The sequence below is a fragment of the Actinoplanes sp. NPDC051411 genome (assembly GCF_040682075.1).
Taxonomy (GTDB): domain Bacteria; phylum Actinomycetota; class Actinomycetes; order Mycobacteriales; family Micromonosporaceae; genus Actinoplanes.
In genome coordinates this window covers 1-46702 of the sequence record NZ_JBFBAD010000080.1, presented here as the reverse complement: position 1 = coordinate 46702, position 46702 = coordinate 1, and the positions used below count along the sequence as shown (strand labels likewise).

32 protein-coding genes are annotated in these 46702 nt (G+C 68.5%); 22 read left to right on the top strand and 10 right to left on the bottom strand.

The genetic code is table 11. The annotated features are described in order from the left end of the window. The 3 genes from AB0M88_RS35000 to AB0M88_RS34990 form a co-directional block, all read right to left on the bottom strand. The coding region (locus AB0M88_RS35000) for a ricin-type beta-trefoil lectin domain protein (protein ID WP_364110092.1) at positions 1 to 1677 on the bottom strand (1677 nt) is incomplete at its 3' end. A 19-nt stretch (positions 1678 to 1696) separates the two neighbouring features. Then, the gene (locus AB0M88_RS34995) at positions 1697 to 3178 is read right to left on the bottom strand and encodes an arabinofuranosidase catalytic domain-containing protein (protein WP_364110091.1); all 1482 of its coding nucleotides are present in this window, start codon (positions 3176 to 3178) and stop codon (positions 1697 to 1699) included. 325 nt (positions 3179 to 3503) lie between these two features. Continuing rightward, positions 3504 to 4514, bottom strand: coding sequence for a substrate-binding domain-containing protein (locus tag AB0M88_RS34990; protein ID WP_364110089.1), 1011 nt, complete (start codon positions 4512 to 4514; stop codon positions 3504 to 3506). A gap of 214 nt (positions 4515 to 4728) precedes the next feature. Between AB0M88_RS34990 and AB0M88_RS34985 the strand changes: the two genes are divergently transcribed. Genes AB0M88_RS34985 through AB0M88_RS34970 form a run of 4 tightly spaced genes read left to right on the top strand, consistent with a single transcriptional unit; the run spans position 4729 to position 9554 of the window. Then, positions 4729 to 6039, top strand: coding sequence for a sugar ABC transporter substrate-binding protein (locus AB0M88_RS34985; protein ID WP_364110088.1), 1311 nt, complete (start codon positions 4729 to 4731; stop codon positions 6037 to 6039). 33 nt (positions 6040 to 6072) lie between these two features. Then, positions 6073 to 6954 carry a sugar ABC transporter permease gene (locus AB0M88_RS34980; RefSeq protein ID WP_364110087.1) on the top strand — a complete coding sequence of 294 codons (882 nt, stop codon included), beginning with the start codon at positions 6073 to 6075 and terminating at the stop codon, positions 6952 to 6954. A gap of 34 nt (positions 6955 to 6988) precedes the next feature. Further along, positions 6989 to 7867 carry a carbohydrate ABC transporter permease gene (locus AB0M88_RS34975; protein ID WP_364110086.1) on the top strand — a complete coding sequence of 293 codons (879 nt, stop codon included), beginning with the start codon at positions 6989 to 6991 and terminating at the stop codon, positions 7865 to 7867. 49 nt (positions 7868 to 7916) lie between these two features. After that, entirely contained in the window at positions 7917 to 9554 is a 1638-nt protein-coding gene (locus AB0M88_RS34970) for a hypothetical protein (RefSeq protein WP_364110085.1), read from the top strand. 22 nt (positions 9555 to 9576) lie between these two features. Here AB0M88_RS34970 and AB0M88_RS34965 read toward each other — a convergent pair whose 3' ends face one another. The 4 genes from AB0M88_RS34965 to AB0M88_RS34950 are packed head-to-tail and all read right to left on the bottom strand — an operon-like array spanning position 9577 to position 14385. After that, positions 9577 to 11310 carry a trehalase family glycosidase gene (locus AB0M88_RS34965; RefSeq protein ID WP_364110084.1) on the bottom strand — a complete coding sequence of 578 codons (1734 nt, stop codon included), beginning with the start codon at positions 11308 to 11310 and terminating at the stop codon, positions 9577 to 9579. A gap of 30 nt (positions 11311 to 11340) precedes the next feature. After that, on the bottom strand, positions 11341 to 12150 hold the full coding sequence (locus tag AB0M88_RS34960; protein WP_364110083.1) for a carbohydrate ABC transporter permease: 810 nt from the start codon (positions 12148 to 12150) through the stop codon (positions 11341 to 11343). After that, positions 12147 to 13118, bottom strand: a complete 972-nt coding sequence (locus AB0M88_RS34955; protein ID WP_364110082.1) for a sugar ABC transporter permease — start codon at positions 13116 to 13118, stop codon at positions 12147 to 12149. The genes AB0M88_RS34960 and AB0M88_RS34955 overlap by 4 nt, the downstream gene beginning before the upstream one ends. Positions 13119 to 13125: 7 nt before the next feature. Then, on the bottom strand, positions 13126 to 14385 hold the full coding sequence (locus tag AB0M88_RS34950) for an extracellular solute-binding protein (RefSeq protein ID WP_364110080.1): 1260 nt from the start codon (positions 14383 to 14385) through the stop codon (positions 13126 to 13128). Between the two features lie 349 nt (positions 14386 to 14734). On the opposite strand from AB0M88_RS34950, the gene AB0M88_RS34945 reads away from it, so the two are divergent. Both AB0M88_RS34945 and AB0M88_RS34940 read left to right on the top strand, forming a co-directional pair. Further along, on the top strand, positions 14735 to 15751 hold the full coding sequence (locus AB0M88_RS34945; protein ID WP_364110079.1) for a LacI family DNA-binding transcriptional regulator: 1017 nt from the start codon (positions 14735 to 14737) through the stop codon (positions 15749 to 15751). Between the two features lie 123 nt (positions 15752 to 15874). After that, a complete protein-coding gene (locus AB0M88_RS34940; protein WP_364110078.1) occupies positions 15875 to 18022 on the top strand; it encodes a CBM35 domain-containing protein in 2148 nt (715 codons plus the stop codon). On the opposite strand, the gene AB0M88_RS34935 is transcribed toward AB0M88_RS34940, so the two are convergent. Next, positions 18012 to 20291, bottom strand: a complete 2280-nt coding sequence (locus AB0M88_RS34935; protein WP_364110077.1) for an EAL domain-containing protein — start codon at positions 20289 to 20291, stop codon at positions 18012 to 18014. The two genes, AB0M88_RS34940 and AB0M88_RS34935, sit on opposite strands and share 11 nt — an antisense overlap. A gap of 6 nt (positions 20292 to 20297) precedes the next feature. Continuing rightward, positions 20298 to 21509, bottom strand: coding sequence for an FIST N-terminal domain-containing protein (locus AB0M88_RS34930; RefSeq protein WP_364110076.1), 1212 nt, complete (start codon positions 21507 to 21509; stop codon positions 20298 to 20300). 329 nt (positions 21510 to 21838) lie between these two features. Here AB0M88_RS34930 and AB0M88_RS34925 point away from each other — a divergent pair, with 329 nt between their 5' ends. The 5 genes from AB0M88_RS34925 (at position 21839) to AB0M88_RS34905 (ending at position 31012) form a co-directional block, all read left to right on the top strand. Next, a complete protein-coding gene (locus tag AB0M88_RS34925) occupies positions 21839 to 23344 on the top strand; it encodes an arabinofuranosidase catalytic domain-containing protein (protein WP_364110075.1) in 1506 nt (501 codons plus the stop codon). An 89-nt stretch (positions 23345 to 23433) separates the two neighbouring features. Then, positions 23434 to 24996, top strand: coding sequence for a sigma-70 family RNA polymerase sigma factor (locus AB0M88_RS34920; RefSeq protein WP_364110074.1), 1563 nt, complete (start codon positions 23434 to 23436; stop codon positions 24994 to 24996). A gap of 405 nt (positions 24997 to 25401) precedes the next feature. Further along, positions 25402 to 26793, top strand: a complete 1392-nt coding sequence (locus tag AB0M88_RS34915) for a ricin-type beta-trefoil lectin domain protein (protein ID WP_364110073.1) — start codon at positions 25402 to 25404, stop codon at positions 26791 to 26793. A gap of 26 nt (positions 26794 to 26819) precedes the next feature. Beyond that, entirely contained in the window at positions 26820 to 28619 is a 1800-nt protein-coding gene (locus AB0M88_RS34910) for a ricin-type beta-trefoil lectin domain protein (protein ID WP_364110072.1), read from the top strand. Next, positions 28616 to 31012 (top strand): ricin-type beta-trefoil lectin domain protein, encoded by a 2397-nt coding sequence (locus tag AB0M88_RS34905; RefSeq protein WP_364110071.1) that lies wholly within the window; start codon positions 28616 to 28618, stop codon positions 31010 to 31012. Before AB0M88_RS34910 ends, AB0M88_RS34905 begins: the two co-directional genes overlap by 4 nt. Positions 31013 to 31072: 60 nt before the next feature. Here AB0M88_RS34905 and AB0M88_RS34900 read toward each other — a convergent pair whose 3' ends face one another. Further along, positions 31073 to 33925: an RICIN domain-containing protein gene (locus AB0M88_RS34900; RefSeq protein ID WP_364110070.1), complete on the bottom strand. Its 2853-nt coding sequence runs from the start codon at positions 33923 to 33925 to the stop codon at positions 31073 to 31075. 483 nt (positions 33926 to 34408) lie between these two features. Here AB0M88_RS34900 and AB0M88_RS34895 point away from each other — a divergent pair, with 483 nt between their 5' ends. From AB0M88_RS34895 to AB0M88_RS34845, 11 genes are all read left to right on the top strand, one after another. Next, on the top strand, positions 34409 to 35470 hold the full coding sequence (locus AB0M88_RS34895) for a sugar ABC transporter substrate-binding protein (protein ID WP_364110069.1): 1062 nt from the start codon (positions 34409 to 34411) through the stop codon (positions 35468 to 35470). A gap of 10 nt (positions 35471 to 35480) precedes the next feature. Further along, the gene (locus AB0M88_RS34890) at positions 35481 to 37001 is read left to right on the top strand and encodes a sugar ABC transporter ATP-binding protein (RefSeq protein ID WP_364110067.1); all 1521 of its coding nucleotides are present in this window, start codon (positions 35481 to 35483) and stop codon (positions 36999 to 37001) included. Then, the gene (locus tag AB0M88_RS34885) at positions 36994 to 38037 is read left to right on the top strand and encodes an ABC transporter permease (protein WP_364110066.1); all 1044 of its coding nucleotides are present in this window, start codon (positions 36994 to 36996) and stop codon (positions 38035 to 38037) included. The genes AB0M88_RS34890 and AB0M88_RS34885 overlap by 8 nt, the downstream gene beginning before the upstream one ends. An 11-nt stretch (positions 38038 to 38048) precedes the next feature. After that, complete coding sequence (locus tag AB0M88_RS34880) at positions 38049 to 39383, top strand: enolase C-terminal domain-like protein (protein WP_364110065.1); 1335 nt, start codon at positions 38049 to 38051, stop codon at positions 39381 to 39383. 55 nt (positions 39384 to 39438) lie between these two features. Further along, entirely contained in the window at positions 39439 to 40152 is a 714-nt protein-coding gene (locus AB0M88_RS34875) for a FadR/GntR family transcriptional regulator (RefSeq protein ID WP_364110064.1), read from the top strand. 234 nt (positions 40153 to 40386) lie between these two features. Then, positions 40387 to 41856 (top strand): arabinofuranosidase catalytic domain-containing protein, encoded by a 1470-nt coding sequence (locus tag AB0M88_RS34870; protein ID WP_364110063.1) that lies wholly within the window; start codon positions 40387 to 40389, stop codon positions 41854 to 41856. A gap of 141 nt (positions 41857 to 41997) precedes the next feature. Further along, a complete protein-coding gene (locus tag AB0M88_RS34865; RefSeq protein WP_364110062.1) occupies positions 41998 to 42738 on the top strand; it encodes an alpha/beta hydrolase-fold protein in 741 nt (246 codons plus the stop codon). 137 nt (positions 42739 to 42875) lie between these two features. Continuing rightward, positions 42876 to 43226 carry a sigma factor-like helix-turn-helix DNA-binding protein gene (locus AB0M88_RS34860; protein ID WP_364110061.1) on the top strand — a complete coding sequence of 117 codons (351 nt, stop codon included), beginning with the start codon at positions 42876 to 42878 and terminating at the stop codon, positions 43224 to 43226. 168 nt (positions 43227 to 43394) lie between these two features. Beyond that, positions 43395 to 45227 carry a DJ-1/PfpI family protein gene (locus tag AB0M88_RS34855; RefSeq protein WP_364110060.1) on the top strand — a complete coding sequence of 611 codons (1833 nt, stop codon included), beginning with the start codon at positions 43395 to 43397 and terminating at the stop codon, positions 45225 to 45227. Positions 45228 to 45266: 39 nt separating this feature from the next. After that, positions 45267 to 45854 (top strand): hypothetical protein, encoded by a 588-nt coding sequence (locus AB0M88_RS34850; RefSeq protein WP_364110059.1) that lies wholly within the window; start codon positions 45267 to 45269, stop codon positions 45852 to 45854. A gap of 16 nt (positions 45855 to 45870) precedes the next feature. Continuing rightward, a complete protein-coding gene (locus AB0M88_RS34845) occupies positions 45871 to 46476 on the top strand; it encodes a response regulator transcription factor (RefSeq protein WP_364110058.1) in 606 nt (201 codons plus the stop codon). Positions 46477 to 46702 lie beyond the last annotated feature (226 nt).

Sequence of the window (46702 nt, the reverse complement as noted above, 5' to 3'; positions counted from 1 at the left end):
CGCGCTCGCCGTGGCTGACCGCGTACCCCTGGGCGGCCGCGGTCTCGGCCCACTCCCGCAGCTGGTCGGCGCGCTCGGGGCCGCCTGGTTGGACGCGCCGTTGCAGGTCCACAACTGAACCGCGGTGTTGTTGGCCGTGGCGCCGCCGGCCACATCCAGACACAGTCCGGATTGGACGCCGGTGATGCTGCCGTCGGAGTTGACGTTCCATTGCTGGTTGACCTGGCCGTTGCAGTCCCAGATCTCGACCTTGGTGCCGGGGGAGGTCTGGTTGTTGTAGGCGTCCAGGCACTTGCCGACCACCTGGAGCTGCTTGCCGCCGGTGTAGGTCCATTGCTGGTTGGCGCCGCCGTTGCAGTCCCAGATCACGACCTGCGTTCCGTTGGTGGTCGTGCCGTTCGGATCGTCCAGGCACCGACCCGATGCGCTCCCGCGAATGGTCCTCGTCGTGGTGCCGCCGGTGGTGCCGCCGGACACCCGGTACATGACCACGCCGTGTCCGGGCACCGAGGCGCTGATCGAGCCGGTGGTCGTCGTGGTCGTCCCGGCCCACAGGTCGTTGAGCGTGTAGCTCGAGGCGCCGGTCTTGCCGATCGCCGACGCGGTGGTGCTGATCGTGGCGGTCGAGGCGTTCTCGTTGAACAGCACCACCGAGACGTCGCCGTTGGCGAGCGGCTTGGCCAGGACGTCGAGGCCGCCCGAGGTGCTGACCATCCGGCCCTGTTTGCCCGCCGAGTCCTGGTCGACGGCGATCACCGCCTTGTTGCCCAGGATGGACAGCGTGGTCGAACTCGCGTTGACGAGGTTGTTGCCGGCCAGCAGGGGCGCGGCCATCTCGGCCCAGAGGCTGAAGTGGGCGCGGTCCTCGGTGGCCGACATGCCGTTGCCGACCTCGAGCATGTCGGGGTCGTTCCACTGGCCCGGCCCGGCGGAGGCGGACAGGCCGACGTTCTGGTGGAAGATCGAGAGCATGCTGCCGTAGTTGGCCTGGATGTCGCCGGTCGTGCGCCACAGGTTGCCGACGCTGCCGGCCCAGGTCCAGGGCGAGTTCACGCCCCATTCGCAGATGCTGTAGACGATCGGGCGCCCGGTGGCGGCGAGTGCGTCGCGCATCGCCGAGTAACGGGCGATGTACTGCTGGGTCGTCGAGCTTCCGTTGTTGTTGCAGTTGTCGTACTTCAGGTAGTCGACGCCCCAGGAGGCGAACGACCGGGCGTCCTGGGTCTCATGGCTGAGACTGCCCGGGTAGCCGGCGCACGTCGCGGTGCCCGCGTCCTCGTAGATGCCGAGCTTCAGGCCCTTGGAGTGCACGTAGGCGGCGGTGCCGGAGATGCCGTCGGGGAACTTGGTGAAGTCGGGCTGGAGGTTGCCGGCCGAGTCGCGGCTGTGCTGCATCCAGCAGTCGTCGATGTTGACGTACTGGTAACCGGCGCCGGCCAGGCCGGCCGATACCATCTTGTCCGCGGTCTGCTTGACCAGCGTCTCGGAGACGTTGCAGCCGTAAGCGTTCCAGTCGTTCCAGCCCATCGGCGGGGTCAGCGCCAGGTTGTTGGCCAGCGCGTGCGCGGGAGCGGCCGGCCGGACGTCGACGAACCAGCCGGCCGCGCTCACGGCGAGCAGGAGCACGGCCAGGCGGGTCAGCCAGCGACGGCCGTCCCGGTGATGTGTCGGGTACATCGGATTCCCTCTCGTCGGGTCAGCTGCGCTGAGTCCACTGCTGGTTGGAACCGCCGTTGCAGGTCCAGAGGATCGCCTTGGTGCCGTTGGCGGTGGCGGCGCCGTTCGCGTCCAGGCACAGCCCGGACTGAACGCCGGTGATGGTGCCGTTGGCGTTGAGGTTCCATTGCTGGTTGGCCTGGCCGTTGCAGTCCCAAATGATGACGCCGGTGCCGTTGCTGGTGCCCTGGTTGTTCGCGTCGAGGCACTTGTTGCCGTACACCTGCAGCTGTTTGCCGGACGTATAGGTGAACCGTTCTCCGGCGTTGCCGGAGCAGTCCCAGATCTGCAGCTGAGTGCCGTTGGTGGTGCTCTGGCCGGTGACGTCGAGGCAACGGCCGGACTGTCCGCCGACGAGCTCCACGTTGGACGGGCCGCCGCTGCCGCCGCTGCCGAAGGAATACCCGGCCGCCGTGATGTTGGACTGGACCGCGCTCTCGGTGGCGTCCGACGGGTAGCCGGAGGTGATCGCGCCCTCGAAGAAGTAGCCGATCCCGGTGACGCTGTTGTCGCCGCCGGTGCCGAGCAGCAGCGAGCTGTCGGTCTTCATCGGCGAGTAGCCGTTCGGCAGCGGTCCCGAGAACGTCGTGGTCAGCCCGCCACTGTTGGCATTGCCGTACTTGAGCGCGAAGTTGCTGGTGCCGTTGTTCTTCTCCCAGGCGCTGACGAACGGGAAGTGCACGCCCGAGTTGGAAGCGTCCTTATTGGAACCGGTGTTCGTGTGGTACATGCCGTTCTCGAGATCGGCCTCGACCCACGGCCCGCTGCCGACGCAACCGCCGAACCAGCACGCGGTACCCCACTCGATCGCGTTCATCGTGGCGTTTCCGGTGTCGGTGTGGGAGTTCTCGCCGCTGCCGTAGTCGAAGCAGCACCACTGGTCGACCGAGTTCGAGGACGTGACCATGTAGATGCCCTCGGGGTGTGAGCCGGTGGGCGCGTTGCGGGCGTTGTCGACCCGGTAACCGACGCCCTGGGTGACCTTGATCCCGTACGCCGGGTGGCCCGCGACGGTGAGCGGCAGAGCTTTGGCGTCGGCCCCCACGTCGGCGCCGTTCGGACCCGGGCCTTTCCAGTAGCCGCCCCACGAGATCGGCATGTCGTTGTGGTTGGTGGTCTGGTCGTAGATCTTCGTGATGGTGCAGGACGTGCCGGCGCAGAACGAGTCCTGGGCCGCCGCGTTGGCGTAGCCGCCGGCCGAGAGCAGGCCGACGTCCGAGTACGCCTTGTCCGAGGCCCGTTGCACTTGGTAGAGCGGTCCGTTGTACGACCCGAACAGCGCGCGCGTGGTGCTGTGGGCACCGATGCACGGGGTGCCGCCGGCGGCGTAGATGTCGCACGCCTGACTCGTCGCGGCCAGTGCGCCGGTGGCCGGTGGGCCGACGACCGCCGCCGCGGCAGCGAGCAGGGCCGCGGCAAGCACCGCGACGGCCGCGCGTAGACGGCCTCTTATTCTGTTCATGGCATTGCCTTTCCGCGCCTGCCGCCGAGGACGGCCGCGCCGGTTATCGGGGGTGAGGCGCCCGCAGCGGCGAGGACGTCCGCGCAGGTGTTAGCGCCCAACAGGCAACGGCCCCGGGAGGTCCGGGGATTGAGAACGTTAACACCTCGATTCGCGAGGTTGCCAGAATGTTTCGACACATTCAAGTGGCTAATTGCGCGTCGGGTGCAGACCTTCTGGCCTCGCCATCCATAACGGCTTTTCATGCGGCTTTTCGAATTCATTGCCGCAGGAATTGCTATCGGATGTGACTTCCGGCGGAACCGCTACTTTTCGGGCCGCGGCATCACGACGAGGGCACGGGACCGGTCGAGTCCCGGATGTTGAGGGTCGTCGCCAGCTGGAGGTGCCGGGAGGCGGGCTGGACGCCCGCGGCCATGCCGAGGACGGTCTCGACGGCCATCCGGCCCATGCCGACGAGGGGCTGCATGACCGAGGTCAGCCGGGGGGTGGTCCACTGGGTCTGGGGCGTGTCGTCGAACCCGGTGACCGACAGTTCGCCCGGGACGGCGATGCCGAGCTCCTTGGCCGCCGCGAGCACCCCGACCGCGATCTCGTCGTTGCCCGCGACGATCGCCGTCGGCTTGTCGCCCAGCGTCAGGATCTCGTCCGCGTGCCGGCGACCCGCCTCGACGGAGAACGTGTCGTGGCGGATCAGCACGGGCTCGGAGGTGATGCCGGCCGAGTGGAGGGCGGCCTGATATCCGTGGAATCGTTCGGCCGAGGGGGCGGAGCCCAGCGGGCCGCCGATCCAGGCGATCCTGCGGTGGCCGAGTCTGATGACGTGCTCGGTCGCCGAACGGCCGCCCGCCCAGTTGGTGGAACCGATGCTCACCACACGTGAGTCGGTGGTGTCGATCGGGTCGATCGCGACCGCCGGCAGCTCCGCGTCCTGCGCCGCGAGGAGCACCGAGTCGGGCACGGCGACGGCGAGCGCGATCAATCCGACGGCGCCCGCGGCCCGCAGCTCCTCGACCCAGGTGCGGGCCGCTCCCCGGCTCGTGCCGCTCCACCCGTGGGGCGGCAGGCGCAGGAGGAGCTCGGCCTGTGCGGCGGTCGCCGCGGCCAGGATTCCCTGCAGCACCGTGCCGGCATAGCGGGACTCCACGATGTCGAGCACGGTGACCAGAGTCTGGTTGCGGCGCACATCCCTGCGCGCCGTCGTCGGCTGGTAGCCGGTCTCCTCGATGACCCGCAGGATCAGGTCGCGCGTGTTCGCCGCCACGTCGGTGCGCCCGTTGAGGACTTTCGAGGCGGTGGCCGGCGAGACGCCGGCCAGCCGGGCGACGTCCGCCAACGTGGCACGCCGGGTATGAGGTCGCCCGCTCACCGAGACTCCGATCCCACGTCGAAAATGTTTCGAAGATGCGGGCCCACGTTACACGCATTCTCCCGTCCGGCGGCCCATCGACGAATCCTTGACGTGCTGAAGGGCCCCGGGTAGCGTCCGCGGCATCTCGAATATGTTGCGAAAAAGTTTCGGTCGCATTCATGGACGTCAGGAGGCGTACGTGAGGCTCTTCCAGAAGCAGGCCGGTCACCTTGCCGCACTACTCGTGCCGGTGCTCCTGCTGGCCGCCTGCACCGGCGGCTCCGGCGACGGCGGCGACAGCGCCGGCAAGCAGGTCAACCTCACCGTCTGGAGCTGGGACGGCACCGTTGCCAAGTCGGTGCCCGGCTTCGAGGCGCAGAACCCCGGCATCAAGGTCAAGGTCGTCAATGCCGGCTCGTCGTTCGACGAGTACACGGCGCTCGACAATGCGATACAGGCTCACTCCGGCGTACCCGATCTGGCGATGTTCGAGTACTTCGCGGTGCCCTACTTCGCCATCCCGGGCAAGCTCGCGGATCTGCAGAAGTACGGCGTCCAGGATCTCAAGAACGACTACGTCCCGGCCGCCTGGAACGACGTGACGGTGAACGGGAAGGTCTACGCGCTGCCCTCGGACTACGGTCCGTCGGCGATGTTCTACAACGCCGTCACGCTCAAGAAGGCGGGTGTGAACCAGCCTCCCGCGACCTGGGACGAGTACTACCAGGACGCGAAGAAGGTGCGCGCACTGGGCGGCAACTACTACATCGCCCAGGACACCGGCGATCTCTTCTTCCTTCTCTCGTTGATCTGGCAGGCCGGCGGCCGTCCGTTCAAGGTCGACGGCACCAAGGTGCACATCGACTTCACCGACGCGGGTACCACCAAGGCGGTCGCGTTCTGGCAGAAGATGCTGGACGAGCACCTGCTCAACACCAAGGTCACGGCCTGGTCCGACGACTGGAACCGCACCCTCAACGACGGAACTCTCGCCTCCCAGATCATGGGCGGCTGGCTGACCTCGACGCTGCCGGAGCGCGCGCCGAAGGCCGCCGGCAAGTTCCGGGTCGCCCTGATGCCGCAATGGAATCAGGGTGACCGGGTCGGAGCCGAGAACGGCGGAAGCTCCTTCGGCGTGCCGGCGGCCGCGAAGAACAAGGACGCGGCGTTCAAGTTTCTCGAGTACTTCACGCACGGCGGAGGACTCGCCCCCCGCGTCGCCGAGGGCGCCTTCGTGCCGAACACCTCCGTGCTGAGCAGTACCGACAACCAGAACAAGCCGAACAAGTACTTCGGTGACCAGAAGGTCGGGGCGGTGCTGGCCGAAGCCTCGGACAGCGTCGCGAGCGGCTGGCAGTTCCCGCCCTTCTTCGAATGGGCCCGATCGACCTACGGCGACCTGGTGACCAAGTTCTACACCACCGGCACGGGCTCGCTCGCCGAAATCCTCGAGCAGTGGAAACAGCAAATGATCAAGTACGGGAATGAGCAGGGTTTCCAGGTGGACTGACGGTTGTCCATCGGCGGCACGAGGAGACGCGCCTTGGAAAAGCAGAGAACCGGAAGGAATATCGGGCTGGCGTTCATCGCGCCGTTCGGAATGTTGTTCGCCCTGGTGTACGTCGTGCCGATCCTGTACGCCGGTTACCTCAGCCTCTTTCAGAACAAGCTGATCGGCGGCAACACGTTCGCCGGACTGGCCAACTACAGCAAACTCCTGCACGACCCGCAGTTCTGGAACGGCGTGAGCCGGGTCTTCCGGTTCACGCTCGTCCAGGTTCCCGTCATGCTGCTCCTCGCCATGGTCCTGGCGCTGGCGCTCGACTCCCGGCGACTGAACGGCACCCGGTTCCTGCGGGTGTCCATCTTCCTTCCGTACGCGGTGCCGGCGGTCGTGTCGACGCTGATGTGGGGGTTCATGCTCGGCGTCAAATACGGACTGTTCGGCAGCCTGAACTCCGCCCTCGGCACCGACCTCGACCCCTTCACCCCGAGCACCACCCTGATCTCGATCGGGGTGATGGTGACGTGGGCCTTCACCGGCTTCAACATGCTCATCTTCTACGCGGTGCTCAAAGCCGTTCCCCGCGACCTGTACGAGGCGGCCGCGCTCGACGGCGCGACCGAACTTCAGATGATCCGCCGAATCAAGCTGCCCGCCCTTCGTGGATCCCTGGTCATCGCGGTCATCTTCTCCATCATCGGCACGTTCCAGATGTTCAACGAGCCGCAGATCCTGCCGTCGATGGTGGCGAACAGCGGTATCACCACCTACTACACACCCAACCTCTACGCCTACAGCCTCGCCTTCACCGGATCCCAGCAGGGCTATGCGGCCGCACTCGCGCTGGTGATGGCGGCGATAACGATCGCCGTCGCCTATGCCGTTCAGATCAGGGGACTGCGGAATGCCTTCGATCACTAGTACCCGAGCCGAATCCGGGGACGCTGTCGCGGTCGTGTCGAACCGCTCTCGGCTCTATACGGTCGAGAACCCGAAGAAGAGCCTGACGGTCACCCTCATGACGGGCGTGTTCACCCTCTACTGCCTGCTGCCACTCGTCTGGCTGGTCATCAACGCGACGAAATCGCAGGGCGACTTCGTCTCCTCGTTCGGGCTCGCGCCCGGGCGCAAGTTCGCCCTGTGGGACAACATCGTCGAGGTGTTCCGGTACCAGGACGGGATCTTCTCCCGCTGGCTCCTCAACACCGTCATGTACGTCGTCGTGGGCGCCACGGTATCGACGTTCCTGGCCGCGCTCGGCGGCTACGCCCTGGCGAAGCTGCGTTTCCGCGGCAAGCGGGTGTTTCTCTTCGTCGTCCTGGGGTCGATCGCGGTCCCGGGCATCGCGCTGGCGATTCCGCAGTTCCTGCTGTTCGCGCTGCTCGGCATCACCAACACGCCACTGGCCGTCCTCATACCGTCCTTCATCAACCCGTTCGGGCTGTATCTGATGTGGGTGTTCGCGGCCGAGGCCGTGCCGACGGATCTGATCGAGGCCGCGAAAGTCGACGGCGCGGGGGAGTTCCGGACGTTCTTCCGGATCGCGCTTCCGATGCTCGCTCCGGCCAGCGTGACGGTCCTGCTCTTCTCGTTCGTCTCGATCTGGAACAACTACTTCCTGCCGTTGATCATGCTCAAGGACCCGAACTGGTATCCCCTCACGATCGGGCTCAACGAATGGAACAAGCTGGGTTCGACGGCCGGTAACGGTGCCCTGATCCAGAACCTGGTGATCACCGCGTCGTTGCTGACGATCGTTCCGTTGATCATCGCGTTCCTCAGCCTGCAGCGGTACTGGCAGTCCGGCCTGTCGCTCGGCGCGGTCAAAGGCTAGGTCCCGCCGGCGAAAAACGCTCCCGCCCGCAGAGAAGAAACGTGGAGTCATGACGAACGACGACGGGTTCGAAGCGCGGTTCCGGATTGACGGCGAGCTCCGTGACGAAGGTGCGCTGCCCCACGTCTGGGCGGCGTGCGTCGGCGCCGGACGAGCAAACGAAGCACTACGCGCGGACTGGCAGCAGCAGTTCTCCGACATGGTGGAGTCCTGCCGGTTCCGGTACATCCGCTTCCACGGGATCTTCCACGATGACATGTTCGTGTACCGCGAGAGCTACGGTCACGGCTTCGGCGAGAACCGGCCCCTGGCCTCGCCGGTGTACACCTTCAGCTACGTGGACAAGGTATTCGACTTCATTCTCGATCGCGGCGTCCGCCCCTTCGTCGAGCTCGGCTTCATGCCCCGGGAGCTGGCGACGAAACAGGAAACGGTGTTCTGGTGGGGCGCGCACGGCAGCCCGCCGAAGGACATGGCGCGCTGGGTCGATCTGGTCACGGCGTCGGTCGAACACTGGATCGACCGGTACGGTCTCGCCGAGGTGCGCCAATGGCGGTTCGAGGTGTGGAACGAACCGAATCTGGTCCCCCATTTCTGGACGGGCACCAAAACCGAATACTTCGAGCTCTACGAGCAGACCGCGGTGGCGATCAAGAAGATCGACTCCGAGCTGAAGGTGGGTGGGCCCGCGACGAGCGTCTTCGTGCCCGACGATCGTTACCGGGGCGAGGTCGAGGACCGGGCGGCCATGCACGCGACGGCTGCCGCGTCCGATGTGGACGCCCTCGACTGGCGCCCGGTATGGGTCGAGGACTTCATCGCGTGGTGCGCGGAGCGGGAACTGCCGATCGACTTCGTTTCCACGCACCTTTACCCGACCGACTTCGCGTACGGCGCCGACGGCCGGGCGGTCCACATCGCCCGGTACGCCGACGCGACCTTCGACGACCTGAACCGCCTTCGCCGGCTGGTGACGAAGAGTCCGTATCCGAATGCGGAGATCCACATCACCGAATGGTCGACCTCGCCGTCGGCCCGGGACTTCGTCCACGACAGCCTCTTCGCGGCCACGTACATCGCGCGGGCGTACCTGAAATGCGCCGCTCTCGCCGATTCCCTCTCCTATTGGACGTTCACCGACGTGTTCGAAGAGGGAGGCGCCGGGCTCGGACCGTTTCACGGCGGGTTCGGGCTGGTGAACGAGGCCGGCATCGCCAAGCCGACCTACCACGCGTTCACGATGCTCGAGCGGCTCGGTGACCGGCTGCTCCTTCAGACGCCGCACGGCGTCGTCACCCGCGACAGCCGGACGTCGGCCCTGTCCGCCCTCTTCTTCAACTATCCCGAGGAGATGGCGCTGCGGAGCGTCGGCTCGGCGAACTCGTACGAGGCCACTCGCGCGCTGGCCGAGACGGGGCCGACCCGGAGAATCCACCACTCGATCGGTGGGCTGGAGCCGGGGACCACGTTCCTCGTCGAGATCCTGGACGGGGAACACGGGAACGTCGCCGAGGCCTGGCACCGGCTCGGGTCCCCACTCAATCCGTCCCGGGCCGAGAGCGAATACCTGAACGCGGTCGCCGGCTCGCTCCTCCGGTACACGGTGACCGTGCCGGACGACGGCGTGCTCGACCTCGACGTCGACCTTTCGCCGTGGGCGGTGATGTCGCTGCGGCAAGCGGCGTAGAAGACCCGGGCTCACCGGCGGGTTATCGCTCCTGGCCGGATCCACGACGAGGGCTACGGCCATGCCCGGCGGCGAGGATGAGGTAGCTGCTGGCGGTCCACGTGTAGGCGCGATCGCGGAGCCCGACGCCGGTCTGGGCGTCGAAGTTCTCGGCGAACCCGGATTTCTCGCAGAGGGCCCGGAAGCGTGCGCTGATGGTGTCGGCGAGTTCGTGGTGGCCGGCGCGGCGTAGACCGTCCTCGATGAGCACGGTGGTGGGCGCCCAGATGGGCCCGCGCCAGTAGCCGTCGGCGGCGTAGTCGGGCGAGTCGACCGGTTCGGTGGCCAGACCGTGTTCGGTGAGGTGCCCGGCGAGGCGCTTGGCCAGGGCGGCGCTGATGTCGTCGGGCAGTTCGGCGCCGAGGACGATCGGCATGAGGTTGAGCAGGCTGCGGCTGTGGTGGGACCGGCCGGTGACGGCGGACCGGGCGGTGAACTGGTCGTCCTGCCAGAGCTCGGCGAAGAGGGCGTCGCGGAGCTCGTCCGCGGTTTTCTGCCATTGCCGGGCCTCGCCGGGCTGTTCGAGGTCGGTGGCGATGGCGGCGAGTTCGCGCAGTTGCAGGATCAGGAAAGCGGACAGGTCGGCGGTCTCGATGAGGCGGCCGTGGTCGAAGGTGGTGGCGTTGTCCCAGCCGCTGTCGTTGCCGTGCTGGTAGTGGGCGAGCGGGTGCCCGGGCGTACGGCGGTGGTCGAGCCAGAAGCGGGTCCAGGCGGCCAGCTGACGGTAGGCGCCGGCGAGCTCATCGCGGCCGAGGTCGAGCCGGGGGCGCAGCCGGCGGAGGGCCCATCCATGGATGGGCGGCTTGACGAAGTTGTAGAGCACCTCGGAGTGGGTTATCGAGTCCGGCAACGCGCCGGCCGGGTCCTGGTGGTCGAAGGGAAGCTGAAACTGGTCCCACGCCAGAGCCGGCTCGCCGCCGGCGAGGGCGAGCGCGTTGAAACAGTGGTCCCAGCTCCACACCTTGTCCATCCAGTGTTTCGACATGAGGACGCCGGGCCGGGTGAGGAAGCCGGCCGGGTTCACGGTGGCCGACCACAACACGTACGCGGCGAGCTCGGCCGCGGGCGTGGCTTCGCCGCGCCAGGGAGCTATCGCCTCGACGAAGGCGGCGAACTGGGCCGCCGCCGCGGCGACGGTGTCGTCGAAGGACAGCGCGGCGCCGGGGGTGCCGCGGGTGGCCGGCTGTTCCTCGATGGCGATTTCCCACGGCCGGCCCGCCGGCAGGGTGAGGTGGCGGTCGGCTCGGCCGAGGGCCTCGAGCCCGGCCGTCCGGATGGTCGCCGGGGTACGCGCGGTGATCCGGTAGCGGCGTCCGGTCTCGTAGGACGTGAGCACGTAGGCGTCGTCGACCGGGTCGCGGTAGAAGTAGCTGCCGCTGAACGGGGTCAAGGTGGTCGCGGCGGCTTCGAGGCGCAGGCCCAGGCCGGTGCCGCGCACGCGGATGGTGCCGGCGCTCTGGTAGGTCGCCTCGATGCGCAGGGTGTCGTCGTGTTCGTGGTGCCAGGTGAGCAGCGAAGGAGTGGCGGTGGTCCGGGTGGTCGCCCGGTGGTCGTTGTGCAGGGGGAGAAAGCGCAGGACGGGGTGCATGCCGGTTTGGTGGGAGACGAGGTGCAGGTCCTCGGCGTAGGTCTTCTCGGCGATGACCGGCGAGATGTCGAGCCACGATCCTCGGTAGGAGAACGGGATGTCGAGAATGGAGAAGGTGGGACCCGGCACGGTGCCTGCTTTCTGATGGGACGGGGCCGGTCAGTCCTTGACCGCGCCGGCGGTGATCCCGGCCGCGACGTAGCGCTGAGCGATGATCAGCAGGATCGCGGTCGGGATGGAGGCGATCACGGCGGTGGCCATGATGGCATTCCACTGCTGGTTGTTGTTGCCGATGTAGTGGTAGATGCCGAGGGTGACGGGCTGGTGGGTGCCGCCGCCGTCGAGCGTGCTGGCGAAGACGAAGTCGGACCAGGCCCAGAGGAACGCGAACAGGCTGACGGTGACAATCGCGTTGCGGGATACCGGCAGGATGACCGAGCGGAAGGTGCGCCACCGGGAGGCGCCGTCGATGAGCGCGGCCTGGGTGAGTTCCTCGGGGATGCCGGACATGAACGCGGTGAAGATCAGAACGGCGAACGGCACCGCGATCGTCGAGTCGGCCAGGATCAGCCCGGGCAGGGTGTTCAGCACGCCGGCCCTGAGGTAGACGGCGTAGAAACCCATCGCCATGATGATGCCGGGGATCATTTGCGCGACGAGCAGGACGAGGCTGATCAGCCGTGCTCCGCGGGGGCGCAGTTTCGCCAGGGCGTAGCCGGCCGGGGCGGCCAGCACGACGGTCAGCAGTACGGTGCCGACGCCGATGAGCAGGCTGCTGCCCAGGTACGGCAGTTGCTGGTCGACGACGGCCCGGTAGCCCTCGAGGGTGCCGTGGACCGGGATCAGATAGGGCGGGTCGTGGCGCATGTCGGTGTCCCTGGTCAAGGACACGTTGATCATCCAGTACAGCGGGAACAGCATGACCGCGGTGAGCACGACGCCGACGGCGGTTTTGAGCGGCCGGGTCATGACGCCTCCTGCCGGCGCTGTACGCGGATGTAGATCAAGCCGAAGATCAGCGCCAGGATGATGAGCAGGTTCCCGACGGCGGCTCCGGGGCCGAACCGGGGGAGCAGGCTGCCGAATCCGAGCCGGTACGACCAGGTGGCGAACGTGGTCGACGAGTCGGTCGGCCCGCCCTTGGTCATGATCCAGATGATGTCGAAGACTTTGAGCGTGTAGACCAGGCCGAGCAGCAGCGTGATCGCCGACACCGGCCGCATCAGCGGGAAGGTGATGCGCCAGAACCGCTGCCAGCCGTTGGCCCCGTCGAGCGCGGCGGCCTCGTTGACGGTCTCCGGGATCGCCTGCAGGCCGCTGTGCAGCACCACGAGGTTGAACGGGATCCCGATCCAGATGTTGGCGATGATCACCGACACGAGCGACCACGACGGTGAGGTGAGCCAGTTGACCGGATCCACACCGACCAGGCCGAGGGTCCAGTTGACGATGCCGGAGTCGCTGTTGAGCATCCAGGACCAGGTGCTCGCGCTGACGATCAGCGGGAGCAGCCACGGCACCAGGAACAGCGCCCGCAGGGTGGACGAGAGCGGGAAGTGCTGCACGAAGAAGACGGCCAGGGCCATGCCGATGGAGAACTGGAAGAGGATCGACACGACCGTGAAGACCAGGGTGTGGGTGATCGCGGGCCAGAACGTGGGGTCGGCGAACACCCGCCGGTAGTTGTCGAGGCCGATGAACGGCGCGCCGCCCTGAACGAAGGACCGCACGGTGTAGTCGCGCAGGCTCAGGTCGAGGTTGCGGTACATCGGGTAGGCGTAGAACAGCGCCAGGTAGACCAGGACCGGAGCGAGAAAGGCCCAGGCGGCCCAGCGTCCGGACGGCCGGCGGCCGGAGCCGGCCGGGGGCGCGGCCGGCGCCGCACCCTCGGCATCGTGCGTCCCGTGTACCGCGAGGGAGGCATCGGATCGGGTCATGACCGGATCACTTGGTGGCGGACGCGGCCGTGGTCTGGGCGGCGGTCATCGCGGCCTGGGGTGACTTGGAACCACTCAGCGCCGCCTGCACCGCGCCCCACATCGGTTCGGAGATCCGGGGATATCTGGTCCCGAGGTTGTCGCCGGTGCGGCCCTTGGCGGCCTTGACCGCGTCGACCCACACCTTCAGCTCGGGGTCGGCCGCGACCTGCTTCTGCTGGACGGCATCGGTCGGCGCCACGTAGGACAGGGTGGTGTCGGTCGCGAGCAGGTTGTCGCTGCCGGTCAGGCAGCTGACGATCTTCGCCGAGGTGGTGTAGCGGGCGGTGTCGCTCTGTACGGGGACCGAGACGAACTCGCCGCCGGTCGGCGCGGGTGCGGTGCCGCCCGTGCTGGCCGGGATCGGTATCACGCCGTACTCGAAGCCGGTCTTCTTCGCGTTGGCCAGCTGCCAGGTGCCGTTCTCGGCGAAGGCGTAGTCGCCGGCGGCGAACTCCTGCCAGCTGGTGGTCTGGGTGTTGTTGATGACCGAGTTCGGGGCGTAGCCGTCCTTGAGCCAGCCCGTCCACAGCGCGAGCGCCGAGACGCCCTGGGCGGAGTCGAGCTGGGTCAGGTTCGCTCCTGAACCCCAGAACCAGGGCAGGAACTGGAAGCTGCCCTCTTCGGTGCCGATGCCGGAGAAGGTGATGCCCTTCTTGCCGGCGGCCTTCACCTTGGCCAGCGCGGCGGTCAGCGACGTCCAGTCCTTGATGCTCGACGGATCGACCTTGGCGGCGTCCAGGACCTTCTTGTTGTAGTACAGCGCGAGGGTGTTGGCGCCGATCGGTACGCCGTAGGTCTTGCCGCCGGTCTGGCCCGCTCCGAGCAGGTTGGGCAGCATGGCCGAGGTGTCGAGCTTGGTGTCGCCGGTGGTGGCCAGCGCGCCCGCCTCGGCCAGGGTGGAGATCACCGGGTTGTCCACGATCAGCACGTCCGGTGAGTTGTCCTGCTGCGCGGCGAGCAAGGCCTTGTTGGTCAGGTCCGAGGTGTCATAGCCGGTGCGCTTGACCGTCACGCCGGCGTCCGTGCCGCACTTGGTCAGCAGGCTGACCCACGGCGAGCTGTTGTCGAACTGCGGATACGGGTCCCAGATCTGGTACGCGCCGCCGGTGCCGCCCGAGGACCCGGAGCCGGACGAACCGGCGGAGCAGGCGGCCAAGGTGGTGGTCACGACGACGGCGGCCAACGCGGCGGCCGCGGCTCGCCGTCCCCGAGGATTGTTCTTCATGAGTTGAGCCCCTTCACCTATGGGGTGCGAACCGGTTCGACGAACCGGTTCGACGGCACAGTAGGGCCGTCTTCGAGGTGGGGTCAAGACAATGGCCTAGGAAGCGGCAATATTCGGTTCACACCGGCGAAGCAACGTTGACATATCCGCGAGCGCGGTTCTACGTTAGCAGCGAACCGATTCGACGCTGGTTCCGACGGCGCACTGGTTCCGACGGCGCTGGTTCCGACGGCGCTGGTTCCGACGGCGCTGGGCCCGAGGACGCTACGCCCGAAGGGCTGCCCGGACGGCTCGGTGCGTCATGATGTCCACGACGCGTGCTGGCCGCCCGCGGGCAAGGGGAGACGACATGAACATCGGCGAGATCGCCCGCCGGGCCGGGGTGTCGCGCAGCACCGTGTCGTACGCGCTCAGCGGCAAACGGCCGGTCACCGAGGAGACCCGGCGCCGGATCCAGGCGGTCATCGACGAGCTGGACTTCCGGCCCAACGCCGCCGCCCGCGCTCTGAAAGAGGGCCGGACCCGCACGATCGGCCTGGTCATCCCCCCGGCCAGCCTGCGCCTGACCGACATGCAACTCGGCTTCGTGGCCAGCGTCGTCGAGGCGGCCGCCCGCGCCGACCTGGATGTGCTGCTCTCACCGTCGGGCGGCGACCACGACCGCTCCTTCGAACGCATCACCTCGGGACGGCGCGTCGACGGCGTCATCCTGATGGAGATCCGGCTCGAGGACCAACGCGTCAGCCGGCTCCAGCAGGCCGGCTTGCCGTTCGTCACCATCGGACACACCGCCAACCCGGACGGCACCTGCTGGGTCGACATCGACTACGGCACCCTGATCGCCCGCTGCGTCCACCACCTGGCCGACCTCGGTCACCGCGACATCGCGCTGATCAACCGCTCACCGGAACTCGTCGCCGCCGGCTACGGACCGGCCCAGCGCGCCCTCGAAGGCTTCACCGAGGCCGCCACCCAGCGCAACCTGAACAGCCTCGCCCTGACCTGCGGCGATGACGCCGCCGCCGGCGAGGACTGCATCCAGCGGCTTCGCGAGGACCATCGCGAGATCACCGCCGCCGTCACCGTCAACGAAGCGGCCCTGCCCGGCATCCAGCGCGCCCTCGAACGGGCCGGGGTCCGCGTTCCCCGCGACTTCTCCCTCGCCGGCGTCGCCGCCCGGCACTGGGCCGAGGACTTCCGGCCTCCGTTGACCGCCGCCGACGTGCCCACCATCGAAATGGGCGGGCACGCCGTCGATCTGCTGCTCGAGCGCATCGCCGCGCCCGACGCGCCGTTACGCCATCTGCTGCTCGTCCCACCGATCTCGCTGCGCTCCAGCACCGGCCCCGTCCCGGCGGCCGGGTAGGCCCGCACCCCCGCACCCCTGCACCCAGCCCGACCCTCCCACACGCCTGGCCCACGGCAGGGCCCAGGCGCGTCGATCGTCCCTGCCCACCGATCTCCGTGCACGAACAGAGGTGATCACCCGATGACAACCAGATCGAAGGGCCGCCGCGCCACCCTGGCGGCCGCCATCATCGTGACGCTGGCCGTCCCGCTCGTCGCCGCGTCCGGGAATCCCGCCGCGGCAGACGACCCGGCCGCGAAGGCACTCAGCGTGAACCTCGCCGCGACCACCGGACCGGCCACCGGCGTAGGCGAAGGCTTCCTCTACGGCATCACCGAGGACGGCGGCCAGCCCGACGACCAGTACCTCAAACCGCTGCACGTCAACGCTTTCCGCGGCGGCGGGTGGTTCTCGGGCGGCTGGATCAAGGACAACTACACCTACGGCGACGCCACCAAGGCCGACATCACCTCGATCGTCGCCCAGGCGAAACGCCTGCAGAAGACCTCCGACCGTCCCGTGCAGTATCAGGTGCTGCTCAGCGACCTCTACGGGGCCAACGCCGGTGAACCGAGCAACACGGTCTGGCCCTGCGCCGACGGCGACTGCTCGAACTACATCACCTTCCTCGACACCACGATCACGGCGCTCAAGGCCTCCGGCGTGAACTTCGCCTTCGACATCTGGAACGAACCCGAGTTCTCCTTCTTCTGGGGGCCCGGCGTCAACACGCCCCAGTACTTCCAGATGTGGGACACCGCCTACCGCGAGATCCGCCGGCTCGCGCCCCGGGCCACCATCGCCGGGCCGTCGTTCGCCTACACCCCGCAGCGGATGCCCGCGGAATGGCAGACCTGGCTCGCCCACGTCAAGACGGCCCACACCGTGCCCGACATGATCAGCAACCACGACGAGGGCGACGTCGACGACCCCGTCACCGTCGGACAGGCCATCACCGACGACCTCACCGCCGCGGGACTGCCCAAGCTTCCGCTCTCGGCCAACGAGTACCAGCCCGCCGACCGGCAGACCGCCGGCGTGACCAGCTGGTACCTGGCGCGCTTCGCCCAGTCCCGCTACACCAACGCGATGCGCGGCAACTGGCAGTGCTGCATGATCCCCAACCTCACCGGGGTGCTGGGGCAGACCCCGAGTGGCTGGGCCCCCACCGGCAACTGGTGGGCCATGCGCACCTACGCCGATCTGACCGGCTCACTCGTCACGACCTCCGGACAGGTGGGCACCACCGCGATCTCCGCCGCCAAGGACCCACTTCACCGGCGTGCGGTCGCCGTGATCGGCGACTCCGACGGTTACACCGGGCCCGGCTCGGTCACCTTCACCGGACTGGCCACCACGCCGTGGCTGCTGCGCGGCGGCAAACTGCACGCCACGATCTATCGCATCCCCGACCGGACACCGCTCTACACGCCCGAGGTCGTCGCCAGCCAGACCCTCACGGTCACCCACGGCGCTGTGACCCTGCCGTTCACCTTCCAGGCCAGTCACGACGCGTACGCGGTCTATCTGTCCTGGACCGATCCGCAGACCGTGACGCTCCAGGCACCCGCCCAACTGAACGCCGGTACCACCTACGACGTTCCGGTCACCCTGACCAACAACAGCGGCGTCACCGACCTCGGCGTACGACTCGCCCTGAACGCCTCGGACACCTCGCGGTTGAAGGTCACGTGCGCGCGCGGCGGCGCCGCCACCTGTCCTCCCGTACCGGCCCTGCTGCCTGGCAGGAGTGCCACCGTCACCTACCGGGTCACGGCGACATCGCTCCTGCCGGAGGGCGGCTACCGGTTGACCGGCACCGCCACCGCCCTCTCGGCCGGCGGCACGATCAGCGCGCAGAACGCCGCCGACATTCTCGTTCCGTGCGGCACGGATGAGATCTGCGAAGCCGAAACCGGCGCCCTGGCCGGCGGCGCCTGCACCGCCACCGACCACCCCGGATACACCGGCACCGGTTTCGTCGCCTGCTTCACCGCACCCGGACCCGGCGTCACCCAGAACATCGCCGCACCCACCGCCGGCACCTACACCCTCGACCTGCGCTACGCCGCCGGACCCGACGGGCCCGCCGGAACCCGTACCGCGACCGTCTCGGTCAACGGAACCGCCCAGGGACAGGTCTCCCTGCCCTTGACCGGAAGCTGGAACACCTGGGCCGACGCCACCACCGCCGTTCAACTCGCCGCCGGTAGCAACGCGATCACCGTCTCCTACCGCAGCTCCGACACCGGCTGGTTCAACCTCGACCACCTCGAGGTCACGAAGTAGTCCCGGCGCCGGCCGCCGGCTCCAACGAGCCGGCGGCCGGCCCCGGCAGGACCAGGGCGGCCGCCGCGGCGTGGTCCAGAGGCTTGGCGAAGAGGTAGCCCTGGCCGAGCCGGCAGCCGCAGTCCAGCAACGCCCTCCGCTGGCGTTCCGATTCGACGCCCTCGGCGATCACGTTCCGCCGCACCGCGTGTCCCAACTGGACGATGGCGCGGGTCAGCTCCGAGCGGTCGCCGGGCCGGTCGAGGTCGTCGACGAATGACTTGTCAATCTTGATCGTGTCGATCGGAAACTCGCGCAGCGCCAGCAGCGACGAATACCCGGTTCCGAAGTCGTCGATGGCGAGTCCCACGCCCAGATCCTTGAACCGGTGCAACTGATGGCAGACCTGCTTGAGATCAAGCGCCGGATACGATTCGGTTATCTCCAGGACCAGCCGCGATGCACCCAGCCCGGTCTCGCGCAACACCTCGGCCACCAACTCCACCGTGTCGCCTCGCAGCTGCAGGATCGAGACGTTGACGTGGACGGTCAGCTCCGGGAGCCCAGCGAGTGCGCGCCGCTGATTCCACGCGGAGGTGGAGCGGCAGGCTTCGCGCAACACCCGGTGACCGATCGGAATGATCAGCTCGGTCTCCTCGGCCGCCGGGATGAACTCCATCGGAGCGACCATCCCGCGCGTCGGGTGCCGCCAGCGAACCAGCGCCTCCAGCCCGGTCGGCTCGCCGTCGGCCAGGGTGCAGATCGGCTGGTAATGAACGACGAGTTCGTCGCGTTCCAGTGCCCGGCGAAGATCCGTCGCGAGGTTCAGGGTCTTCTCGAAGGCTTCCTGCATCGCCGGCCGGAAGACCTCGTACCGCCCCTTGCCGGTGCGCTTGGCGTGGTACATCGCGAGGTCGGCGTCACGGATGAGCGCGTCGGCGTCCGGAGAGGCGGGCGTGCTGAAGGTGACGCCCACGCTCGCACCGATGAAGACATCCTGCCCGGTCAGGTCGAACGGCCGGCTGACCTGGTCGAGGACCCGATCGGCGACGGCGATCACCTCGTCGTCGGTCTCGAAACCGGCCAACAGGACCGCGAACTCGTCACCGCCGACCCGGCCCACGGTGTCCGTGGCGCGGACACAGGCCCGCAACCGGGCACCGACCTCGGCCAGCACCGCATCGCCGGCGGCATGGCCGAGCGAATCGTTGACGAGCTTGAATCCGTCCAGGTCGACGAACAACAGGCCGAGCCGGTCGCCCGCATGGCTCGCGACGGACAGGCCACGTTGCAGCTGCTCCATGAACGGGCTGCGGCTCACGAGCCCGGTGATCAGGTCGTGGCTGGCCTTGTTGAGCGCCTGGAACGTCTTCGCGTCGGTGACCGCGAGGCTGGCGTGCTCGGCGAAGGCGTGCAGGATGTCGTGGTCCCGCTTCTCGTACACGCGGTCGAGGCCGTGCGCCGTCACCGCGAGGGCACCGACGACCGTACCGCTGTCGTGGACCGGCACCGCCATGCTGACCTCACCCGGGTCGGCGACCGTCGACAGGTTGTCGTCGACGATGGCCCGGCCCGCGGTCCCGGCCTCCGCCACCGTGGTGCGCGACGGCTGCCGGACGACCTGCTCCGGCAGTCCGGTCTCCGAGGTCATCACCAGCATGGCCGGCTCGTCGCTGTCGAGCAGCCACAGCGCCACGCCGTCCTCGCCCAGCATCTCGTGGGCACCGGCGGTGATCATGTTGAGGACCCGCGACAGCGGTGCCCGGCGGGCGATGGCGCGCTGGATTCCGGACAGGTGCTCCAGCAGGCGCTGGCGCTCGCTCAGCGAATCGACGAGCTCGCTGTTGCGTGCCGCCTGGCTGCGCTCGGCGGCCAGGCTCTTCAACATATGGACGTGCAATTCCAGCACCCGTGCCATGCCGCGTACGAGGCTTGCCTCTTCGACCGTGAAGCCACCCGCGCCGCCGCGCGCCACCACCAGATATTCGGCCGGCCCGCTGGCACTCGGCGCGAAGATCGCCGGGCACGCGCCACAGCCCGGCACCTCGACCGTGGCCCGCTCACCGGAAACGACCGCCAGCAGGTCACCCACCGGTGCCTGACCCGCCGGGAACCCGACCGCGGCCGCTATCGCATCGCCGCGTAACACCGCGACCATCTCGGCGTCCAGAGCGCGCGCGGCGCGCATGGTGGCGGTGCGGTACGTGTTCGGCACGTCGGAGACCTCCGACAGCGCGCCGAGGAATTCGGCTAGTTGCTGTACGACCAGGGCGGCGGCGATGTCGTACATCTGAGATCAGCCGACAGCCAGTACGACGAGGGACTGGTGGTGCAGTCCGTTGACGCCCCGGGTCCGGGCGATCTCACCCCACGTGTAGAAACCGATGAACGGCCGGTCGTCTGCCTGCTGAACCATGCGGCCGACCTCCTCGGCCACCCGGTCGCCGGTGGGGGTCTGGCTCAGGATGTCCTGCCGGACCCCGCAGTCGAAGGCGAGGAAGCCCAGCGCCGGCCGGCCTCCCAGTGCATCGACGGCGGCCGGCCAGGCGCTGTCGACCGCCTCGATGGTGCTCTCCGCGTCCGATTCCAGCGGCCAGACCACGCCACCCTCCGGGACGTCGCCGACACACACCAGCGAACCCTCGTCGAGGTCGGCGTGCTCGGTGACGAAGCGGACCTCCTCCGTCGCGCGCCGCAGCACGCACAGTGGACGCAACCTGGAGAACGCGACGAACGCCGTCTTGTCGTGGTAGGCCTCGGCCGGCGCGCCCAACCGGTCCAGGTAGGCGTGCAGCGCCGGTCGGTTGTCGAGGGTGTAGATGCGACCGTCGCGGCTGCGGGTCACCACCATGGGCTCCCCGACCTCGCGGAAACCGTGCCGCATCGCCACTCCCAGCGGCCCGTCGGATGTGATCGCCGCGGCCACGACGGCGTCGGTGAGAACTTCGCCATCGTACAGATGAAAGGTGTTGGCAGTGGCGCCGTCGGCGAGAAGGGCCGTGCCCGCGGCGCCGCCGGCAAGGGCCACGCCGGCGCCCAGCATCTCGTAGACCCCGCCGATGATGTCGTCCTGGTCCTCGACCAGGCCGTCGGTCAACAGCAGCATCAGCTGGTTCGTGCCGTCCATCCCGGCGAAGGCCGAGCGGGCCACCTCGATGCCGCCTTCGCGTGCTGCCGTCCGGGTTCCGGTCGCGGCGCTGGTCCGTACGGTGAAACCGGAGCCGCCGAACGCGGCGATCGTCACCAGGCCGGTGGCGGGGCCCTCGGCGCTTATCTCGGCGCCGGAGGAACAGCCGATCAGCGGGATCCCGGCGGCAACCTCCGCGATGCCGGCGAGCACCGCGTGCGGATCCAGACGGATCGAGCAGAACACCACCAGCAGCCGGGGATCCGGGCCCGTGAGCGCTCGGGACGCCGCCGCCACCCCGGCCCGGTGCGGATCGGTCTCCGAGCTGACCCCGACGTCGAACCAGCGGGTGCTCTGCGCTGCACAGGCGACGTCTTCCATCAGCCGTCGATCGAAACGTACGCGACCAGGCCTGTCAACGGTATGCGATCCCGCGGAACCGGACGGCGCCGTCGATGGACTCCGCGGGCCGTGCTGACGTAACAATTATCGGCCTTCCAATGTGGTGAAATTAGCCACCAGTTTGTTAGCGCTCACGGCTGGCTCTTCGAAATGTGCCGTCGGCCGATACACGGGCAATTCTGGCTGCTCCTGCCATTGGCCGAGGTCTTCCTTGACGGCAAAGTTGTGAACGTTATCATCAGTTTTTAACACGGCTTGGCATGCAGCACTGTCAATCTCCGTACCCCTTCGAGCCTTGAGGAATCGCCATGGCTGTTCTGCACCATCGGCGCGACCGGCGCAGCGGGCTCCGTGCCCCGGCCGCGTTCGCCGTCGCCCTGCTCGCCGCCGGCGCGGCGCTGCTGATCCCGGCTGCCGCCGCGGCCGCGGCGACGGTGGGCACGCCCACGGCGATCGTGGGCGGTCAATCCGGACGGTGCCTCGACGTCTCGGGCGCCAGCACCGCCAACGGGGCGCAGGCAGAGCTGTGGGACTGCAACGGCCAGGCCAACCAGTCGTGGACGTACACCTCAGGCAAGCAGCTCATGGTCTACGGCAACAAATGCCTGGACGCCAACGGCCGCGGCACCACCAACGGCACCTCGGTGATCATCTGGGACTGCAACGGGCAGACCAACCAGCAGTGGAACGTCAATACCGACGGCACGGTGACCGGGGTGCAGTCCGGTCTCTGTCTCGACGCCAGTGCCAACGGCACCGCCAACGGCACGAAGGTGCAGCTCTGGCAGTGCCTCGGCGCGAGCAACCAGAAGTGGTCGCAGTCGGGAACCACGACACCCCCACCGTCCGGATCCGGACCGTGCGACATCTACGCCGCCGGCGGCACACCCTGCGTCGCCGCGCACAGCACGACCCGGGCGTTGTTCGCCTCCTACGGCGGCAACCTGTACCAGGTCCGGCGTTCCTCGGACAACGCGACTCGCGAGATCGGCGTACTGGCGGCCGGCGGCGTTGCCAACGCGGCCGCCCAGGACTCCTTCTGCGCCAACACCACGTGCGCAGTGACCGTCGTCTATGACCAGTCGGGACACGGCAACGACTTGTGGTACCAGGGCTCCGCGGCCGTGCCCGGGTCGGTACAGAGCAGCCCGGCCAAGGCGACCAGCGAGTCGTTGACCGTCGGCGGCGGCAAGGCCTACTCCCTCTACATCAATCCCGGCAACAGCTACTGGCGCGATGGGCATCTGACCGGTGTGCCGACCGGCACCGCGCCCGAAGGCATCTACATGGTCACCTCCGGCAAACACGTCAACAGCGGCTGCTGCTTCGACTACGGCAACAGCGAGACCACCCGCAAGGCGGATGCCGCCGGCGCCATGGACGCGATCAACTTCGGCACCCAGTGCTGGTTCGGTGGCTGTAGTGGCACCGGCCCGTGGGTGCAGGCCGATCTGGAGTGGGGTCTCTACCCGGGTGGCAGCCAGACCTGGAATCCCGGCCAGCGCGCCTTCGGCAGCAAGTTCGTGACCGCGACCCTGAAGAACAACGGCACGTCGCGGTTCGCCATGAAGGGCAGCGATGCGCAGTCGGGCAGCCTCTACACGCTGTGGGACGGCAGCCTGCCCAGCGGGTACAGCCCGATGAAGAAGCAGGGCGCGATCGTGCTCGGCAGCGGGGGCGACTGCTGCAAGCCGGGTGGTGGCGCCAACCTCAGCGCCGGCACATTCTACGAAGGCGCCGTCGTCGCGGGCTACCCGTCGGACGCCACCGAGAACGCCGTTCAAGCGAACGTCGTCGCCGCCGGATACCGCTGAGTCGGGACCCGGCATGGGGCGTGGATCATCTCGGTGATGGTCCACGCCCGTGGCGCCGGAGAAATCAACCTTTACAACGGTGATGTGAGATGCGAGTTGTAGGCACGATCGAGGCGAGCCTGGTAGTCGCGGCTCAGACGGGCGACCGCCGTGCCCTTGACGACCTTGTCGCGGCCAGCCTGCCGCTGGTCTACAGCATCGTGCGGCGGGCGATGGACGGGCAGGCCGACGCCGACGACGTCGTGCAGGACATCATGGTGCGAGCTCTGCGCCAGTTGCCGATGTTGCGCCAGGTGGAGAGCTTCCGTTCCTGGCTCGTAACCATCGCCGTGCACCAGATCAGCACCCATCTGCACCGCCGGGCGGCGGGTGAGCGGCGAGCCGCCTCGCTGGACGAAGCGGCCGGGATGCCGGACCTGGCCGCGGAGTTCGAGGACGTCACCGTGCTCGAGGTGGAGCTGTCGGCCCAGCGCCGCCAGGTCCTGAAGGCGGGGCGATGGTTGGACCCGGACCATCGGGTAGTGCTGTCACTGTGGTTGCTGGAGCGCGCGGGGGAGTTGTCCCGTACCGAAGTCGCGGCGGCCCTCGGGGCCGGAGTCGCCCACGCGGGCGTCCGGATCCAGCGGATGCGTGAGCAGCTCGACCTGAGCCGGGAGATCGTCGCCGCGCTGGACGCCCGGCCGAGGTGTGACGGGCTCGCAGCGGCAGTCGCGGAGTGGGACGGCGTCCCGATCCCGTTGTGGCGGAAGCGTCTGGGCCGGCATGTCCGGTCCTGCGACATCTGCGGGCGTCCGGCGCACGACATGATCCCGGTGGAGCGCCTGCTTCCCGCGTTCGCCCTTCTGGCGGTTCCGGTCGGGCTGGCCGCCGCGGTGGCGGGCAAAACCGTGGTGACCACGGCCGCGTTGGCGAGCGCGTCCGGTGCGACCGGCGGCGTCGGCATCAAGGCCGGGATCCTGAGCCAGTTCGTGCAGTCGATCGTCGCGCATCCCGTCGCGGCGACGATCGCGGCCGGTGCCCTGGCGGCGGGCACCGCGGTGACGGTCACCCATCTACCGGGGACAGCGGCACCGTCGCCTACGGTCAACGCGGCGCCCGCGCTCGCCCGGCCGGAACATGCGACGACGTCGCCGGCACCGCGGGCCTCCGCCACCAACCGGACGCCCGCGACCATCGCCACCACCAGACCCCCGGCGACCGCGATCGTCTCGCTGCGCCCGGGGCAGCCGATGTCGCTGGAATCCGCCGATGAGCCGGGGCTGTTCGTCACGACCGCCGACGATCTCGGCGTCCTGACACCGATCCAGGCCGGCAGTGCGCTTGCCGTTCGGCGCCCGGCGACCTTCACGGCAATCGCGGGTCTCGCCAAGCCGGGCTGCTTTTCGTTCCGCACCGAGAACGACCGGTATCTGCGGCACGCCTCGTGGCGCTTCCGCCTCGATCCCGACCAGGGAACGCCCTTGTTCCGTAGCGACGCCACCTTCTGCGTCAAGGACGGCGCGGAGGCCGGCTCCATCATGCTGGAAGCGTCCAACTACCCGGGCTGGTTCCTGCACCGCCGGGGCCGCGAGCTGTGGGTGGACCAGGTGCAGGACGACGCCGCATTCCGGACCGCAAGCTCGTTCCGGGTCCGTCCAGCCCTGGCGAAGTAGCGACCGGCCGACCGCCGCCCGGCGTCTGCTGAGACACCCTCATCTATCGAACCGATTCGCTCACGGAGGTTTCAGACCCGAAATTTCTGGCTGGCGGCGCCGCTGGACAGAGGAGATCGGTGCGACGTGCGGATCTCACCGGCTCGCCGCCGGCGCCTGCCCGGGTACGGACGTGGACGCAGATCTTCGCAGCTAAAGGGCGTCTTTTGCGGGTCGTCAGGGCGGTGCAACGCATCGGCAGCCATCACTTGACTTTCGTCACACGTACGACCTATGTTGCAGGCGTATTAACGGGCATCGCTGTCGAACCGGTTCTCAACTGCTGCCGCACACCGCTTCCTCGGTGCCCCGGCCGAGACTCGCGTGACCGACGTCGCTCGCGCCCCTTGCTGTCATTCAGGAGGCATGATGGTCAAAACGCACTCACGTTTGCTGCGCGCGTTCGCCGCGACGACCGCCGTCGCATTGGCGTTGCTGGTCGCGCCCCGCGCGGCGCAAGCAGCCACCGCGACGGTCGTCCCGGGCACCATGTGGACCGACACGGCCGGCAACCGGCTGCAGGCGCACGGGGCCGGCATCTTCACCGGGGGCTCCACCTATTACATGGTGGGCGAGGACAAGGTCGCCGGTTCCACCTTCACGGCGGTGGCATGCTACTCATCCACTGATCTGGTGCACTGGACCAGACAAGCCAACGCACTGTCCAGACAGGCCAGTGGCGACCTCGGGCCCGGACGGATCGTGGAACGGCCCAAGGTGATCTACAACAGCACCACCGGCAAGTACGTGATGTGGATGCACATCGACAACACCTCGTACAGCGACCAGCGCGCCGGTGTCGCGACCAGCGACACGCCCTGCGGGCCGTACACCTATCTCGGCGCGACCCGGCCGCTCGGCCACCCGAGCCGGGATCTCGGGCTGTTCAAGGACGACGACGGCACCGCTTACATGATTCACGAGGACCCGGCCGCCGGCATGCGGATCGAACGCCTGGCCGCCGACTACACCAGCGCACAGAGCACCGTCGCCACCTTTCCTTCGTTGGAGGCTCCGGCCATGGCGAAGGTGGGTGGTCGTTACTTCCTGCTCACCTCGCACCTGACCGGCTGGGGCACCAACGACAACGTCTACGCCACGGCCACCTCGCCGGCCGGCCCGTGGAGCGCGTTCACGAACTTCGCGCCCTCCGGAACGCGCACCTACGACTCGCAGACGTCGTTCCTGCTGCCGATCAGTGGCAGCGCCGGAACCAACTACGTCTATGTCGGCGACCGCTGGAACTCCGGTGATCTGTACTCGTCGCTGCCGGTCTGGCTGCCCATCACGCTGACCAGCACCGGCACCGCGGCCATGAGCTGGTTCCCGTCCTGGGGGCTCGACACCGCGACCGGAGGCATCACGCTGCCCGCCTATTCCCGGCTCACCGGCAACCAGTCCGGCCGGTGCCTGGACATCACCGGAGGCGTCTCGACGAACGGCACGGCCGCCGAGCTCTGGGATTGCAACGGCGGCGCCGGGCAGCGCTTCGCGCCGGACTCCGCCGGCGAGCTTCGCGTCTTCGGCAACAAGTGCCTGCAGGCGCGTGCACAAGGCACGGCCGCCGGCACGGCCGTGGAAATCGGGGACTGCGGCGGAGGCAACCACCAGAAGTGGATGTTGTCGTCCGACGGCACCGTCGTCGGCGTGCAATCCCGGCTCTGCCTGGACGCCAACGGAAACGCCACCGCGAACGGCACCAAGGTCCAGCTCTGGACGTGCAACGGAGGCACCAACCAGAAGTGGACTCGACAATGATCATCGACTCGCCACCGGAGACATCGATGCAACAGAGAAGAAAGCTCGGCCGGCTCGCCGCACGAGCCTCGATCGCGATCGGCATGGTCCTGGCGGCCGCCGTCCCGCTCACCGTCGCGGGGGAGAGCCAGGCGGCCACCAACGAGGCCCTGAGCGTCGACCTGGCCTCCAGCCGGGGAACCTCCACGCTGGTCGGCGAGGGCGTCCTGTACGGGATCAACCAGGACGCCACGCTGCCGGCGGACCAGTTCATCCAGCCGTTGAAAATCAACGCTTTCCGGGGTGGCGGCTGGTTCTCCGGCGGCTGGATCAAGGACAACTACCAGTTCGGCTCCGCCACCCAGGCCGATATCACCTCGATCGTCGCTCAGGCCCGGCGGTTGAATCAGGTCGGAAACCATCCCCAGTACCAGGTGCTGCTCAGCGACCTGTACGGGCTCAACGCCGGCCAGCCCTCGAACACCGTCTACCCCTGTGACAACGGCAACTGCTCCAATTGGGCGACGTTCATCGACTCCACCGTCAGCGCCCTGCAAGCGACCGGACTGCCGTTCGCCTACGACATCGACAACGAACCCGACATCTCCGTTTTCTGGAAGGCCGGTGTGAACAGCACCCAGTACTTCCAGATGTGGGACACCGCGTACCGGGAACTCCGCAAGGTGGCGCCGGGCGCGCAGATCGTCGGCCCGTCGTTCGCGTACACCCCGCAGAGCCGGCCGGCGCAGTGGAGCACGTTCCTGAACCACGTCAAGTCCGCCGGAACCGTACCGGACTGGATCACCAACCACGATGAGGGCGACGTCGACGACCCGGTCACGGTGTCGCAGGCCCTCAACAGCCAGCTGTCGGCCGCCGGAATCTCGGCCCGGCCGTTGTCGGCCAACGAGTATCAGCCCGCCGACCGGCAGACGGCCGGTGTCACCGCGTGGTACCTCGCCCGGTTCGCGCAGTCCGGCTACAGCAACGCGATGCGGGGCAACTGGGTGTGCTGCATGACCCCCAACCTCACCGGCATCCTGACCCAGAGCAATGGCAACTGGACCACCAGCGGCAACTGGTGGGCGATGCGCGCCTACGCCGACATGACCGGCACCCTGGTCAACACCTCCGGCCAGGTCGGCAGCACCGCGATCTCCGCCTCCATCGACAGCACCAACCGCCGGGCCGTGGCCGTCATCGGCGACAGCAACGGATACACCGGCAGCGCGACGGTCACCTTCAACGGGGTCTCGTCCAACACCTGGCTGGCCGGGGGCGGCAGCGTCAACGTGATGGTCGAGCGCATCCCGGACCAGGCAGCACTCAGTGCACCGCAGGTGGTTCTCAACCAGACGATGACCCTCTCCGGCGGCGCCGTCAACGTGCCGATCACCTTCCAGGCATCGCATGACGCCTTCGCGGTCTACCTGACGCCCGCCTCCTCCGGCGGTCAGCCGGGGGCGGAGCTCGTCGGCGGCCAGTCCGGCCGATGCGCCGACGTGCCCAACAGCAGCACCACCAACGGTACGCAGATCCAGCTGTACGACTGCTCGGGCGGGTCGAATCAGCGCTGGACCAGCACCTCCAGCAAGCAACTGCAGGTGTACGGCAGCAAATGTCTCGACGCCAGCGGGGCCGGCACGACCAACGGCACCGCGGCGATCATCTGGGACTGCAACGGGCAGACCAACCAGCAGTGGAATCTCAATGCGAACGGCACGATCACCGGCGTGCAGTCGGGCCTGTGCCTGGACGCCAACGCCGCCGGGACGGCCAACGGCACGAAGCTGATCCTCTGGGCCTGCAACGGCGGGGCCAATCAGAAGTGGAGCACGCGCTCATGAAGCTACGTAAGGCGTTCGCGGCGTTCGGAGCCGCTGTCCTCGCCACCACCGGCCTGGTTGCCGCGACCGCCGGCCCATCGCAGGCCGCAAGCTCGATCACCATCAACGGCAATTCCGGCGGCCAGACCTTCGACGGGGTCGGCGCGGTCAGCGGTGGCGGCGGCAACAGCCGTCTGCTGATCGACTACCCGGAGCCCCAGCGCACTCAGATCCTGGACTACCTGTTCAAGCCCGGCTACGGCGCCGCGCTGCAGGTTCTCAAGGTCGAGATCGGCGGTGACACCAACTCGACCAGCGGCGCCGAACCCAGCCACGAGCACGTTCGCGGTGACCTGAACTGCAACCGCGGCTACGAGTGGTGGATCATGGAGCAGGCCAAGGCGCGTAATCCCAATATCAAGTTGGCGGCACTGGCCTGGGGCGCGCCTGGCTGGCTGGGCAACGGCAACTTCATGTCGACCGACACCGTCAACTACATGATCGACTGGATGAACTGCGCCAAGCAGCACAACCTGACGATCGACTACCTCACCGCCGCCCAGAACGAGAAACGAACCGACGCGAACTGGACGATCAGTCTTCGTAGCGCGCTCAACGCCAACGGGTACTCGGCCGTGAAGATCATCTTCGGGGACGACTACCCGGGGAGCTGGAACCCGGCGAACACGGTGGCGAGCAACGCGACCCTGCGTGGCGTGGTCGACGTCATCGGCGGTCACTACCCGTGCGGCTACCTCAGCGCCGAGTCCACCTGCACCGTCTCGTCCACCGCGACCGGCACCGGAAAGACGTTGTGGGCCAGCGAGAACGGGTCGCAGGACTACAACGACGGCGCCAAGCCGCTCGCCCGCGGAATCAACCGGGGCTACATCGACGGCCGGATGACCGCCTACCTCAACTGGGACCTGATCGCGGCGGTCACCCCGAACGTGCCGTGGTCCACCGTCGGCCTGATGCTGGCCAACCAGCCGTGGTCGGGCTGGTACAGCGTGGGCAAGGAGGCCTGGACGGTCGCCCAGACCACCCAGTTCACGTCGCCCGGCTGGAAGTACCTGGACTCCTCCAGTGGCTACATCGGTGGCAACCGCGGCAACGGCAGCTACGTCTCGCTGCGTTCCCCCAGCACCTCCGACTACAGCACGGTCATCGAGACCATGGACGCCACCGCCGCCCAGACCCTGAACTTCGCGGTCACCGGCGGGCTGTCGACCGGCCAGGTGCACGTCTGGGCCACGAACCTCAACTCCAGCAATGCGGCCGACTACCTGGCCCACACCACGGACATCACGCCCTCCGGCGGCGGTTTCAGCCTGACCGTTCAGCCCGGGTACGTCTACACCGTCACCACGACGACCGGCCAGGGCAAGGGCACCGCCACCGCGCCGGCCCAGGGGTCGCTGAGCCTGCCGTACAGCGACAACTTCGACCAGTACGCCGCGGGCAAGGAAGCCAAGTACCTGATGGACATGCAGGGGTCGTTCGAGGCCGTCTCGTGCGGCGGCGGCCGGTCCGGCATGTGCGTGCGGCAGGAGACCACGCAGGAGCCGATCGTCTGGAAGACGGCCGCCGACCCGTACGCCGTGCTGGGCAACGTGAACTGGAACAACTACACCGTCTCGTCCGACGTTCTGCTCGAACAGGCCGGTTACGCCGAGCTGCTCGGCCGGGCCGGCTCCCAGAACACCACCGACACCAACGGCCAGAATGCCTACTATCTGCGGGTCAGCGACACCGGTGCCTGGTCGATCCTGCGCAACAACACCAGCGCCCAGATGACCACGTTGCGCAGCGGCAGCACCACCGCACCGGGGACCGGCCGGTGGCATACCCTGGCCCTCGGCTTCTCCGGCAGCACCATCACCGCGGTCATCGACGGCACGACGGTCGGCTCGGTCACCGACAGCACCTTCGGCGCCGGGCAGGTGGGCATCGGAACCGGCCGGAGCGAGACCGCCCAGTTCGACAACCTCAAGGTCGTCGCCGGCTCCGGTGGCGGTTCGAGCGGATCCACGTCCGCCCTCCGGAACGTCGGTGCCAATCGATGCCTCGACGTGCCGAACGCCTCCCAGACCAACGGCACCCAGACGGCGCTGTGGGACTGCAACGGCGGCACCAACCAGCAGTTCACGCTGACCTCCGCCAATCAGCTCCAGGTGTACGGCAACAAGTGCCTGGACGCGACCGGGCAGGGCACGGCGAACGGCACGGCGGTCGTGATCTGGGACTGCAACGGGCAGGCCAATCAGCAATGGACCGTCAACTCGGACGGCACGATCACCGGGGTGCAGTCCCATCTCTGCCTCGATGCGGCGGGGAACGGCACCGCGAACGGAACGCTGATCGATCTATGGGCCTGCAACGGTGGCAACAACCAGAAGTGGTCCCGTAGCTGACAGATAGACCTCCGGCCCGGGTTCTAACACACCGGGCCCGGAGCTTTTAAGGGGTGCCGGTCACCGGGTCCACTTCTGGTTGCTTCCGCCGTTACAGGTCCACAACTCGACGAGCGTTCCGTTCGCCGTCCCGTTGCCGGTCGCGTCGAGGCACAGATGCGACTGGGTTCCGACGATCGTGCCGTCGGAGTTCAGGGTCCACTGCTGGTTGGCCTGCCCGTTGCAGTCCCAGATGGCGACTGCGGTGCCGTTGGTGGTGCCCTGCCCGGACGCGTCCAGGCACTTGGTGCCATAGACCTGGAGCTGATTGGCGGAGGTCAGCGTCCATTGCTGGTTGGTGCCGCCGTTGCAGTCCCATAGCGCCGTCTGGGTGCCGTTGGTCTGCGAGGAGTTCGGCACGTCCAGGCAGCGGCCGGCACTGACGTTACGCAGCGCCGAGCCGGTGCCGCCGGTGCCGCCACCGCCGCTCAGGCCGATGGTGGCGTTGCCCAACGACCGGCTGGTCCGCGCCGCGACGCCGGTGACCTGAGCGAACGGCAGCGACGCGGTCGGCGCCGACGGCTTCTGCACCAGGTAGGTGGCGCCGGCGGTCACCGGCACGCTGAGCGTCGAGGCGGTGGTCGGGGAGACCACCACGGCGCCGGTCGAGCCGTTGACCACCTCGGCCTGCTGGCCCGCCCACGGGTTGCGTACGGTCATCGTCTGCGTGCTCCCGGCCTCGATCGCGGCCGTGGCCAGGGTGCCGCCCTCGACCTGAACGTCGACCTTCGACCCGCCCTGGACGTACACCGTGCCGGACACGTCCCAGCCCGCCGGCCAGGCCGGCGCGAAGCGCAGCGTGCCGTCGTAGTCGGTGGCCAGCGCCTCGTCCAGGGTGGCGGCGACGTTGGAGACGTGCTCGATGTACGGCTCGTCCAGCGTTCCCGCGCTCCACGCGGCCAGGCCGGACGGGTACTGCTGGTAGGTCTTGGTGCTGTTCACCAGGTCGGTGGCGACCTCGGAGGAGAGGTCGAGGCGGGCGGCCTGGATCGAGTCGTACGTCCAGTCCGGGGTGTTGACGTACTGCCGATGGCTGTACGTACGTTGCGCCAGCGCGGTGAGGTTGTCGCCGTTGACCACGGTGTTGTCACCGATCACGCCGTACGGCCACACCGGCTCCAGCCCGAGGTTCTCGGTGTTGTGGATCGCCGCCGTCGGCTGGTACGAGTTGCCGATGACGTCGGTGCCGGACGCGTCCGCGGAGGGGCCGAGCAGCTGGCTGTGAGTCGCCTGGTCGGTTCGGGCGTACGGCCGGATCTGCCCGAGTGCGGTGTGCAGCCGGGAGACCAGCGAGGAGTCGGTGTTGAGCAGCGTCGCCGCGCTCGCGGTGGCGGAGAACAGCGCCTGGTCGGCGGCGATGTCGGTGGTCGGATCCTGCACCGCCCACTGTGTCTCGTGCGCGTTGTCGACCGAGTGCAGATAGCCGTCCGAGCCGGCCGACTGCCAGGCCAGCAGGAACGTCGCGGTCTGCTGGAGGAGCGGGTAGTACTTCTGCAGGAAGCTCAGGCTGCCGGTGTCACGGTACTGCTGCCAGATCCACAGCGCGATCTCCGCGCCGCTGGTGATGGTTTCGGCGTTGAAGCTGGGGCTGGAGGCCACGGCGCACGAGGCGTTCGCGGTGATGCCGCCGCCGTTGTAGTAGCCGTTGCCGTTGAACCGCATGGTCTCCGGCACGCACGCGCCGGCTTTGCCGTTCATGTTCGCGGTGGTCCACGACTCGATCGCCGGCAGGTCGTTGAGGTACATGTCGAAGATCGGCAGGTTCAGCCCGAAGTTGCCCGAGGCCTGGTTGGCCGAGATCTGTCCGCGGAGGTTCCACAGCCAGTACCCGGCCGGGTACCAGGCCTGATGGTCCTGGTTGAAGTTGTAGAGGTCGGCGAGGCCCGCCTGGCTGCCCGGGTACTGGCCGCTGTGCATGATGCCGGCCTCGAAGTACAGGTAGAGCGTGTTCAGGTTCTCCATGTACTGGGCGGTTCCGTCCGCGGAACTGGCCTCGATCAGGCCGCTGCCGGACCAGTACCGGTTCCACCACGTCGACTGGGTCGCCAGCAGGCCGGATGTCGCCGCGGTGGTGTCGCCGGCGATCAGGGCGGAGGCGGTGGACACGGCGTTGCCGCCGGTCCACGAGGGTGAGGCGACGACGATCCGGTACGAGCCGTTGCTGTCCGGGTTGACGCCGACCTGTACCTGCGTGGAGTTGACCACCGAGGCGGTGACGTTCTGCCCGCCCGCGGTGATCGCCGCCATCGCGCCGAACGTCTGGTTCGAATGGCCGGTCTGCGAGTTGTCGGACCAGGACTGGGCCAGCGCGCCGACCGCACCCGAGGCCGAGGCCGCGGGGGAGCGGCCGCTCCACAGGTTCAGGTTCGCGACCACCCGGTTGGCGGGGTTCGCCCCGGTCACGTCGACGATCAGTTCGTCCTTGCCCGCCGGCACCCAGGCCTGCAGGGTCATGCCGCCGCCGGATTCGTGCAGGACACCGTTGTACAGGTCCAGGTAGCCGGCGAAATTCGAGGCCGAGGTCATCGCCGACAGGCCACCGATGGTCACCTGGCCGGGCGACAGCCGGTTGGGCATGGTGTCGCTGCGGTTGAGCTGGGCGGTGAAGCCGTTCGCGGCCCATGCGGCGACGCCCAGTGAGCCGTTACCCAACGGCAGGAACTGCGTCGCTGAGGTGTTGGGCCGGCCGAGCACCACATTGGAGCGGGAGACGATCCCGCCTACGTTCCTCGAGAACGATCCGTTCTGCCAGGCGGTCGTCACGGTGGCCGCGTTCGCCGGCGTGCCGGAACCGATGGACACCGCTAATGCTGGGGCGAGGGAGACAACGGCTGCGGCGGCACTGAACCGCAGCAGCATCGAACGACGGGACACGATTCCTCCTGAATGCGCAGCGGTCCCGAAGATGCGGCACCGCCGCCGGATTGATGGAGATCCACCCGATTCCGGGCAGGATGAGGAGATCGACGGCGGCGGGGCCAGGCCTCCACCATGGCCTGACCCCTGGGCCCGGCTCAGCTACGAAGGTCCGCTGCTGGTTCGACCCGTCCGTAAAACCCGCAGTTGGATCTTCGTGCCGTTCGCCGTTCCTTGGCCGGGGAGGGCACCATCGACATACCTCAATCCATAGAACATCACACGTCCTATGGATGGCAAGAGTTATTGATGGGATGACTCCGAGGTTTTGAGGGGTGGCATCACTGTACATTCGCGAAACCAGCCCGTATAACGGGCAGGACGTGGACAGCGACGAAGTCGAGGCATATAAATACATCCCATGTCGCGCGATGCGCACACGAAGTTCTCGGACCTGAAACATCGCCCGTCCGCCTGGCAACCCGGTAGGAGAGAGCCGCGATGAAGCACATAACCGTCCTGCGGACCGTCGCGACCGTCGCGTCCGCGCTGATCCTGGTCAGCGCCTGTGGCAGGGCTTCCGATACCACCGCGGCGGGCGGAAAGCCGGTGGTGGGAGTCGACTATCCACGGTCGGACACCGACTTCTGGAACTCGTTCATCAAGTACACCCCGCAGTTCGGCGGCCAGCTCGGGCTGACGCTGAAGACCACCAACTCACAGAACGACGTCGCCAAACTGACCGCCAACGTGCAGACGTTCATGAGTCAGGGAGTCAAGGGCGTGGTGATGGCGCCGCAGGACACCGCGGCGATCGCGCCGGCGCTCGACCAGCTGGCGGCGAAGAAGATCCCGGTCGTCACCGTGGACACCCGTCCCGACTCGGGCAATGTCGCCATGGTGGTCCGGGCCGACAACCGGGCCTACGGCACCAAGGCGTGCCAGTTCCTCGGCACCAAGCTCCAGGGCAAGGGCAAGATCGTCATGCTCGAGGGCGGCCTGGACTCGATCAACGGCCGGGACCGGACCGAGGCGTTCAACGACTGCATGAAGGCCACCTTCCCGCAGATCAAGGTTTTCGGTGAAGCCACCAACTGGGACGGTGCCGTGGCAGCACAGAAGCTGCAGACCGACCTGACCGCCAACCCGGACATCAAGGGCGTCTACATGGAGTCCAGCTTCGCCTTGTCCGGCACGCTGCAACTGCTGAAGCAGAAGGGACTGCTGGTCGGTCCGGACGACCCGAAACACGTCTTCGTGGTGTCCAACGACGGCATCCCGGAGGAGCTCAAGGACATCGCCGGGGGTCAGATCGACGCCACCGTGTCGCAGCCGGCCGACCTGTACGCCAAGTACGCCCTGTTCTACGTGAAGGCCGCGATCGCCGGGCAGACCTTCAAGCCCGGCCCGACCGACCACCACAGCACGATCATTCAGATCCGCGACGGGGTTCTCGAGGACCAGCTGTCGGCGCCCCTGGTCACGAAGGACGGAGCTTCGTACGGCGGCGTGACCAGTGTCAAGAGCGACGACACCTCGCTGTGGGGCAACAACCTGAGCTGAAGGCGGACCGATGACCGACTCCCGGGCGGATCCGCCCGTCGTCGAGGCGACGGGCGTTACGAAGAGGTACGGGCCCACAGTCGCGCTGGACGGGGTGGGCCTGGTGGTCGCGGCGGGCCAGACCCACGCCCTGGTCGGCCGCAACGGGGCGGGCAAGTCGACGCTGGTGTCGATCCTGACCGGTTTACAGGCGCCGGACGAGGGCCGGGTGGCCTTCGGCGGCCGGCCCGCGCCGCGGCTCGCCGATCGCGATGCCTGGCGGCGGCGGGTGGCCTGCGTCTACCAGAAGTCGACGATCATCCCGGCGCTGACCGTCGCCGAGAACCTCTTCCTCAACCGGTACGACCGCGGGCCCGCCCGCCTGATCAACTGGTCCGCGTCCCGCCGCCGCGCGGCCGAGCTCCTGGCGGCGTGGTCGGTGGATGTCGACCCACGGACCTCGGCCGGCGATCTGTCCGTCGAGCAACGGCAGTTCGTGGAGATCGCGCGGGCGCTGTCCTTCGGGGCCCGGTTCATCATTCTCGACGAGCCGACCGCACAGCTGGACGGCGCCGCGATCAACCGGCTGTTCGAGCACATCCGGGACCTGCAGAAGCAGGGCGTGACCTTCCTGTTCATCAGTCACCACCTGCAGGAGGTCTACGAGATATGCGACGTGGTGACGGTGTTCCGGGACGCCCGGCGGATCGTGACCGCGCCGGTGGCCGAGCTGCCGCGCGCGGATCTGGTCGCCGCGATGACCGGCGACGCCGCGTTCACCGAGCGGCCGGAAGACGTACGTACCGTGGACGCCGCCGCGCCGGCCGCGTTGAGCCTGCGCGACCTGACCGGCGCCGACGGCGCGTACCGGGCGGTGAGCTTCCGGATCGGTGCGGGAGAGATCGTCGGTCTCGCCGGCGCCGCCGGCAGCGGCCGGACCGAGGTCGCGGAGACGGTCGTCGGATTGCGGTCGGCGGCGGCGGGCGAGATCGAGATCGCGGGCCGCCGTCCCCGGCCCGGCAGCGTTCCGGACGCGTTGTCGGCCGGCGCCGGGTTCGTTCCCCAGGACCGTCACCGTCAAGGCTTCGTCCCGGACATGTCGGTCGCTGACAACGGCACCCTGTCCGTGCCGGCTCGGCTGGGCCGGTACGGCTTCATCAACTCCCGGCGCCGGGACGGGATCGCGTCCGGCCTGATCGAAAACCTCGCGATCAAGACGCCGAGTCCGCACCTGGCCGTGTCCGGGCTGTCGGGCGGCAATCAGCAGAAGGTCGTGATGGCCCGGGCGCTGGCCGACGATCCCCGGCTGCTGGTGCTGATCAACCCGACGGCGGGCGTTGACGTGCGGTCGAAGGAGTTCCTCCTGGACAAGGTGAAGCAGACCGCAAGCTCCGGGGCGGGCGTGCTCGTCGCCTCCGACGAACTCGACGACCTGCGCGTCTGTGACCGCGTCCTGGTGATGTTCCAGGGCCGGCTGACCACCGAGATCGGCCGCGGCTGGCACGACCACGACCTCGTGGCCGCCATGGAAGGAATGGACCTCAATGCCTGACACCGCCCTCGCGGGCACCTCCGCGCCGGACGAGACGGCCGCCGCGGGCCGGCGACGCGGCCTGATCGGTGGACGGGTCCCGGTCGCCCGGCTGCGCGATCTCGCCCTGGTCCCGGCCATCCTGATCATCGCGGTCGTGGGGCAGATCGTCAGCCCGGTCTTCCTGCAGCCGGACAACCTGCTCAACGTCCTGCAGACGATGTCCGAGATCGCTCTGCTCGTCCTGGCCGAGACGATGATTCTGATCGTCAAGAAGATGGACCTGTCGCTCGAATCCACCATGGGACTCGCCCCCGGCGTGGCGGCCTGGCTCGTGGTGCCGGTCGGGGCCGGGCACGGGCTGGGCCTGCTCAGCGGGGGATGGGCGATCCCGGTCACCCTGGCCGTGGGCGCGCTCATCGGTGCCCTCAACGCGGTCCTCATCATCCGCTTCGGGTTGAACGGGTTCATCGTCACGCTCGGCATGCTCATCGTCCTGCGCGGGGCGCTGACCGGCATCTCCGGCGGCCAGACTTTCTTCCACCTGCCGGCGTCGATGCTCTACCTCGGCACAACCGAATGGTTCGGCGTGCCCGCGTCCATCTGGATCTGCCTGGCGCTCTACGCGGTGGCCATCGTCGTGCTCGGCTGGACCAGTTTCGGCCGGTCGCTCTACGCGATCGGCGGCAACGTCGACGCCGCCAAGGCCGCGGGCATCCGCACCGACCGCGTGCTCTGGATCGTCATCGTCACCGGTAGCGTGCTCGCCGCCCTGGCCGGGCTCCTGCTCTCCGGGCGGCTCGCGTCGGTCGCCTCGGCCCAGGGCAACGGCTACATCTTCACTGTTTTCGCGGCGGCGGTCATCGGTGGCATCAGCCTCAACGGCGGCAAGGGCACCATGTTCGGTGCGTTCACCGGCATCCTGCTTCTGTTCATGATCCAGAATGTGCTCACGCTGGCCGGTATCCCCGCGCAGTGGATCGGGGCCCTCAACGGGCTGATCATCCTCGCCGCGCTGATCGTCTCGCGCATCACCGGCGGGAAGATCCAGGACTGAGAGACGTGACAATGCCTGATTCCGCGCCCGATTCCCCGCGCATCACCGCGCTGGACGTCCTGGACGTGCGATTTCCGACCTCCGAGCAGCTGGACGGCTCGGACGCGATGAACCCGGAACCGGACTACTCGGCCGCGTACGTCGTCCTGCGCACCGACGCGGGGGACGGCCTCGAGGGTCACGCGCTGGCGTTCACCACCGGCCGCGGCAACGACGTGCAAGCCAACGCCATCGCCGCCCTGAGCCCGTACGTGATCGGGCGGGCGGTGGCCGAGGTGTGCGGCGATCTCGGCGGCTTCGCCCGGTCGCTGGTTCATGATCCGCAACTGCGCTGGCTCGGCCCGGAGAAGGGGGTCATTCACATGGCCACCGGCGCGGTCGTCAACGCCGCCTGGGACCTGGCCGCCAAACGGGCCGGCAAACCGGTCTGGCGGTTCCTCAGCGAGATGTCGCCCGAAGAACTCGTCGCCCAGGTCGACTTCCGGTGGCTCAGCGACGCGCTCACTGCTGACGACGCACTCGACCTCCTGCGCCGCGCGCGACCCGGGCGCCGGGAACGGATCGACCTGCTGCTGGCCCGCGGCTACCCCGCGTACACGACATCGCCCGGCTGGCTCGGCTATTCGGACGAGAAACTGGCCCGGCTGGCGCGGGAAGCCGTCGCCGACGGCTTCACGCAGATCAAACTGAAGGTCGGCGCCTCCGTGGAGGACGACGTGCGGCGGATGAAAACCGCTCGGGATGCGGTCGGCGATGACGTCCGTATCGCCGTCGACGCCAACCAGCGCTGGGACGTGCGACCGGCCATCGACTGGATGCGGCAGCTGGCCCCGTACGACCCGTACTGGATCGAGGAACCCACCTCACCCGACGACATCCTCGGGCACGCGGCCGTCCGGCGCGCCGTGCAGCCGATCAAGGTCGCCACCGGCGAGCATGTCGCCAACCGGGTGGTCTTCAAACAGTTGCTGCAGGCCGGCGCGGTGGACATCGTCCAGATCGACTCGGCCCGGGTCGGCGGCATCAACGAAAACCTTGCGATCCTGCTGCTCGCCGCGAAGTTCGGGGTGCCGGTCTGCCCGCACGCCGGTGGGGTCGGGCTGTGCGAGATGGTCCAGCACCTGTCGATGTTCGACTACGTCGCGGTCTCCGCCACACTCCAGGACCGCGTCATCGAATACGTCGACCATCTCCATGAACACTTCATCGATCCGGTACGCGTCATCGACGGCCGGTACGCCGCCCCCACCGTCCCCGGGCTGAGCGCGCAGATGCATCCGGCCTCCCTCGCCCGGTACGCCTACCCCGACGGGCCCGTGTGGGCCTCCCGCGTCCGGCCGGCCTGATCGACCGGGCCCGCTCGCGCGCTAGTGTGGTCGTCCCCCCGGAGGTGGGCACGTAATGTCATTGACCGACAAGGCCATCGCCCGCATCCGGGAGCTCATCCAGTCCGGCGAGCTGGCCCCCGGCTCCAAACTTCCGCCCGAGCCGCAGTTGGCCACCGAGCTCGGCCTGTCGCGCAACCTGATGCGCGAGGCGGTCAAGTCCCTCGTTGTGGCACGCGTCCTCGAGATCCGCCGCGGCGACGGCACCTACGTCACCAGCCTCCAGCCTGACCTGCTGCTCGGCGGCCTCATCGGCGCGGTCGAGCTGTTACAGGGTGACACCGGGACGATCCTCGACCTGATGGAGGTCCGGCGCCTGTTCGAGCCGGTGGCCGCCGCGCTGGCCGCCACGCGGATCGCCGAGCCCGGCCTGGCCGACGTCAAACGGCACCTCGACGCGATGAGCGAGGCCCGCGACGACGTCGAGCTGCTCAACCAGCACGACGCCGCCTTCCACCGTGCCGTCATCGCGGCGACCGGCAACGACACCCTGGTCACTCTTCTGGAGGGGATCTCCGGCCGGACCCTGCGCGCCCGGATCTGGCGCGGGCTCGTCGACGCCGACGCCGCCGGCCGTACGCTCGCGGAGCACGAGGCCATCTACCGGGCACTGGTGGCCCGCGACGGCCCGCTGGCCCAGGCGGCGGCACTTCTGCACGTCAGCAACACCGAGAGCTGGCTGCGGACACACCTGGGAACCAGCGGATCCGCGGCGTCGACTGAGCGCTGAGAGCGCTAACGGCGGGGCGGGCGAACCGGACGACTTCTCGACGTCGGTCCGCATAACGCTTTCTAGGCCGAAATCCATAAAGAATCACGGCGTTGACTATTCCGCGATGCCGGCGTAACAATCGATCCGCGTCGTTAGTTAACGTTCACAATCCCGTCCTTGTGGTGGTTCGCTCGCGATGCCCATCCGGCCGATGCCGCCGGCCACGCCCCCACACCGACAAGCGAGGTTCACATGCTCACCATCCCCCCGCGCGGCCTGAAACGGGCCCTGCTGGCCGCGGCCGGCGTCGCGACCCTGCTCGGCGGCGTGCTCGCCGCCATGGCGCCCGCCCAGGCCGCGACCACCGGCCCCTGCGACATCTACGCCTCCGGCGGTACGCCTTGCGTCGCCGCGCACAGCACGACGCGGGCCCTGTTCGGCGCCTACGCCGGGCCGCTCTACCAGGTACGGCGCTCGTCGGACAACACGTACCGCAGCATCGCGCCGACCAGCGCGGGCGGTTACGCCGACGCGGCCGGCCAGGACTCGTTCTGCTCGGGCACCAGTTGCGTGATCACCCGGATCTACGACCAGACCGGCCGGGGCAACGACCTCACCCAGGCGCCCGGCGGCGGCGCGGCCGGCGGCCCGGACAACCTCGCCAACGCCACGGCCGCACCGATCACCATCAACGGGAACAAGGTTTACGGCGTCTACGTGGCGGCCGGTACCGGCTACCGCAACAACAGCACCAACGGCATCGCGACCGGTGACGCCGCCGAGGGCATGTACGCGATCTTCGACGGCACGCACTACAACGGCGGCTGCTGCTTCGACTACGGCAACGCCGAGACCAGCAGCAACGACACCGGCAACGGGCACATGGAGGCCATCTACTTCGGCAACATCAAGGTCTGGGGCTACGGCACGGGCAACGGGCCGTGGGTCATGGCCGACCTGGAGAACGGCCTGTTCTCGGGCGTCAACGCCGGCTACAACGCGAACGACCCGAGCATCAACGACCGCTTCGTGACCGCCATCGTGAAGGGCCAGCCCAATCACTGGGCCATCCGGGCCGGCAACGCGCAGTCCGGCGGTCTGTCGACGTATTACAGCGGTGCCCGCCCCAACGTGTCCGGGTACAACCCGATGCACAAGGAAGGGGCCATCATCCTGGGCATCGGCGGGGACAACAGCAAGGGCTCCGCGGGCACCTTCTACGAGGGCGTGATGACCTCCGGCTATCCGTCGGACGCGACGGAGAACTCGGTGCAGGCCAACATCGTGGCCGCCGGCTACGGCACGTCGAGCGGCGGGGGCGGTACCGGCGGGGGTAGCGGTAAGGAAATCGTCGGCGGACAGTCGGGCCGGTGCGCGGACGTGCCGAACGCGTCCACCACCAACGGCACCCAGGTGCAGCTGTACGACTGCTGGGCCGGCAGCAACCAGCTCTGGACGTCCACTTCGGGCAAACAGTTGACGGTGTACGGCAACAAGTGCCTGGACGCGAACGGCAAGGGAACGACCAACGGCACGACGGTCATCATCTGGGACTGCAACGGCCAGACCAATCAGCAGTGGAACGTGAACTCCAACGGCACGATAACGAGTGTCCAGTCCGGACTGTGCCTGGATGCGAACGGTGCGGGCACGGCCAACGGCACGCAGCTCATCCTGTGGTCGTGCAACGGCCAGTCGAACCAGCAATGGAGTCTGCGGTAGGCGAACCGCCGGGCCGGTGGAATGCCCCCACCGGCCCGGCTCCTGAACGGTGGCCCCGCGCCTGCCTGCTGCCTCGGCCGCCGTCCCGGGCCCGCTGATCAGCCGAGCCGGACCTCGGCGGCAATGGGGCAGGATGGCGGGATGCGGCACTACACGGCAGATCTGTGGTCCCCGGCGGGCGCCTTCGGCTCGGTGGCCGCCTACGGGCACTATGGACGCCCGGTCCTGGTGTTCCCGACCGAAGGCGGTTACGCGGGTGAGTTCGCGGACCGCGGCATGGTGGCCGCCGTCGGCGACCTGATCGACGCGGGCCGGGTCAAGCTCTACTGCGTCGACTCGTTCGACGCCGGGACCTGGTCGGCCACCGACCTTCCCCTCGAGGAACGCGCGCTGCGGCACGAGGCGTACGAGTCGTGGATCCTCGAGGCCGTGGTGCCGCACATCCGCGACGACAGCGGCGGCACCGCCGAACTGGCGGCGGCCGGCTGCTCGCTGGGCGCCTTCCACGCGCTCAACTTCGCCTTCAAACGGGCCGACGTGTTCCCGCTGGCGCTCTGCTTCTCCGGCAACTACGACCCCACGACCTGGCGCGGGTGGGGCGAGCAGGGCGAGGCGCTCTACTTCAACAACCCCGTCGCGTACGTGGCGAATCTGCACGGCGCCCATCTCGACTGGCTGCGGTCACGGCTGTCCCTGCTGCTCGTCTGCGGACAGGGACAGTGGGAGGACACCACCGGGTCGCTGGCATCGACCCGGCGGATGGCGGACCTGCTGGCAGCCAAGGGCATCCGCCACGAAATGGATCTGTGGGGGCACGACGTCCCGCACGATTGGCCATCCTGGCAGGCCCAGTTCGCCCATCACCTGCCCCGATTCTGCTAGTTGCCGGCCGGGGGCGGACGTTCGACCGGCTGGGGAAGCCGGCTGGTATACGAGCCGGCCGGCAAGTAGGCCCCGGCTGGTAACCGGCCGACTACGCCGCGGGTGCGCACTGGAGCTGGGCCGGGCCGACCACCAGAGTGCTGTGGGTGCCGCCCAGACATGCCATTGCCACCCCTCGCCGCCGACGCCGTCATCGCGCGAAGCCGGGCGCTGAACGGGACATCCTGAGGTATCCGATCGAAGCGATCCTGCACGCTCTGCCACCCGCGCACCGCGAGATCCTGGTCGCGACGTACTTTCGCCGGCAGACGACGCGGCAGGCCGCGCAACAGCTGAACATCACCGACGAGGACGCCCGGCGCCGCGTCTATCACGCGACCCGGGAGCTCACGGCCGCCGTTGTCGCCGCTCGGCTGAGCCGTCCGGACGAGCTGCCGCCCACCAATCCCGACCGCTGGCGCCGCGGCGCGCTGAGTCGCCGGTCCTGATATGTCGCCGGTCCTGATGTGAAGTCGGTGGCGGGACGCGGAATCGTATGCAGACTGCATGTCGCGGGCATGGGGAAACCATGTCGAGCCGGTGCCCGCGGCACTGATGAATGACCCGGGTGCCGGATGAGAATTGACCCCCAGGAAAGGTTTTCTCGGGAGGTTGAGATGAATAGCGGCACCCGCCGTGAACGTATTCGCGGCCTATTGCGTTTCTCGGTTCATTTCCTGCAGATGGTCGTCGCGATGGCGGCCGGCATGCTGGTGCTGGCTCCGGTTTGGCGGCTGATCCTGCCCACGTCCGCGGAACGGGCCGACGTGCTGGCGATCACGATGGCGACGGACATGTCGATCGGCATGGCGGTCTGGATGCGAGTGCGCCGGCACGGGTGGGCGAGCATTCTGGAAATGAGCGCTGCGATGTTCGTTCCGTTCCTGGTCCTGCTGGTGCCGTACTGGACCGGTGCGGCTTTCGCATCGACGGTCATGGTGGGCGGCCACCTGCTCATGGTGCCCGCGATGGTGCTGGCGATGCTGCGCCGGCGGGCGGAGTACACGCACGCGCGGCACGCTACGGGAGCGGGCCGGCGGTGGGCCAGGCCGTTGGTGCGGGCCGGCGTGATCGTCGTCGCGGTGCTGGCGCCGCCGGCCGTCGTGGGCTCGGTCAACGCCGTGACCTACCTTCACACGATCTACCAGCCGCCGGCCGACGATTCGGTGCCGGCATCGGTGCGGAGCCTCGCCGCACCGGCCCATGACCCGGCCAAACCTACGGCGGCGGTGCTCGTGGGCACTCAGGGAGCCAACGCCGCGGACACCCTCGCCCCGTACGAGACGCTGGCCGCGAGCGGAGCGTTCAACCTGTACACGGTGGCGCCCAAGCGGCAGCGGGTCACGCTGACCGGTGGTCTCGATCTCGTGCCCGACCTCGACTTCACAGCATTGGATCGGCGTCTGGCCGGACGGGTCGCCGATGTGATCGTGGTGCCCGCGATGCCGGGGACCGACGCGGCGCTGCGGAACTGGCTCGCCGGGCAGGCGCGGCGGGGTGCGCTCGTGCTCGGCGTGTGCCAAGGGGCCGGGACAGTCGCCGCGGCCGGGCTGCTGGACGGGCACGACGCGACCTCACACTGGTTCCGCATCGGCGGCCTGGCGGACAGCTACCCGCGGGTGCGCTGGCACCGGGCCACGCGGTACGTCGACGACGGCAACGTGATCACCACGGGCGGCGTGCTGTCCGGCATCGACGGCGCGTTGCGGGTCATCGAGCGCCTGCGGGGCGAGCGGGCCGCGAGCGCCGCGGCCACGGCGGTGGGCTGGACCCACTATTCGCCCGGCGCGCCGCAACCGTTGCCGCGGTCCACCTTCGGCCCGCGCGACATGATCACCGGCGTCAATCTCAGCTTCCGCTCCCACGACGACATCGGTGTGCTGGTCACCGACGGCATCGGCGAGATCGAACTGGCCTCGGTCTTCATCACCTACAGCGACGTCAGCTACATCGCGCACACGACCGCGCTCGGCGTGAACGGCACAGAACCGGTGCGCAGCCGGCACGGTCTGGTGTTCCTGCCTCGGCAGGGGCTGTCCGGCGCCGAGAACCTGGATCGCCTGCTCGTCCCGGGCGCGGACGCCGCCCGGACCCGCGATCCGGCACTGGACGCGCGGGTCCGGGCCGAGCTGGGCCGGTCGCCCGAATACGTCCACGCCCAGCCGGGATTCGCCTTCGTTCCGGTGCTGGAGAACATGGCCCGTACGGTCGACGTGCCGACGGCGCAGTGGCGGTCCAAGACGCTGGAATACCCCGTCCGGGAGCTCAGCCTGACCGGTCCGGGGTGGCCGTGGGGCGCGACGCTGCTTCCGCTGCTGTACAGCGTGCTCGGCCTGGCGCTCACCGCCGCGGTGTGGCTCCTGGTCCGGGCGCGTCGGATCAGCCGTACGGTAGCCGAGCCCGGCCCGGCCGACCGGGCCGACCCGGTCCCTGAGATGGCCGGCCGGTAGCCGAAGTGGACGGGAACAACTTTCCGAGGAGGGTGGATCATGACCGAAGTAGTGACATCCAGGCGGATGAGGCTGACCGACCGGTGGCCGACGATGGCGGCGATCGCCGCCTTCGCGGGTGCCGTCCTCGTCATCACCGCGTTCGGCCGCGAGGTGGAGTTCTTCGGCCCGGTCGTCGTGACGATGGCGGCGATCTATCTGATGACGTACGCGCTGGGCCGGCCGTGGACGGTCTGGATCGCGCTGGCGACGCTGAGCACGGTCATGGCGGTGCTGCACGTGCTCGAATACCTGGACCTGCTGCCGGTCGGTCCGGCGGCGGCCATGTCGATCGTCGCCGTTCTGCTGTGGCTGTGGACGCTGGTGCGCGGGCGGTACCGGGACACCGGGACGTTCTCGCGGCAGACGGCCGGGCTGGCCGGGTTTGGCGCCGTCACACTCGTCTGTGGACTGCTCGCTCCGCGGTGGGGGATCCTGCTGGTCGGTGTCGGTTTCCTTGCGCACGCCTTCTGGGACGCGTACTACTACCGGCGGAACGAGGTCGTGCATCGTCCGTACGCGGAATTCTGCGGTGTTCTGGACGCGACGGTGGGCCCGGCGCTGATCGTGTCGGCGCTGGTGTCCTAGGGGAGGCGGGATTCAGGTGATCCGAGTGCTGGTCGCCGAGGACATGCAGATTCTGCGGGACACGCTGATCGCCGTCCTGGACCTCGAGGACGACCTCGAGGTGGTGGCGCAGGCCGCCTCCGGCGACACCGTCGTGGCCGCCGCGGTGGCCACGCGCCCGGACGTCGCGGTCGTGGATATCGACCTGCCGGGCATGGACGGCCTCACCGCCGCGGCGCTGCTGCGCGAGCGCCTGCCCGGGTGCCGGGTGCTGGTGCTGACCGCGCTGGCGGTGCCCCGCAACCTGCGCCGGGCGCTCGGGGTCCAGGTCGCCGGGTTCCTGGGCAAGGACGTTCCCTCGCCGGACCTGATCGAGGCGGTCCGGCGGGTGGCCGGCGGTGAGCGGGTGATCGATCCGAGGCTCGCGGTGGCCGCGCTGGAGGTGCCGCCGAGCCCGCTGTCGCCCCGCGAAGCCGAGATCCTCAAGCACTACGCGGACGGGCGCGATGCGGCCGACATCGCCGCCGACCTGCACCTGTCGTACGGTACGGTCCGCAACTATCTGGCCTCGGCGGTGACCAAGCTGGGGGCGCGGAACCGGGTGGACGCCATCCGCATCGCCGTTCAGGGCGGATGGCTCTGAGCCGTTTCCCGCCGGCACCCGGGCCGGGGTTGTCCGAGCCGTCCCGAGGGCGGCGACGCCGGTCAGCCGCTGACGTGGGCGGTGTTGTCGAGCCAGTGCCGGGCGAGGTCGGTGGCGCCGTCGACGTTGATGCCGGCGGCGTCGGGCCCGGTGAGGGGTAGCCGTCGGGTCAGGGTCAGCAGCAGCGCTCGGGCCGGGCCGGTCAGTGTGACGTCGGCGGTGCGGG

What these genes read in the sequence shown, in the direction of transcription:
- AB0M88_RS34960 (WP_364110083.1), bottom strand. Translation starts at nt 12,150, where the DNA reads ATGACCCGGCCGCTCAAAACCGCCGTCGGCGTCGTGCTCACCGCGGTC.
- AB0M88_RS34995 (WP_364110091.1), bottom strand. Translation starts at nt 3,178, where the DNA reads ATGAACAGAATAAGAGGCCGTCTACGCGCGGCCGTCGCGGTGCTTGCC.
- AB0M88_RS34870 (WP_364110063.1), top strand. Translation starts at nt 40,387, where the DNA reads ATGCTCACCATCCCCCCGCGCGGCCTGAAACGGGCCCTGCTGGCCGCG.
- AB0M88_RS34950 (WP_364110080.1), bottom strand. Translation starts at nt 14,385, where the DNA reads ATGAAGAACAATCCTCGGGGACGGCGAGCCGCGGCCGCCGCGTTGGCC.
- AB0M88_RS34865 (WP_364110062.1), top strand. Translation starts at nt 41,998, where the DNA reads ATGCGGCACTACACGGCAGATCTGTGGTCCCCGGCGGGCGCCTTCGGC.
- AB0M88_RS34880 (WP_364110065.1), top strand. Translation starts at nt 38,049, where the DNA reads ATGCCTGATTCCGCGCCCGATTCCCCGCGCATCACCGCGCTGGACGTC.
- AB0M88_RS34940 (WP_364110078.1), top strand. Translation starts at nt 15,875, where the DNA reads ATGACAACCAGATCGAAGGGCCGCCGCGCCACCCTGGCGGCCGCCATC.
- AB0M88_RS34850 (WP_364110059.1), top strand. Translation starts at nt 45,267, where the DNA reads ATGACCGAAGTAGTGACATCCAGGCGGATGAGGCTGACCGACCGGTGG.
- AB0M88_RS34875 (WP_364110064.1), top strand. Translation starts at nt 39,439, where the DNA reads ATGTCATTGACCGACAAGGCCATCGCCCGCATCCGGGAGCTCATCCAG.
- AB0M88_RS34910 (WP_364110072.1), top strand. Translation starts at nt 26,820, where the DNA reads ATGCAACAGAGAAGAAAGCTCGGCCGGCTCGCCGCACGAGCCTCGATC.
- AB0M88_RS34895 (WP_364110069.1), top strand. Translation starts at nt 34,409, where the DNA reads ATGAAGCACATAACCGTCCTGCGGACCGTCGCGACCGTCGCGTCCGCG.
- AB0M88_RS34970 (WP_364110085.1), top strand. Translation starts at nt 7,917, where the DNA reads ATGACGAACGACGACGGGTTCGAAGCGCGGTTCCGGATTGACGGCGAG.
- AB0M88_RS34905 (WP_364110071.1), top strand. Translation starts at nt 28,616, where the DNA reads ATGAAGCTACGTAAGGCGTTCGCGGCGTTCGGAGCCGCTGTCCTCGCC.
- AB0M88_RS34925 (WP_364110075.1), top strand. Translation starts at nt 21,839, where the DNA reads ATGGCTGTTCTGCACCATCGGCGCGACCGGCGCAGCGGGCTCCGTGCC.
- AB0M88_RS34915 (WP_364110073.1), top strand. Translation starts at nt 25,402, where the DNA reads ATGATGGTCAAAACGCACTCACGTTTGCTGCGCGCGTTCGCCGCGACG.
- AB0M88_RS34855 (WP_364110060.1), top strand. Translation starts at nt 43,395, where the DNA reads ATGAATAGCGGCACCCGCCGTGAACGTATTCGCGGCCTATTGCGTTTC.
- AB0M88_RS34930 (WP_364110076.1), bottom strand. Translation starts at nt 21,509, where the DNA reads ATGGAAGACGTCGCCTGTGCAGCGCAGAGCACCCGCTGGTTCGACGTC.
- AB0M88_RS34945 (WP_364110079.1), top strand. Translation starts at nt 14,735, where the DNA reads ATGAACATCGGCGAGATCGCCCGCCGGGCCGGGGTGTCGCGCAGCACC.
- AB0M88_RS34920 (WP_364110074.1), top strand. Translation starts at nt 23,434, where the DNA reads ATGCGAGTTGTAGGCACGATCGAGGCGAGCCTGGTAGTCGCGGCTCAG.
- AB0M88_RS34955 (WP_364110082.1), bottom strand. Translation starts at nt 13,118, where the DNA reads ATGACCCGATCCGATGCCTCCCTCGCGGTACACGGGACGCACGATGCC.
- AB0M88_RS34885 (WP_364110066.1), top strand. Translation starts at nt 36,994, where the DNA reads ATGCCTGACACCGCCCTCGCGGGCACCTCCGCGCCGGACGAGACGGCC.
- AB0M88_RS34935 (WP_364110077.1), bottom strand. Translation starts at nt 20,291, where the DNA reads ATGTACGACATCGCCGCCGCCCTGGTCGTACAGCAACTAGCCGAATTC.
- AB0M88_RS34890 (WP_364110067.1), top strand. Translation starts at nt 35,481, where the DNA reads ATGACCGACTCCCGGGCGGATCCGCCCGTCGTCGAGGCGACGGGCGTT.